Annotated in this window: 53 protein-coding genes (2 of these 53 only partly in view); 27 read left to right on the top strand and 26 right to left on the bottom strand. The window is 71.9% G+C overall.

Features of this window, described 5'->3' with window-relative positions:
* Positions 1-91 carry the end of a tryptophan--tRNA ligase gene (gene trpS / locus C2L58_RS09095; RefSeq protein WP_103337077.1) on the top strand. Its footprint begins 875 nt before the window's first position, so only the last 91 of its 966 coding nucleotides appear in the window; the start codon falls outside the window, past its left edge; the stop codon is at positions 89-91.
* Here the strand turns inward: trpS and C2L58_RS09090 are convergent.
* The 3 genes from C2L58_RS09090 to C2L58_RS09080 all read right to left on the bottom strand — a co-directional run bounded on the left by C2L58_RS09090 (position 84) and on the right by C2L58_RS09080 (position 2,669).
* Positions 84-473 carry an NUDIX domain-containing protein gene (locus tag C2L58_RS09090; protein WP_103337076.1) on the bottom strand — a complete coding sequence of 130 codons (390 nt, stop codon included), beginning with the start codon at positions 471-473 and terminating at the stop codon, positions 84-86. The two genes, trpS and C2L58_RS09090, sit on opposite strands and share 8 nt — an antisense overlap.
* A gap of 163 nt (positions 474-636) precedes the next feature.
* Entirely contained in the window at positions 637-1,956 is a 1,320-nt protein-coding gene (locus C2L58_RS09085; protein WP_103337075.1) for a sensor histidine kinase, read from the bottom strand.
* The gene (locus C2L58_RS09080; RefSeq protein ID WP_199191173.1) at positions 1,953-2,669 is read right to left on the bottom strand and encodes a response regulator transcription factor; all 717 of its coding nucleotides are present in this window, start codon (positions 2,667-2,669) and stop codon (positions 1,953-1,955) included. The genes C2L58_RS09085 and C2L58_RS09080 overlap by 4 nt, the downstream gene beginning before the upstream one ends.
* Positions 2,670-2,817: 148 nt before the next feature.
* On the opposite strand from C2L58_RS09080, the gene C2L58_RS09075 reads away from it, so the two are divergent.
* Genes C2L58_RS09075 through C2L58_RS09065 form a run of 3 tightly spaced genes read left to right on the top strand, consistent with a single transcriptional unit; the run spans position 2,818 to position 5,764 of the window.
* Positions 2,818-3,915 (top strand): LolA family protein, encoded by a 1,098-nt coding sequence (locus C2L58_RS09075; protein WP_103337073.1) that lies wholly within the window; start codon positions 2,818-2,820, stop codon positions 3,913-3,915.
* On the top strand, positions 3,912-4,886 hold the full coding sequence (locus tag C2L58_RS09070; RefSeq protein WP_103337072.1) for an ABC transporter ATP-binding protein: 975 nt from the start codon (positions 3,912-3,914) through the stop codon (positions 4,884-4,886). Before C2L58_RS09075 ends, C2L58_RS09070 begins: the two co-directional genes overlap by 4 nt.
* On the top strand, positions 4,883-5,764 hold the full coding sequence (locus tag C2L58_RS09065) for an ABC transporter permease (RefSeq protein ID WP_103337071.1): 882 nt from the start codon (positions 4,883-4,885) through the stop codon (positions 5,762-5,764). The genes C2L58_RS09070 and C2L58_RS09065 overlap by 4 nt, the downstream gene beginning before the upstream one ends.
* Positions 5,765-5,808: 44 nt before the next feature.
* On the opposite strand, the gene C2L58_RS09060 is transcribed toward C2L58_RS09065, so the two are convergent.
* From C2L58_RS09060 to C2L58_RS09050, 3 genes are all read right to left on the bottom strand, one after another.
* A complete protein-coding gene (locus tag C2L58_RS09060; RefSeq protein WP_103337070.1) occupies positions 5,809-6,822 on the bottom strand; it encodes an ABC transporter ATP-binding protein in 1,014 nt (337 codons plus the stop codon).
* The gene (locus C2L58_RS09055) at positions 6,822-8,378 is read right to left on the bottom strand and encodes an ABC transporter permease (protein ID WP_103337129.1); all 1,557 of its coding nucleotides are present in this window, start codon (positions 8,376-8,378) and stop codon (positions 6,822-6,824) included. The genes C2L58_RS09060 and C2L58_RS09055 overlap by 1 nt, the downstream gene beginning before the upstream one ends.
* An 83-nt stretch (positions 8,379-8,461) precedes the next feature.
* The gene (locus tag C2L58_RS09050) at positions 8,462-9,511 is read right to left on the bottom strand and encodes a thiamine ABC transporter substrate-binding protein (RefSeq protein ID WP_199191172.1); all 1,050 of its coding nucleotides are present in this window, start codon (positions 9,509-9,511) and stop codon (positions 8,462-8,464) included.
* Positions 9,512-9,670: 159 nt separating this feature from the next.
* Between C2L58_RS09050 and C2L58_RS09045 the strand changes: the two genes are divergently transcribed.
* Positions 9,671-9,955, top strand: a complete 285-nt coding sequence (locus C2L58_RS09045) for a 4a-hydroxytetrahydrobiopterin dehydratase (RefSeq protein ID WP_103337068.1) — start codon at positions 9,671-9,673, stop codon at positions 9,953-9,955.
* A gap of 407 nt (positions 9,956-10,362) precedes the next feature.
* Here the strand turns inward: C2L58_RS09045 and C2L58_RS09040 are convergent, their stop codons facing one another.
* The 4 genes from C2L58_RS09040 to ychF are packed head-to-tail and all read right to left on the bottom strand — an operon-like array spanning position 10,363 to position 12,890.
* The gene (locus C2L58_RS09040; RefSeq protein ID WP_103337067.1) at positions 10,363-10,695 is read right to left on the bottom strand and encodes a hypothetical protein; all 333 of its coding nucleotides are present in this window, start codon (positions 10,693-10,695) and stop codon (positions 10,363-10,365) included.
* Between the two features lie 2 nt (positions 10,696-10,697).
* Positions 10,698-11,165: a hypothetical protein gene (locus C2L58_RS09035; protein ID WP_103337066.1), complete on the bottom strand. Its 468-nt coding sequence runs from the start codon at positions 11,163-11,165 to the stop codon at positions 10,698-10,700.
* Positions 11,165-11,752: an ArsR family transcriptional regulator gene (locus tag C2L58_RS09030; protein WP_103337065.1), complete on the bottom strand. Its 588-nt coding sequence runs from the start codon at positions 11,750-11,752 to the stop codon at positions 11,165-11,167. The genes C2L58_RS09035 and C2L58_RS09030 overlap by 1 nt, the downstream gene beginning before the upstream one ends.
* Positions 11,753-11,807: 55 nt before the next feature.
* Positions 11,808-12,890, bottom strand: coding sequence for a redox-regulated ATPase YchF (gene ychF / locus C2L58_RS09025; protein WP_103337064.1), 1,083 nt, complete (start codon positions 12,888-12,890; stop codon positions 11,808-11,810).
* A gap of 102 nt (positions 12,891-12,992) precedes the next feature.
* On the opposite strand from ychF, the gene C2L58_RS09020 reads away from it, so the two are divergent.
* Positions 12,993-14,393 carry a DNA-3-methyladenine glycosylase 2 family protein gene (locus C2L58_RS09020; RefSeq protein WP_103337063.1) on the top strand — a complete coding sequence of 467 codons (1,401 nt, stop codon included), beginning with the start codon at positions 12,993-12,995 and terminating at the stop codon, positions 14,391-14,393.
* 76 nt (positions 14,394-14,469) lie between these two features.
* Here the strand turns inward: C2L58_RS09020 and C2L58_RS09015 are convergent, their stop codons facing one another.
* Together C2L58_RS09015 and C2L58_RS09010 are read right to left on the bottom strand one after the other, a co-directional pair.
* Positions 14,470-17,421 (bottom strand): AAA family ATPase, encoded by a 2,952-nt coding sequence (locus C2L58_RS09015; protein WP_103337062.1) that lies wholly within the window; start codon positions 17,419-17,421, stop codon positions 14,470-14,472.
* Positions 17,418-18,569, bottom strand: coding sequence for an exonuclease SbcCD subunit D (locus C2L58_RS09010; protein WP_199191171.1), 1,152 nt, complete (start codon positions 18,567-18,569; stop codon positions 17,418-17,420). The genes C2L58_RS09015 and C2L58_RS09010 overlap by 4 nt, the downstream gene beginning before the upstream one ends.
* Before the next feature lie 218 nt (positions 18,570-18,787).
* Here C2L58_RS09010 and C2L58_RS09005 point away from each other — a divergent pair, with 218 nt between their 5' ends.
* Both C2L58_RS09005 and C2L58_RS08995 read left to right on the top strand, forming a co-directional pair.
* A complete protein-coding gene (locus C2L58_RS09005; protein ID WP_103337060.1) occupies positions 18,788-19,702 on the top strand; it encodes a DNA recombination protein RmuC in 915 nt (304 codons plus the stop codon).
* Positions 19,703-20,307: 605 nt separating this feature from the next.
* Positions 20,308-21,231 (top strand): DUF6542 domain-containing protein, encoded by a 924-nt coding sequence (locus C2L58_RS08995; RefSeq protein WP_199191170.1) that lies wholly within the window; start codon positions 20,308-20,310, stop codon positions 21,229-21,231.
* A gap of 213 nt (positions 21,232-21,444) precedes the next feature.
* Here the strand turns inward: C2L58_RS08995 and C2L58_RS08990 are convergent, their stop codons facing one another.
* Positions 21,445-22,440 (bottom strand): 4-hydroxy-3-methylbut-2-enyl diphosphate reductase, encoded by a 996-nt coding sequence (locus tag C2L58_RS08990; RefSeq protein WP_199191169.1) that lies wholly within the window; start codon positions 22,438-22,440, stop codon positions 21,445-21,447.
* Positions 22,441-22,581: 141 nt separating this feature from the next.
* Between C2L58_RS08990 and C2L58_RS08985 the strand changes: the two genes are divergently transcribed.
* The 6 genes from C2L58_RS08985 (at position 22,582) to C2L58_RS08960 (ending at position 27,093) form a co-directional block, all read left to right on the top strand.
* Positions 22,582-23,334: a lipid droplet-associated protein gene (locus C2L58_RS08985; protein WP_103337058.1), complete on the top strand. Its 753-nt coding sequence runs from the start codon at positions 22,582-22,584 to the stop codon at positions 23,332-23,334.
* Positions 23,331-24,578 carry an exodeoxyribonuclease VII large subunit gene (xseA, locus tag C2L58_RS08980; RefSeq protein ID WP_103337057.1) on the top strand — a complete coding sequence of 416 codons (1,248 nt, stop codon included), beginning with the start codon at positions 23,331-23,333 and terminating at the stop codon, positions 24,576-24,578. The genes C2L58_RS08985 and xseA overlap by 4 nt, the downstream gene beginning before the upstream one ends.
* The gene (locus tag C2L58_RS08975; protein WP_103337056.1) at positions 24,575-24,979 is read left to right on the top strand and encodes a hypothetical protein; all 405 of its coding nucleotides are present in this window, start codon (positions 24,575-24,577) and stop codon (positions 24,977-24,979) included. Before xseA ends, C2L58_RS08975 begins: the two co-directional genes overlap by 4 nt.
* Complete coding sequence (locus C2L58_RS08970) at positions 24,976-25,197, top strand: exodeoxyribonuclease VII small subunit (protein WP_103337055.1); 222 nt, start codon at positions 24,976-24,978, stop codon at positions 25,195-25,197. The genes C2L58_RS08975 and C2L58_RS08970 overlap by 4 nt, the downstream gene beginning before the upstream one ends.
* A gap of 85 nt (positions 25,198-25,282) precedes the next feature.
* Positions 25,283-26,332 carry a class II fructose-bisphosphatase gene (gene glpX, locus C2L58_RS08965; RefSeq protein WP_199191168.1) on the top strand — a complete coding sequence of 350 codons (1,050 nt, stop codon included), beginning with the start codon at positions 25,283-25,285 and terminating at the stop codon, positions 26,330-26,332.
* Between the two features lie 8 nt (positions 26,333-26,340).
* The gene (locus C2L58_RS08960) at positions 26,341-27,093 is read left to right on the top strand and encodes a S1 family peptidase (protein ID WP_233225630.1); all 753 of its coding nucleotides are present in this window, start codon (positions 26,341-26,343) and stop codon (positions 27,091-27,093) included.
* A gap of 1 nt (position 27,094) precedes the next feature.
* Here the strand turns inward: C2L58_RS08960 and C2L58_RS08955 are convergent, their stop codons facing one another.
* The gene (locus C2L58_RS08955; protein ID WP_103337053.1) at positions 27,095-28,084 is read right to left on the bottom strand and encodes an NAD(P)/FAD-dependent oxidoreductase; all 990 of its coding nucleotides are present in this window, start codon (positions 28,082-28,084) and stop codon (positions 27,095-27,097) included.
* A 119-nt stretch (positions 28,085-28,203) separates the two neighbouring features.
* On the opposite strand from C2L58_RS08955, the gene C2L58_RS08950 reads away from it, so the two are divergent.
* The 6 genes from C2L58_RS08950 to C2L58_RS08925 all read left to right on the top strand — a co-directional run bounded on the left by C2L58_RS08950 (position 28,204) and on the right by C2L58_RS08925 (position 33,907).
* Complete coding sequence (locus C2L58_RS08950) at positions 28,204-28,785, top strand: hypothetical protein (RefSeq protein ID WP_103337052.1); 582 nt, start codon at positions 28,204-28,206, stop codon at positions 28,783-28,785.
* A gap of 27 nt (positions 28,786-28,812) precedes the next feature.
* Positions 28,813-30,210 (top strand): class II fumarate hydratase, encoded by a 1,398-nt coding sequence (locus C2L58_RS08945; protein WP_103337051.1) that lies wholly within the window; start codon positions 28,813-28,815, stop codon positions 30,208-30,210.
* A complete protein-coding gene (locus C2L58_RS08940) occupies positions 30,210-31,061 on the top strand; it encodes a helix-turn-helix domain-containing protein (protein ID WP_199191167.1) in 852 nt (283 codons plus the stop codon). Before C2L58_RS08945 ends, C2L58_RS08940 begins: the two co-directional genes overlap by 1 nt.
* A 45-nt stretch (positions 31,062-31,106) precedes the next feature.
* On the top strand, positions 31,107-32,639 hold the full coding sequence (locus tag C2L58_RS08935) for an ATP-dependent DNA ligase (RefSeq protein ID WP_103337050.1): 1,533 nt from the start codon (positions 31,107-31,109) through the stop codon (positions 32,637-32,639).
* 130 nt (positions 32,640-32,769) lie between these two features.
* On the top strand, positions 32,770-33,210 hold the full coding sequence (locus C2L58_RS08930; protein ID WP_103337049.1) for a hypothetical protein: 441 nt from the start codon (positions 32,770-32,772) through the stop codon (positions 33,208-33,210).
* Positions 33,211-33,292: 82 nt separating this feature from the next.
* Entirely contained in the window at positions 33,293-33,907 is a 615-nt protein-coding gene (locus C2L58_RS08925; RefSeq protein WP_103337048.1) for a Pr6Pr family membrane protein, read from the top strand.
* On the opposite strand, the gene C2L58_RS08920 is transcribed toward C2L58_RS08925, so the two are convergent.
* A complete protein-coding gene (locus C2L58_RS08920) occupies positions 33,904-35,112 on the bottom strand; it encodes an NADH:flavin oxidoreductase/NADH oxidase family protein (RefSeq protein ID WP_103337047.1) in 1,209 nt (402 codons plus the stop codon). The genes C2L58_RS08925 and C2L58_RS08920 overlap by 4 nt on opposite strands.
* 97 nt (positions 35,113-35,209) lie before the next feature.
* On the opposite strand from C2L58_RS08920, the gene C2L58_RS08915 reads away from it, so the two are divergent.
* Complete coding sequence (locus C2L58_RS08915; protein ID WP_103337046.1) at positions 35,210-35,833, top strand: MBL fold metallo-hydrolase; 624 nt, start codon at positions 35,210-35,212, stop codon at positions 35,831-35,833.
* Here C2L58_RS08915 and C2L58_RS49770 read toward each other — a convergent pair.
* Positions 35,830-36,198, bottom strand: a complete 369-nt coding sequence (locus tag C2L58_RS49770; protein ID WP_199191166.1) for a hypothetical protein — start codon at positions 36,196-36,198, stop codon at positions 35,830-35,832. The genes C2L58_RS08915 and C2L58_RS49770 overlap by 4 nt on opposite strands.
* Positions 36,192-36,659 carry a DUF309 domain-containing protein gene (locus C2L58_RS08905; RefSeq protein WP_103337045.1) on the bottom strand — a complete coding sequence of 156 codons (468 nt, stop codon included), beginning with the start codon at positions 36,657-36,659 and terminating at the stop codon, positions 36,192-36,194. The genes C2L58_RS49770 and C2L58_RS08905 overlap by 7 nt, the downstream gene beginning before the upstream one ends.
* A 44-nt stretch (positions 36,660-36,703) precedes the next feature.
* Here C2L58_RS08905 and C2L58_RS08900 point away from each other — a divergent pair, with 44 nt between their 5' ends.
* Positions 36,704-38,143 carry a GuaB1 family IMP dehydrogenase-related protein gene (locus C2L58_RS08900; protein WP_103337044.1) on the top strand — a complete coding sequence of 480 codons (1,440 nt, stop codon included), beginning with the start codon at positions 36,704-36,706 and terminating at the stop codon, positions 38,141-38,143.
* Positions 38,144-38,212: 69 nt separating this feature from the next.
* On the opposite strand, the gene C2L58_RS08895 is transcribed toward C2L58_RS08900, so the two are convergent.
* The 3 genes from C2L58_RS08895 to C2L58_RS08885 form a co-directional block, all read right to left on the bottom strand.
* The gene (locus C2L58_RS08895) at positions 38,213-41,296 is read right to left on the bottom strand and encodes an amidohydrolase family protein (protein ID WP_103337043.1); all 3,084 of its coding nucleotides are present in this window, start codon (positions 41,294-41,296) and stop codon (positions 38,213-38,215) included.
* Between the two features lie 161 nt (positions 41,297-41,457).
* Positions 41,458-42,750 (bottom strand): PhoH family protein, encoded by a 1,293-nt coding sequence (locus C2L58_RS08890; protein WP_013229808.1) that lies wholly within the window; start codon positions 42,748-42,750, stop codon positions 41,458-41,460.
* 460 nt (positions 42,751-43,210) lie between these two features.
* Positions 43,211-43,987, bottom strand: a complete 777-nt coding sequence (locus C2L58_RS08885) for an isoprenyl transferase (protein WP_199191165.1) — start codon at positions 43,985-43,987, stop codon at positions 43,211-43,213.
* Between the two features lie 113 nt (positions 43,988-44,100).
* Between C2L58_RS08885 and trhA the strand changes: the two genes are divergently transcribed.
* Positions 44,101-44,742 carry a PAQR family membrane homeostasis protein TrhA gene (gene trhA, locus C2L58_RS08880; RefSeq protein ID WP_103337041.1) on the top strand — a complete coding sequence of 214 codons (642 nt, stop codon included), beginning with the start codon at positions 44,101-44,103 and terminating at the stop codon, positions 44,740-44,742.
* A gap of 120 nt (positions 44,743-44,862) precedes the next feature.
* Here trhA and C2L58_RS08875 read toward each other — a convergent pair whose 3' ends face one another.
* Together C2L58_RS08875 and C2L58_RS08870 are read right to left on the bottom strand one after the other, a co-directional pair.
* Positions 44,863-45,216, bottom strand: coding sequence for a hypothetical protein (locus C2L58_RS08875; RefSeq protein WP_103337040.1), 354 nt, complete (start codon positions 45,214-45,216; stop codon positions 44,863-44,865).
* 195 nt (positions 45,217-45,411) lie between these two features.
* On the bottom strand, positions 45,412-45,885 hold the full coding sequence (locus C2L58_RS08870) for a carboxymuconolactone decarboxylase family protein (protein WP_103337039.1): 474 nt from the start codon (positions 45,883-45,885) through the stop codon (positions 45,412-45,414).
* Positions 45,886-46,193: 308 nt separating this feature from the next.
* Here C2L58_RS08870 and C2L58_RS08865 point away from each other — a divergent pair, with 308 nt between their 5' ends.
* Positions 46,194-46,982: a DUF2382 domain-containing protein gene (locus C2L58_RS08865; protein WP_103337038.1), complete on the top strand. Its 789-nt coding sequence runs from the start codon at positions 46,194-46,196 to the stop codon at positions 46,980-46,982.
* 248 nt (positions 46,983-47,230) lie between these two features.
* Here the strand turns inward: C2L58_RS08865 and C2L58_RS08855 are convergent, their stop codons facing one another.
* Both C2L58_RS08855 and C2L58_RS08850 read right to left on the bottom strand, forming a co-directional pair.
* Complete coding sequence (locus C2L58_RS08855) at positions 47,231-49,120, bottom strand: acyl-CoA dehydrogenase family protein (protein ID WP_103337036.1); 1,890 nt, start codon at positions 49,118-49,120, stop codon at positions 47,231-47,233.
* Between the two features lie 80 nt (positions 49,121-49,200).
* A complete protein-coding gene (locus C2L58_RS08850) occupies positions 49,201-50,586 on the bottom strand; it encodes a glycoside hydrolase family 28 protein (RefSeq protein ID WP_103337125.1) in 1,386 nt (461 codons plus the stop codon).
* A gap of 223 nt (positions 50,587-50,809) precedes the next feature.
* Between C2L58_RS08850 and C2L58_RS08845 the strand changes: the two genes are divergently transcribed.
* Both C2L58_RS08845 and C2L58_RS08840 read left to right on the top strand, forming a co-directional pair.
* Positions 50,810-51,706, top strand: coding sequence for a DUF6745 domain-containing protein (locus tag C2L58_RS08845; protein ID WP_233225627.1), 897 nt, complete (start codon positions 50,810-50,812; stop codon positions 51,704-51,706).
* 17 nt (positions 51,707-51,723) lie between these two features.
* A complete protein-coding gene (locus C2L58_RS08840; protein ID WP_103337034.1) occupies positions 51,724-52,146 on the top strand; it encodes a hypothetical protein in 423 nt (140 codons plus the stop codon).
* 168 nt (positions 52,147-52,314) lie between these two features.
* Here C2L58_RS08840 and C2L58_RS08835 read toward each other — a convergent pair whose 3' ends face one another.
* A complete protein-coding gene (locus tag C2L58_RS08835) occupies positions 52,315-52,872 on the bottom strand; it encodes a hypothetical protein (RefSeq protein WP_103337033.1) in 558 nt (185 codons plus the stop codon).
* A gap of 85 nt (positions 52,873-52,957) precedes the next feature.
* Positions 52,958-54,925, bottom strand: coding sequence for a thioredoxin domain-containing protein (locus C2L58_RS08830; RefSeq protein WP_103337032.1), 1,968 nt, complete (start codon positions 54,923-54,925; stop codon positions 52,958-52,960).
* A gap of 284 nt (positions 54,926-55,209) precedes the next feature.
* On the opposite strand from C2L58_RS08830, the gene C2L58_RS08825 reads away from it, so the two are divergent.
* Positions 55,210-56,249, top strand: the 5' portion of a protein-coding gene (locus C2L58_RS08825) for an RICIN domain-containing protein (RefSeq protein ID WP_233225626.1). Its footprint extends 655 nt past the window's final position; the window shows 1,040 of its 1,695 coding nt (coding positions 1-1,040); the start codon lies at positions 55,210-55,212; the stop codon falls past the right edge of the window.

Below are 56,249 nucleotides of genomic sequence, written 5' to 3'. Positions count from 1 at the left end.
GGATCGCGTGCGCAAGGCGGGCGCGGAGCGCGCCCGCGAACGCGGCTCGCACCGGCTCGACGCCGCACTGCGCATGATCGGCGCTAACTGAGGAGCGCGCGGAAGGCCGGCAGCAGGATCCGGTCGGCGGGCAGCCAGTCGACGTCGTCGAGGTCGTCGGGCCCGAGCCAGCGCACGGCTCGGTGCTCGACGGCCCGCGGCTCGTCCCCCGGCGAAACGAGCTTCGCGGCGTAGATGCGGAGAACCCGCCCACCGGGCAGCGGGATGTCCTCCCCGACCCGGCCGCCGACCTCGACGACGACGTCGAGCTCCTCGCTGCACTCGCGAGCCAGCGCGAAGGCCTCAGACTCCTCTTCTTCGACCCGGCCGCCGGGCAGTTCCCACTGCCCCGCGTGCTTCGGCGGCCAGGCCCGCTGCTGGGCCAGCAGCTTGCCGTCCCGCACCAGGGCGGCTCCCACGATCACAGCGTTCACAGTCCCGGAACCTACCCGGAAGCCCCGCCGCCGGCCGCACGCCGTGTCGCCCCGCCAATCACGCGTGTCGCCTCTCCAATCACGCGAGATGCCCCGCCAATCACGCGAACCGACCCTCCAGGTACGCGAACCGACCCTCCGGGTGCGTCAACCGACCGTTCCGTCACGCCTCCCCGCCCGCGGCCGCGCGCCAGACGACCACGAACCGCGCGCCGCCGTCCGGGGACTCGCCCACCTGGACGCGGCCACCTCGGCGCCGGACCGTCTCCGCCACCATCGCCAGGCCCAGTCCCGTGCCGCCCGACGAGCGGGCCCGGTCGTCCGCGATCCGGTAAAAGCGGTCGAACACCTTCTCGCGGTGCTCCGGCGCGATCCCCGGCCCGTCGTCGTCGACCACGACCCGCACCGATGACCGCGACGCCAGCACCGACACCACGATCTGGCCGCGTGCGTAGCGGCACGCGTTGCGCAGCAGGTTGTCCAGCACCAGCTCCACCTCCGCGTGCGCGGCCGACGCCCACGCCTGGGCGACCGCCGTGCTCACCCGGGTCTCCGGGGTCCCCGCCGGGAGCCGGGCCACCGCCGCGCGGACCTCGCTCACCAGCTCGACCGGCGAAGCGGGCGGCACCTCCCCCGCGTCCGAGCGGGCCAGCGACAGCAGCCCGTCCAGCAGCGACGACAGCCGCTCGGCCTCGGTCAAGATGTCCGACAGCGTCTCCTGCGCGAGCTCCGGATCGGGGTTGGTGACGGCGACCTCGGCCTGCACCCGGATCGACGCGACCGGCGAGCGCAGCTCGTGCGCGGCGTCGCCGGTGAAGCGCCGGAGCCGGTCGCTGGCCTGTTCCTGCCGTTCCAGCAGCGCGTTGAACTCCTCCGCCAGCGCGCGCAGCTCGTCGTGCGAGTCCGGCAGCGCCAGCCGCGCCGCCGGCGGCAGCGACCGCACCGAACCCCGCATGCGCGCGACCGGCCGCAGCGACAGGCGCACCACCAGCCACGTCGCGAACCCCGCGACCAGCGCGCCGACCACCGCGACGACCACCAGCCACACGCCGCCGTAGTGCACCGCGGCGGCGAACCCGACCAGGCCGGCTCCCGCGACGACCAGCCGCTGCGCGCCGTCCGGCGCGCTGACGACCGTCCCCAGGTACCGCGCGCCGTCGCGCTGGACCGGCTGACCCGCCTTGAGCGCCGAGACGTCCGAAGCGGAGAGCCCGGTCGGGGTGCCGCCGTCCACGGGTGCGCCCGCGATGTCGAGCACCCGCAGCGTCACCGGGGCGGACCCGGACAGCGGACGGCCCGCGCTCACCTCGGCCCCGGCCGGGCCGAGCGCGCTCGTCAGCTCGTGGTCGACCGAGCCGATGAGCCGGGGTGAGAGGTTCGACGCGGCCAGCGCCGCCAGCCCGAGCAGGCAGACCAGGGTGATCGTCGCGGCCAGCACGGTGATCCGGGCCTGCAGGGTCCGGCCCCGCCACCAGGAGGTCACGGGGTGATGACCTCGTCGAGCTGTGCGTCGGACGCCAGGTAGCCGTGCCCCCGCACGGTCCGCAGCAGCGCGCCGGCCCCGACCGCGTCGAGCTTGCGGCGCACGTACCCGACGTAGACCTCGACGAGGTTGCGGGTCACCGCCTGCTCCTCGCCCCAGACCGCGCGCAGCAGCTCGTCCTTCGTGACGACCGTGCCGGCCCGCCCGACGAGGACCTCCAGCAGCGCGAACTCCCGCGGGCTCAGCCCGACCTCTTCGTCGTGCCAGTGCACCTGCCGCAGCCCGCGGTCGACGGCCAGCGCGCCGAGCCGCAGCGTGCCGCGGCCGGCTTCCGGCCCGGCCCGGCGCAGCACCGCGCGGACCTGCGCGACCAGCACCACGAACGAGAACGGCTTGACGAGGTAGCCGTCGGCACCGAGGTCGAGGCCGTCGGCTTGGTCGATCTCGCCGTCCTTCGCCGAGACGAGCAGCACCGGGGTGGTGACGCCGTCCTTGCGCAGCCGCTCCAGCACGCGGTAGCCGGACAGGCCCGGCAGCATGATGTCGAGCAGGACGACGTCGAACGAGCCGGTGCTCGCCAGCTGCAGGCCGGTGGGCCCGTCCGCGGCGGTGACCACGTCCATGCCCTCCGCACGCAGCCCGCGCTGCAGCGCCTTCCGCACGCCCGGTTCGTCGTCGACCACCAGCACCCGAGGTTTCACGAGACTCATCATGGCCGGTTTTCGCAGGTCGTGCGTCGGTTCTCAGCGCGATCTCAGCCGGAGAGGGAGAACCTTCAGGGGTATCTCAGCCTCGAGAGGGAAGCGTCGTGGCCAGGGAGCCGGGCACACTCAAGCCCGGGAACACCACAGGGAGAGACGCATGAAACCGAAGACGAAGGGCATCACCGCCGCGGTCCTCGGCACCGCGCTCGGTGCCGGTGGCCTCGCGTTCGTCGCGATGCCGGCCAGCGCCGACGACAAGCCGGCGCTGCCGCAGGTGAGCGCCGAGGACCTGGTCCAGTCGGTGGCCAAGGCGAAGCCGGGCGCGTTCGACGGCACGGTGAAGGTGAGCAACGACCTGGGCCTGCCCGCGCTGGGGAACGCGGTGCCGGGCGCGTCCGCGCTGAACATGGACTCGGCGCACCTGTTCACCGACGGCGCGGGCAAGAGCCGGCTGGCCGTCACGCAGGGCGCGAGCCAGCAGACCGTCGTCCACGACGGCACCACCGTCTGGGACTACAGCTCCAAGACGAACACCGCCACCAAGGTGACCATCCCGGCCGACGTGGCCCAGCAGAAGGGCGCGGGCAGCGACAAGACCGCCGACCCGCTGGCGGCGTCGACGGAACTGCTCGCGAAGGTCCGCGAGAGCAGCACGGTGTCGGTCGACGGCACCGCGACCGTCGCCGGCCGCCCGGCCTACGAGCTGGTCCTGACGCCGAAGCCGACCGAGCGGACGCTGCTGCGTGAGATCCGCGTGGCGGTCGACTCGCAGACGCGGATGCCGCTGCGGATGTCGGTGCTGAGCAACGGCACGGCGACGCCGGCCCTCGAGGTGGCGTTCACCGAGATCGAGTTCACCCAGCAGCCGGCCGACCTCTTCACCTTCACCCCGCCGAAGGGCGCGAAGGTGCAGGAGAAGACGCCGACGATCGACCAGCAGCACAAGGACCTCGCCGAGCAGGCGAAGCAGGACGTCAAGGTCGTCGGCGACGGCTGGGACACCGTCGTCACCGGCAAGGTCCCGGCGGACGCGCTGAACGCGGCGCCGAAGCAGCAGTCCGGCCGTGAAGGCCGCGGCGGCAACGCGGACCCGAAGGCGCTGCTCGAGCGGTTCGCGAAGAAGGTCAACGGCGCCTGGGGCAGCGGCTACCTCGTCACCACGAAGGTCGGCAGCGCGGTGCTGACCGACGACGGCCGGTTCGCCGCCGGTGCGGTGCCGGAGCAGGTCCTGTACGAAGCGCTGGGTCAGAAGTGACCAGCACGACTGTGCGGTCCGGGGCGGACGTCTCTTCGGAGGCGTCCGCCCCGGCGGTTCCGCTCGCCGCGCGGACCCGGGGACTGCGCAAGGTCTACGGCAGCACCGTCGCGGTCGACCACGTCGACCTCGACATCCCGCAGGGCGCGGTCGTCGGGATGCTCGGGCCGAACGGCTCGGGCAAGACGACCACCATCCGGATGCTGCTCGGCCTGGTCCGGCCGACCGAGGGCGAGGTCGAGCTGCTCGGCCGCCCGATGCCGGACGCCGCCGCCCACGCGCTGCCGGACGTCGGCGCACTGGTCGAGGGGCCGGGCTTCCACCCGTTCCTGTCCGGGCGCGACAACTTGCTGCGCTTCGCCGCGGCGGAACCGCGGCTGTCCTCGGCCGGGATCCCTGCCGCGGTGGACACGGCGCTGGAGCGCGTCGGCCTGACCGGGGCGGCACGGCGGCGGTACAAGGGGTATTCGCTCGGCATGAAGCAACGGCTCGGGCTCGCTTCGGCGTTGCTGGTGCCGCGCAAGATGGTCGTGCTCGACGAGCCGACCAACGGCCTCGACCCTGCTGGTACCAGGGAGATCCGCAGGATCGTGGCCGAGCTGCACGCCGAGGGCGTCACCGTGCTGGTGTCGTCGCACCTGCTGGCCGAGGTCGAGGCGACGTGCACGCACGTGGCCGTGCTGCAGTCCGGCAACGTCGTCGCGCAAGGCGAGCTGGCGGAGCTGCTGGAGTCCGGGAACGCGGCCCTGCTGGTCCGCACGCCGGACGCGGAGCAGGCGGTGGAAGTGCTGCGGGAGAACCGGATCGGCGCCCGGCTCACGCCGGACGGCATCCGGGCCGATCTGACCGCGGCCGAGGCGCCGCGGGTGCTGCAGGTCCTGGTGGGCGCGGGGGTCGCGGTCCACGAGGCGACGCGGGCCCGCACCGGCCTGGAAGACCTGTTCGCGCGGCTGACCGAGGGGGCGGAATGACGACGGCGGTTCTCGACGCACCGGCGGCCCGCACGGGCCACGACACGGTGCCGTTGCCGCGGCTGCTGGCCGCGGAACTGCGCTGGATCTTCCGGCGGCCGCGCACGCTGGCCGTGCTCGGATTGCTGGCACTGATCCCGGTGGTGATCGGCATCGGCCTGACGCTGGTGGACGACAACCCGAACGCCGGCGGCGGCCCGGACGAAGGCGGCGGAGCGCTGCTCTCGTCCGCGGTCAACAACGCGTTCGTGCTGCCGATCGCGGCGATCGTGATGTCGCTGGCGCTGCTGCTCCCGCTGGCCTCGGCCATGGCGGGCGCGGACGCGATCGCGGGCGAGACCTCGCACGGCACGCTGCGCGGCTGGCTGATCGCCCCGGTCGGCCGCGGCCGGCTGCTGGCGGTCAAGGCGTTCGGCGTCGCGACGGTGTCGGTCGTTTCGGTGCTGGCGATGTGCGTGACGGGCGTGGTCACCGGGCTCATCATCAACGGCACGGATTCGCTGTTCACGCTGTCGGGCACGACGTTGTCCCTCGGCGGTGCGCTGGCCCGGATCCTGCTGGTGGCGGGCTGGGTGGTGCTGCAGCTGTGGGCGGTCGGCGCGGTGGCGCTGGCGATCTCCAGCTGGACCGAGCACCCGATGCTGGTGGTGGCGTCCGTCCTGGCGGGCGACATCGTGTTCACGATCCTCGGGTTCCTGTCTTCGCTCGACTGGCTGCACCCGTTCCTGCTGACGCAGAACTGGTCGCTGGCCCCGGCGGAGGTCCTGCAGGACCCGATGGGCACGCAGATGCTGGGCGAAGGCGCGTTGCGCGCGGCCTGCTACATCGTGATCGGGCTTTCGCTGGCCTACGCCCGCCTGTCCACCCGGGATGGCTGAGACCGGTCGTGAGTGGTAAGGCGGGTTAGAACCCGCGTTACCACTCACGACAACCCGACCACCGCCATGCCGTCGGGGTCGAGTGCGAGCCGCACCGCGTCCCCGGCGCGCAGGTCCGACGCCGCCGGGGCGACCGCGTCCACTGTGGACTCGGTTAGCTTCACCACCAGCCGCACGTGTTCCCGACGGTGGACCGCCGCCACGACCTCGCCCGGCACTCCTTCGCCGGCCACGCGCAGTGCGTGGGGGCGCAGGCCGAGCCGCACCGGGCCGTCGCCGACGTCCGGGAGGGTGACTTCACCGAGGGTCGTGCGGACCACTCCGCCCGCCGCTTCGCCGGCCACGAACGTCGTCACGCCGAGGAAGCGGGCCACGTCGTCGTCCGCCGGATTCCGCCACACCCGCCGGACCGCACCCTCCTGGCGGACCTCCCCGGCGTCGAGCACCGCCACCCGGTCGGCCAGCGTGAACGCCTCTTCCTGGTCGTGTGTCACCAGCAGCGCGGTGATCTTGCTGCGCCGCAACAGGTCCGCCAGGTCGATCGCCAGCTGCTCACGCAGTCCCGCGTCCAAACCGGACAGTGGCTCGTCGAGCAGCAGCAGCCGCGGCTTCGGCGCCAGCGCCCGGGCCAGCGCCACCCGCTGGGCCTGGCCGCCGGACAGCTCCGTCACCCGCCGCTTCTCGAAACCGGAAAGGCCCACCAGCTCCAGCAGCTCGGCCACGCGCGGCGCCCACGAAGACCGCGGCACGCCGTGCATCCGCAGGCCGAACGCGATGTTCGCGGCGACGTCGCGGTGGGCGAACAGCTGGCCGTCCTGGAACACCAGGCCGAAGCCGCGCCGGTGGACCGGGACCGCGCCGAGGTCCTCGCCGTCCCAGCTCACCGAGCCGCGCGCCGACGGCTCGAGGCCGGTGATCGCGCGCAGCAGCGTCGACTTGCCCGAGCCCGACGGGCCGAGCAGCGCCAGCACCTCGCCGTCGGCGATGTCCAGCCGGGCGTCGCGCACCGCCGCGAACGATCCGTAGTGGACGGTCAGGTCCCGCACCGACAACGCCATCAGAACTCTCCCACCCCGCCGCGCCCGAGCCGGTCGATCAGCGCGACCGCCAGCACCGTCACGAGCATCAGCAACGCGCACGCCGCGTAGGCCATCTGGTTGTTCAGCTCACCCGGGCGCGCCATCAGCGTCGCGACCGCGACCGGCAGCGTCGGCGCCGTGGGCCGGGCGAGGAAGCTCGTCGCGCCGAATTCGCCGAGGGCCACGACGAACCCGAAGCCCGCCGCCGCGACCAGTGGCCGCAGCGTCAGCGGCAGGTCGATCTCCCGCCACACCCGCAGCGGGCTCGCCCCGAGCGTCGAGGCGGCCTGCCGCAGCCGGACGTCGACCGAGCGCAGCACCGGCAGCACCATCCGCACGATCAGCGGGATGATCACCAGCGCCTGCGCCAGCGGCACCAGGTAGGGCGAGGTCCGCAGGTCGCCGGGCAGCGCGTCGAGCGTCACCAGGTAGCCGAACCCGACGGTCACCGCGGACACCCCTAGCGGCAGCATCAGCACGGCGTCCATCGTCTCGCCCAGCCCGCGCGCGGCTTTGGCCGGCGAGCGCCGCAGCGCCACGAGGACGACGGACGCGAGCACGCCGACGACCAGCGCGAGCAACGTCGCGTCGATCGCCACCTTGAGCGAGTTCAGCGCGGCGTCCCAGCCGGACACCTGGAGCGCGCCCTTCTCGCCGGTGCTCGTCAGGGCCCGGTACCCGGCGAGGCTCCAGCCGTCCTCTGTGGACACCGATTCCGCGAGGAGCGCGACGATCGGCGTCACCAGCAACGCGAGCACGACCCCCGCGGCGCCGACGATCCACCACTCGCCGCCCCTCGGCGGACGTGCTCCGCCGGAGCCGATCCGGGCGCCCTCCTTGCGCCGCCGCGCCAGCCCGCCGAGGACCAGCGCGGCGACCACGGCCGCGAACTGGATCAGCGAGAGCGCGGCCGCGCCCGAGAGGTCCAGCAGGTCGACCGTCCGCAGGTAGATCTCGGTTTCCAGGGTCCGGTAGCGCGCGCCGCCCAGGATCAGGACGACCCCGAAGCTGGTGGCGCAGAAGAGGAACACGACGGCGGCGGCGGACGCGACCGCGGGCGCCAGCGCGGGCAGCGTCACCGACCGGAAGGCCCGCCACGGCGACGCGCCGAGCGCGCGGGCGGCGTCGGTCGTCCGCGAATCCAGCCGCGCCCACAGCCCGGCGACGGTCCGCGCGACGACGGCGACGTTGAAGAAGGCGTTGGCCAGCACGATCGGCAGCACGCCGCCGTCCGGCCACAGCGCCCGGAACGCCAGCCCGACGACCACGGTCGGCAGCACGAACGGCACCAGCACGAGCGTCCGGGCCAAGCCGACGCCGGGCAGCCGCACCCGGGCCAGCAGGAACGCCACCGGCAGCCCGGCCAGCACCGCGACCACCGTCGACGCGGCCGCGCTCGCGACGGTGAACCCGGCCAGCTGCCAGGTCCGGGCGTCGCCGAGCACGACGTCGAGCCCGCCCGCGGCGAACCCGCGTCCGACGATCGCCAGCACCGGCCAGGCGAAGAACACCACCAGGAACCCGATCGGGGCCAGCCCGAGCAGCGCCAGGCCGAGCCCGCGGGCGGTCCGCGGCGGCGCTGTCGCTTTCCCGGGACTCCGCGGTGGAGCCTCGGAGCTCACTGCAGGAGCGTGCGCCATTCGCCGATCCACTTCTCGCGTCCGGCCTGCACCTGGTCCGCGGGCAGCGCCTGCGGCCGCTGCGGCAGCGGAGCCACCTGCGCCCAGCCCGCGGGCAGGTCGACGCCCTGGCGTGCCGGGTAGACGTACATGTTGGCCGCGACCGTGGCCTGGAACTGCTGCGAGAGCAGGAAGTCGACGACCTTGCGGGCGTTCTCGACCTGCTTGCCGTTCGCCAGCACGCCGGCGTACTCGACCTGCCGGTAGCAGGTGTCGAGCAGCGCCTTGGTGCGCGGCTTCCCGTCGTCCCCGACTTCGGCGGCCGGCGACGACGCGTACGAGACGACGATCGGCCGCGGCCCCTTGCCGGACGAGCCGGAGAACTGCTTGGTGTAGGCCTCTTCCCAGCCGCTGACGACCTTGACGCCGTTGGCCTTCAGCTTCGTCCAGTAGTCCTTCCAGCCGGCGTCGCCGTACTTGGCGACGGTGCCGAGGAGGAACGCCAGCCCGGGCGACGCCGTCGCCGGGTCCTCGGCGACCAGCAGGTCCTTGTACTTCGGGTCGGCCAGGTCGTCGTACGACTCCGGCGCCGGGATCCCCTTGCTCGTGAAGTAGTTCGTGTCGACGTTGACGCAGACGTCACCGACGTCGACCGCGGACAGCCGGTGCTCGGGGTCGACGGCGTAGCGCTGCGGCCCGCGGTCGGCTTCCGGGCTGGTGTAGGAGTCGAAGACGCCTTCGCTGAGCGCCCGCGAGGCGAAGGTGGAGTCGACGCCGTACGCGACGTCGCCGATCGGGTTGGCCTTCGTCAGCACGAGCTTGTTGGTCAGCGAACCGGCGTCGCCCTGCTTGAGCACGGAGACCTTGATGCCCGACTGCTTCTGGAAGGCGTCGAGCACCTCCTGCGGCGCCAGGAACGAATCGTGCGTCACGAGGGTGACGGTGGGCGTCTGCTGCGTGCCACCGTCACCGTCCGACAGCGAGCACGCCGCGGCGACGGCACCGACGGCGGCGATGGCCGTCGCGGCGCGCACAGCCCTGCGTTTCATCTACCCTCCTGCACTTCGCCGACGCGGAGGGAAGCCCTCCCGTCGCCGGCATGATCCGGTCAGGTGCGAACGGTCGCGGGTGACCCCGCCTCTCAGCCCGGCTCACCGGACTCCCGTGGCAACCGTGCAGCGTAGTCCAGGACGGTCGACCATGGAGACATGACGGAAATCTTGAACGACGACGAGGCCGACGCCCGGCTCGGTGCGGACTGGACGCGGTCCGGCGCGGTGATCGCGCGCGAGGTGGAGCTGGCCAGCTTCCCCCAGGCGATCGAGGTGGTGAACCGGGTGGCGGACCTCGCCGAAGCCGCCGACCACCACCCGGACATCGACATCCGCTGGCGCACGCTGACCTTCCGGCTCAGCACGCACTCGGCAGGCGGCCTGACGGCGAAGGACTTCGACCTGGCGTCGCGGATCGACGCGGTGCTCGCCGCGGTGTGATCTCGGCTACGCTGAGTGCACCTTCGCCCGGCTTCGGCGTCTCTCGGTTACCGGAACCTTCGGGAAGGAGAGACAGATGACTCAGGCAATCGTGGTCGGCACGGCGGCGTTCGCGACGATGGTGGCGGCGGCCGGCGGGGTGCTCTGGTTCACCGCCCGCAACCGCCGTCACCTGGACGGCTGAGAGTTCGATCACAGCTGTTAACGGGCGGCATGATCAGCGCGCTGTTCCTGCGGAAGCATCGGTTCAGCCCCTAGGAAACGCCATGAACAGCACCGCCGCCCTCACTCCCGCCCAGCGCGCCTGGATCACCGCCCTCGCCCCCGCGGTGGTGCTGATCGCGATCGCGGTGCTGGGCCTGCTCGGCTAGCCCGCCCAAGCCTGCCGGACCTCCGGGTCCGGCGGGCTACAACGTGATTTGCCCGGGCGGCGGGAACTCGGCCGGGGTCTCGTCGGCCGTGGTCCAGTACTCGAGGCACGACAACCGGCCTTCGCCGACGAAGACGATGAGGCCGCCGTCCGGGACGTCGGCCTCCACCGCCACCGACTCCTTCTTCGGCGAGCGCGGGGTCGCCCCGTCCACGGCGAGGTCGATCGTGGGACAGCCGCAGCCGCAGCGGCCGGTCACCCGGGCCGTGGCGGCCTGCGCGCGCAGTTCCGCGGCACCGGGGAAGTCCGCCGCGAGCAGCGTGTTCAGGGTGGCGCGTTCGTTCGGCGTCAGCGGGCGGGGGCTCGCCACGATCAGTACCGGGGCATGTTCGGGATGGCCTTCTCCGCCACTTCGATGAGCGCGAGCACCTTCGGCACGTCGGCCGCCACGTCCTCGGCGGTCATCGCCGGAGCCTCCGACGATCGGTAGGCGATTTCGTTGCGCCGGGCCCGCATCCGGTTGAAGGGCCGCAGGAGCGAGCCCAGCGGCGGATCCAGCTGGGCGAGGACTGCCTCGTAGACGGTCACGTGGCCGCCCCGGCTCGTCACCCGCAGGCCCTGGTTCTGCAGGACCGCCGCCAACGCGCGGCGCGCGCTGTCGTAGGCCAGCGTGTAGGCGCCTTCCGGGTCGGTGTCCTGCAGCTGCCGCGCTGACGCGAGGTGGGTGCGGGCCCGGGCCAGTTCGGCCTCGGCCGCCTCCCGCGACGCCGGCACGCGCTCGATGGCGCCGCGGGCCATGAAGGCGTCGATCCGCTCACGCCCTTGGTTCCACTGGGGCATCAGGTCTCCTGGTCGAGGTTCAGCCGGGCCAGCGGACGTTCGCGCACGCTGGTGAGGAACGGATCCGCCGTGTCCGCCGCCCACGACTCCGGCGAGATCCGGTGCACGTTGACCTCGCGGCCCAGCCGCCGCGACACACCCTCGGCCAGGTCGAAGAGCGCGTCCGGATCGGGCGAACCGACGACGAGCAGGTCGACGTCCCCGGGCGGCGGGCCCGGTTCGCCGCGGTAGCGCGCGGCCCAGGACCCGTAGATGTAGGCCTCCCGCACGCCCGCCAGCCCGGACAGGGCTTCGGCGAGCAGCGGCAGCGGCCCGAAGGTGACGGCGATGACCTCGCTCAACGGCCGGTAGAGCGGGGTGTCCGTGCGGGCCTTGACGAGCCGGCTCCGGCCGACCCGCCGGTCTTCCAGGATGCCGCCGCCGACGAGCCGTTCGACCTCGCGCAGCACGGCCGTGGGGGTGACGCCGGAGGCTTCGGCGAGCTCGGTGATGCTGTACTCGCGCTCCGGGTGCAGCAGAACTCGCGCCAGCAGCTCACCCTGCATGCGGGACCGCAGGAGGGGGAGCAGGCTCGGCGAAGTTTTCATTGGACGCAGTATATCCTGCGTCCAATGAAAGCAACAGTCAGTAGTTGACGCTCACTCAGACGTTGAAGCGGAACTCGACCACGTCGCCGTCGGCCATGACGTAGTCCTTGCCCTCCATGCGGACCTTGCCCGCCGCCCGGGCGGCCGCCATCGAACCCGCCGCCATCAGGTCGTCGTAGGAGACGATCTCCGCCTTGATGAAGCCGCGCTCGAAGTCCGTGTGGATCACGCCCGCCGCCTGCGGGGCCGTTGCGCCCTGCGGGATCGTCCACGCCCGGGACTCCTTCGGGCCCGCCGTCAGGTACGTCTGCAGGCCGAGGGTGTGGAAACCCGCGCGGGCCAGGGAGTACAGCCCCGGCTCCGGCTGGCCGACCGACTCGAGCAGCTCGCGGACCGACTCCTCGTCGTCCAGCTCCAGCAGCTCCGCCTCGACCTTCGCGTCGAGGAACACCGCGTCCGCCGGCGCGACCAGCTTGGTGAGCTCCTCGCGGCGGGCTTCGTCGGTGAGCACCGGCTCGTCGGCGTTGAAGACGTACAGGAACGGCTTCGTCGTGAGCAGGCTCAGTTCGCGCAGCGCGTCGAAGTCGACTTCCTTCTGCGCCTGGAAGAGCGTGCGCCCGGCGTCGAGGATCTCCTTCGCCTTCTGGGCGTTGTCCAGCGCGGGCTTGTTCTCCTTCTTCGTCCGCGCTTCCTTCTCCAGCCGCGGCAGCGCCTTGTCGAGGGTCTGCAGGTCGGCGAGGATCAGCTCGGTGTTGATCGTCTCGATGTCGCTCGACGGGTCGATCCGGCCGTCGACGTGCACCACGTCGGGGTCGTCGAACACGCGGATGACCTGGCAGATCGCGTTGGCCTCACGGATGTTCGCCAAGAACTTGTTGCCCAGCCCAGCGCCCTCGGACGCGCCCTTCACGATGCCTGCGATGTCTACAAAGGACACCACGGCCGGGACGATCTTCTCCGACTTGTGCAGCTCGGCCAGCTTGTCCAGCCGGGGGTCCGGCAGCGGCACAACCCCGACGTTCGGCTCGATCGTCGCGAACGGGTAGTTCGCGGCGAGCACGTTGTTACGGGTCAGCGCGTTGAACAGGGTGGACTTGCCGACGTTGGGCAGGCCGACGATACCGAGGGTGAGGCTCACGACCCCGCAGTCTACGTGGCTGCCCCGCCCACGCCCCACGCACCCAACGCCGTGGCGGATTTCCGCCAGCGACCGCGCTGACCTGCTGGCATGCTCGGATCAATGGTCACCGAAACGCTCTCACTCTGGCGCGACGCCGAACGCTGCTACCGCGTGGTCACCGCCCGCGACCCGCGCTTCGACGGCCAGTTCATCATGGCCGTCCGCACCACCGGCATCTACTGCCGCCCGTCGTGCCCGGCGTCGACGCCGAAGGTGCAGAACGTCCGCTTCTTCCCGACGTCGGCGGCCGCGCAGGCCAACGGCTTCCGCGCCTGCCGCCGCTGCCTGCCCGACGCCGTGCCCGGCTCGCCGGACTGGAACGTGCGCGCCGACCTGGCCGCGCGGGCGATGCGCCTGATCTCCGACGGGACCGTCGAGCGCGAAGGCGTTCCCGGCCTCGCGCGGCGGCTCGGCTACTCGGAACGTCAACTCGGCCGGGTGCTCACCGCCGAGCTGGGCGCGGGCCCGCTGGCCCTGGCCCGGGCGCACCGCGCGCACTCGGCGCGGCTGCTCATCGAGCTGTCCGAGCTGCCGCTGACCGACGTCGCCTTCGCGGCGGGCTTCTCCAGCGTGCGGCAGTTCAACGAGACGATCCGCGAGGTGTTCGCCACGACGCCTTCGCAGCTTCGTGCCTTCGCGGCTTCACGACGTGGCCGGCAAAGCGACGTGACCGGGACCCGGCTCAGCCTGCGGCTGCCGTTCCGGCCGCCCTTCGACGCTTCGGGGTTGCTTCGCTTCTTCGCGGACAACGCGGTGCCGGGCGTCGAGGAAGTCACGTCGGAGACCTACGCGCGGACCCTGCGGCTCGCCCACGGCACCGGAGTCGTGCGATTGACGCCTGCGCCGGACCACGTGCGCTGCGAACTGATGCTCACCGACCTGCGCGATCTCGGCAGCGCGGTCAGCCGGGTGCGCCGGCTGCTCGACCTCGACGCCGACCCCGCGGCGGTCGCCCGCGTCCTCGGCGCCGATCCGGCGTTGGCCCCGGTGGTCGCGGCCGTGCCGGGGATCCGGGTGCCGGGCGCCGTCGACGGCGAGGAACTGCTGCTCCGCGCCCTGCTGCGCGAGGTGCCTCCGGGCGAGGAGGTGCCGGGCGAGTGGGGCGTCCGCAGGCTCTTCCCGACCGCGGCCCGGATCGCGACGGCCGGCCTCGGCGAAACCGTCACCGGCGTGGCCGCCGCCCTGGCCGAAGGACGCCTGGAGGTCCACGTCGGCCGGGAGGCGGCCGAACTGCGCGCGGAACTGCTGGGCTGCCCCGGGGTCGACGCGTCGACGGCGGACTACGTGCTGATGCGCGTCCTCGGCGCTCCGGACGTCCTGCTCACCGGCGACCCCGAGGTCCGGCGCGGCGCCGAAGCACTGGGCATCGCACCGGACTCCCTGCCGGAGCGGGCGCGCGCGTGGACGCCGTGGTGTTCCTACGCCGGGATGTACCTCCGGCGCGCGGCCCTGGCCGTCTAGCCCTGTTCGCCCGGCCACAGGACGGCCTGGGCGACGATGACCTGCTCGCCGTCGTGGGTCCATCTTGGCCGGGTGATCAGCCCGCGCGCACCTCCAACGTCGAGCCGGTGCGGGACTTCCGGACCCGCAACCGCGTCGGGATGCGCTGCCGCAGCTCCTCGACGTGGGACACGAGCCCGACCACCCGCCCGCCGGCGCGCAGCTCGTCGAGGATGTTCATCACGACGTCGAGGGTTTCGGCGTCCAGCGTGCCGAACCCCTCGTCGACGAACAGCGTGTCCAGCAGCGCGCCACCGGCCTCCCCCGCGACGACGTCCGCCAGCCCCAGCGCGAGGGCCAGCGACGCGAGGAACGACTCGCCACCGGACAGGGTCTTCGCCGGGCGGATCGTGCCCGAATAGTCGTCCAGCACGTCGATGCCGAGCCCGCCGCGGGTGCCGCGCGCGCCGGCCGCGTCCGAGTGCACGAACGAGTACCGGCCCTGGCTCATCGTGCGCAGCCGGTGCGTGGCGGCGACCGCGACTTCTTCGAGCCGCGCCGCCAGCACGTACGACCGCAGCGACATCTTGCGGCTGTTCTGCCCGCGCCCGTTGACGACCTCCGAGAGGGCCCTCAGCTCCGCGTACTCCGCTTCGGCCGGCGCGAGGCCGGCCAGCGCCGCGCGCAGCAGGCCGGCCAGCCGGGTCAGCTCCTCGTGCTGCGCGGTGGCCGCCCGAAGCGCCGCGTACGCGGAGTCGGCGCGCGCCCGGGCCAGCTGGGCCGCGTCGGCCGCGCGCGCCACGTCCGCGACGTCGTCCGGCGAGATCCCGAACAGGTCCGGCTCGGCCAGCAGCGCCCGCGCGCCCGCGGCGGCCGCCTCGGCCTCGGCGATGCCCTGCTCCAGCTTCTCGATCTGCTCGTCCGGCAGCATCGCGGCGCGCGCCTTCTTCAGCGAGGGGAATCCCTTGGCCGCGACCGCCGCGTCGACCAGCGCTCGCTGCTGGGTGACGCGTTCCCGGGCACCGGCGACCGCTGTGCGCGCCTCCGCGACGGCCTCCAGGGCCTCGGCGAGCCCGAGGAGGTGCGTCCGCCGCGCGCCGACGTCCGCGAATTCGCCCCGGCCGGCGACCAGGCGGCGCTCCCGCTCGGCCAGCCGCTCCTCCAGGGCGCGGACGTCGGTCGTGGCTTCGGTCGCCGCCTGTTCGGCTCGGCGAAGGCGCTCGGTGCGCGCTTCCAGGTCCCGCTCCAGCAGGACGACCTGGTGCCCCAGCTTGGCCTTGGCGGCCGCCTGCCCGGTCAGCGCGGCGACGGTGGCGCGGGCGTCCGCCAGCTCGGCGGTGATCGACTCGGCCGTGCGCCCGGCCAGCCGCTCGACCAGCCCGGCCAGCCGCGCCTTCGCCTCTTCCAGCGCGACGACCACCCGCTGCCGCACCGCGTCCGCCGCCTGCTCGGCTTCCTCGGCCGCGCGTTCCTCCGCCGGGTCGACCAGCTCGACGTCCCGGCTCGCCTTCGCCGGGTGCTCGGCCGACCCGCACACCGGGCACGGCGCACCGTCCGGCAACGCGGCGGCCAGCTCGGCCGCCATGCCGTCGAGCCGTCGCTCCCGCAGGTCGAGCCGGCGCTGCCGGGCCGCCTGGTGCGCGTCGACGACTTCGCGCAGCTTCGCCTCACCCCGGCCGACCTTCGCCTGCGCCTCGGGGAGTTCAGCCGCATCGCGGGCGAAGGCGCGCAGCTCGTCCACCTTCGCTTTGGCGCCGTCGAGCTTGGCTTCGGCTTCGGCGGCTTCGAGGGCGTCCGCCCGCAGTTTCGTCAGCTGGCCGGGGATCGCGGCGAGCTCGGTGGTCAGCGCCTCGACCTGCTCGCGGGCCGTGACCGCGGCGAGCTTCCGGTCGTCCCGCCGCATGACGTCGAGCTCTTGCTGCTCGGCCTCCGCGACCAGTTCCGCGACCGCGCCCGCCTCTTCGCGCGCGGTGGCCGCCCGCGCCTTCAGGTCGCCGGTCGCCCGGGTGCCGAACTCCCGCAGCCGGGCACCGCGGGCCTTCTCCGCCTGCTCGGCTTCGGTCAGTTCGGCGGCCCGCCGATCCAGCAGGTCGGCCTCCACGGCAACCCCGGCGGCCCGCCGCGCGGCCGCGACCTCCTGCGCCCACTCGGCCCGCTGCGGCGCCTGTTCGGTGATCTCGAGCAGCCGCAGGTGCGCGGTGCGGACCCGGCGGATCTTTTCCGCGCCCGCGCGTTCTTCCTGCAGGTAGACGTCCGCCCGCTGCGCGGCCGAGCGCGCCCGCTCCTCCTCGGCCGTCACCTGGCCGACTCGCGCCCGCGATTCGGTGAGCACGACGTCGACCCACTCGGCCACGTCCGTCTCGGGTGGCTCCTGCTGGGCCTCCTGCGCGTACCGGGCGAGCAGCTCCCGCACGTCCCGCTGCCGCGCCTCCAGCTCCCGGCCGCGTTCGGCGCGCAGGTCGGCGAACCAGCGTTCGACGTCGGCGAAGCGCTCGGTGCCGAACAGCCGCTCCAGGAGCTTCTCGCGCTCGGCGGTGTCCGAACGCAGGAAGCGGGCGAACTCGCCCTGCGGCAGCAGCACCACCTGGAAGAACTGGGCCGCGGTCATCCCGAGCAGGCGCTCGACGGTGCGCGCGACCTCTTCGATCCGGATCAGGCCCTCCGGCGCCAGGCCGGCGGGCGCGGTGCCGACCCAGCTCAGCGACACCCGCGCCTGCTGGGTGGTCGTGCCCTCGCCGCGCCGCTTCGGCCGCTGGTACTCCGGGTTGCGCACGATCTTCAGCCGGTGGCCCTGCACGGTGAGCTCCAGCGCGACCTCGGTGACCTGGTCGCGCTCGGCGAGGTCGCACCGCAGCCGCTTCGCCTCGTTGCGGGCGCCGGGGACCACGCCGAACAGCGCGAACGCGATCGCGTCGAGCAGCGTCGTCTTGCCCGCGCCGGTTTCGCCGTGCAGGAGGAAGAGACCGTCGGCGCCGAGCACGTCGAAGTCGACCACTTCGCGTGCGCAGTACGGCCCGAAGGCTTCGACCTCCAGCCTGTGCAGCCTCATTTCGCGAGGGCCCCCCGGTCGGCCGCTTCCAGGGCCCGGAACAGGAGTTGTTCTTCGCGCTCGCTCGGCGGGGCGCCGCGGCAGTCGTCGAGGAAGCTGCGCGAGACCTCGATGTCGGACCGGCCGCGGACGGCGTCGGAGTAGCGCAGCGGGGCGCCGGCGTGCCCGCCCGCCGGCTCCCACTCCAGGTGCACGGCGTACCGGAACCGCTCGCGCAGCCGCCGCATCGCGTCGACCGGGCGCACCCGGTCGCTGACCGTGACCGACAGGAAGTGGTCGAGGTAGGCGTCGTGCGCCGGGTCCAGCAGGAGGTCTTCGAGCTCGCCGGTGAGCGTGGCGAGTGCTCTCGGCACGGGCAGCTCGTGGCGCCGGACCTCGGCGAGGCCGGTTTGATCGACGTCGACCAGCCAGACCGATTTGCGTTGGCGGGCCTCGGAAAACGAGTACGCCAGCGGGCTGCCGGAGTACCGCAGGTGCTCGGCGAGCGTTTGCGGGCCGTGGAGGTGGCCGAGCGCCACGTAGTCGACGCCGTCGAAGACCGAGCCGGGCACCTGTTCGACGCCGCCGACCGCGATGGTTCGTTCGCTGTCGGTCGGCTCGCCGCCGGTCACGAACGCGTGCGCGAGCACGACGGACCGGACGCCCGGCCGGGATTCGAGGTCCGCGCGGATCCGGCGCATGGCTTCGGTGAGCACGCCGGTGTGCCCGCGCGCGTCCGGTACGCCCAGCGCGTGACGCGCCGGTTCCGGCTCCAGGTAAGGGATTCCGTAGACGGCGACCGGGCCGTGGCCGTCGTCGAGCAGCACCGGTTCGGCCAGCCCGGCGACGGTGGTGCGGAGGTGGAGGCCGCCCGCCGCGGCGAACTCCGCGAAGGCGCCGAGGCGGGGCGCCGAGTCGTGGTTTCCGGGCGTGACGACCAGTTGCGCGCCGGCCGCGCGGATCCGGGCGACGGCTTTCGTCGCCACCCGCACGGCTTCGGCGGAGGGGACCGCGCGGTCGTAGACGTCGCCTGCCACCAGGACGGCGTCGATCGCCTCGCCGGCCACGAGGTCGGCGAGGTGCCCGAGCACCGCTTCCTGTTCCGCCAGCAGGTCGGCGCCGTGGAACGTGCGGCCGATGTGCCAGTCGGAGGTGTGCAGGAATCTCACGGGCGCCAACGGTACGACCCGGCTCCGACGAAATCGCGCAGGCACGCCGCCCACTCACTCGAACGTGTGTACTAACACGAGCGGGCAAGATCGGACACGCCCCGCCCGGAATCGATGTGTTCGCAGGTCAGCTACCCAGAGCGACGGATCGGGTGCGTTTTTTGTCGGTGCGGTCCGCCATGATGTCTGCGAGCCCGGAGCTCGGAGGGAGAGACGAAGTGGCGACAGTGCTGACCACCGCGGCGATCGTGCTCGCGGTCCTGCTGCTGTTCGCCGTCGCGGTGCTGTGGCGGCTGTACCAGGACGGGATGCGCCGGGCGGACGCGGCGGCCCGGCTGGTGGCGGCCGAGCGGGCCAAGGCGGACCAGCAGCAGCTCGCGCTGCGGCGCTACGAGGTCGCGTTCGCGTCGATCAGCGGCCGGGGCGAGCTGGGCGAGCAGGTGCTGGTCGAGACGGCGCGCGCGCTGGGGCTGCGCGAAGACCTGCACTTCACCCTGCAGACGGACCTGGGCGGCGGCGGCTCGGCGAAGCCGGACATGGTGCTGCGGGTGGGCGGCGACCGCACGGTCCCGGTGGACGCGAAGGCGAGCATGGCGACGTGGTCCGAGGCAGTGGAGACGGACGACCCGGACGAGCGGATGGACGCGTTGCGCGCGCACGTGCGGCAGATCCGGTCCCGCGCGGCGGACCTGGCGGGCAAGGGCTACCAGCGCTGGGCGGACGCGATCTACGGCACGATCATGTTCGTCCCGTCCGACGCGGCGGTGGTCGCGGCGCTGGACAGTGACCCGGAGCTGCTGCGCTGGCTGATCGACCGGCGGGTGTTCCTGTGCGGCCCCACGGGCTTCGGGGTGCTGGCCTCGGCGGCGTTGTTCGCGGCGAGCGACCGCACGCTGGAGGCGGACGTGGAGCAGGTCCGAGCCGGAGCGGCGGCGGCCCACCGCGCGGCGGGCGGCGCGGTGGAGGCACTGAACCTGTCGAGCACGCACCTGCAGCGGTTCCTGTCGGCCCGCCGACGGGAGCTGGAGGCACTGGAGACGTTCCGGGCCACGGTGGCACCCCTCACCGACGCATCGGGCAGCCCGGCGCCCGTCCCGACGGTCCGGAAGGGAGACGAGCTGGCAGCCAGCTGAACGCGGTCGCGCTCGCACTCGCTCGGGCTCGGGCTCGCAAGTACCCAGAGGGTCGGCCCGCGCACCTCAACGGTCGGCCCGCGCACCCAGGGAGTCGGCCTGCGTACCTGGAGGGTCGGCCCGCGTACCTGGGGAGTCGGCCTGCGTACCTGGAGGGGCGGGTCGCGCAGCCGGGGGGTCGGCCGGTGACCGACCGTCCAGGTACGCCAGCCGACTGTCTGGGTACGCGAACCGACCGTCTGGGTACGCCAGCCGACTGTGGGGGTACGTGAGCCGACCCGTCCGGGTACGAAGACACCGGGCGTGAGCTGCGCGGGTCGAGTGCGGGCACAGGCGTCTGAGCTGGGGTAACCGTGAGTGCGAGCCGGGGTTCGGCCGCCGACGGGGGCTGCGGCAAGCGCTTTCGAGTGAGCGCGGGCTGAGCGACCCTCCGAGCGCAGGTTGTCCTCGACGTCTCTCACGGAGGACCCTGGCGAGAGCGGGCCGCCCGGTTCGCTCCACCGCCGCTACCCGGCGCCACCGGATCGTGCCCGCAGGTGGCTGTCGGCCCACGTCGGCGGCGGTGCTGGCAAGATCTTCACAACCACGAGATACGGTGTTGCCCTGTGACCGCGATTCGCGATCGCCAGAGCGATCCAGATGCCGACGACGTCCCCGTTGCGTGGGATGAGCGTCCTGTCGTCGGTTCGAGGCGCGGACTGCCTTGGTGGGCGGCGGTCCTGATCGGCCTCGGCCTGGCGGTCGTGGGCGCCCTCCTGGGCAAGCCGAGCCAGACGAACATCCCCGTGATCTTCATCGTCTGCTACATCGCCGGGGCCGTGATCGCGGTCTGCGCGGTGCGGCGGCGGGGACTGTTCGGGCCGATGGTGATGCCGCCGCTCGTGCTGGCCATCACCGTGCCCAGTGTGATCCTGCTGACCTCGGGGTCGACGGCCGGGGCGCAGGGCGACGACATGCTGTCGAAGGCGTTGAACATCGGCACGCCGCTGATCAACAGCTTCCCCATGATGGCGATCACCACCGGCATCACGCTGCTGATCGGCTTCGTCCGGATCTTCCGCGAGCGCGACCCGGACGCCCCCAAGAAAACCAAAAAGCCCGACCGCCGGGCCGACGAGGACGACGAGAAGCCCGCCCCGCGCGCCGCGACCGGTGGGCGGCCGCGGCCGCCCGGCTCGAACCGGACCGGGCAGACCCCGGTCCCGGCCGGCGCTCGGCGCGGCCGGGACGGCGAACCGCCGCGACGCCCTCGCCCGCCCGCCGACGGCGAACGCCGGACTCCTCGCGCTCCCGCCGAACGCGACCCGGGCACCCGCGGCACGCGCAAGCCGCCCCCTGCGAATCGGCGCACGCCCCGTCCGGAAGAGGGCGACCCGCGCCGGCGCGAGCCGCGCGGCGGGGACGCTGCTCCACGACGGCGTCCGCGCCCGCCGGAGGACGGCCGCGAAACCCCGCCGCCGCGCCGCCCGTCCGGTGGGCGGAACGCTCCGCCGCGCCGGAACCGGCCCTGGGACGAAGAAGAACGCTGACGAACGAACGGCGGTCACCTCTCGCGAGCGCGAGGTGACCGCCGTTTCGCGTGCGCCCAAAGGCATCACGGGTGATCAGAGGGACATCACGCGTGGTCGGGAGGGCATTACGTGTGATCAAAGGGGCATCACGTGTGATTGGAGGGGCATCACGCGTGATTGGCGGGACGACACGGCAGCGAGCCGCAAGCGTGGCTCGCCGCCGGAGCAGGGTCAGACCTTCCGGAGTTCCTTGGGCGGCGCGAACGTGATCTTCTCGTTGGCCGTCGTGACCTCGTCGACGTCGCCGTAGCCGCGCTCGGCCAGCCAGTCCAGCAGCTCCATGACCAGCACGTCCGGCACCGACGCACCCGAGGTCACGCCCACCGTCGTCACGCCGGAAAGCCACGCTTCGTCGACCTCGTGCGCGAAGTCGACCAGGTACGACGCCCGGGCCCCCGCCTTCAGGGCGACCTCGACCAGGCGCTTCGAGTTGGACGAGTTCGTCGACCCGACCACCAGCACCAGGTCGCACTCGGCGGCCATCGCCTTGACCGCGACCTGGCGGTTCGTCGTCGCGTAACAGATGTCGTCGCTCGGCGGATCCAGCAGGTTCGGGAAGCGCTCGCGGAGCTGGTCGACGCGCTCCATCGTCTCGTCGACCGACAGCGTCGTCTGGGACAGCCAGATCACCTTCGAGGGGTCGCGCACCTCGACCTTGTCGACGTCCTCGGCCTTGTCGACCAGCTGGACCTTGTCCGGCGCCTCGCCGGCCGTGCCCTCGACCTCTTCGTGGCCTTCGTGGCCGATCAGCAGGATGTCGTAGTCGTCGTTCGCGAAGCGGTTGACCTCCTTGTGCACCTTCGTCACCAGGGGGCAGGTCGCGTCGATCGTGCGCAGGTTCCGCTCGGCCGCCTCCGCGTGCACCATCGGCGAGACGCCGTGGGCGGAGAACACCACGAGCGCGCCCTCGGGCACCTCGGACGTCTCGTCGACGAAGATCGCGCCGCGCTCGCGCAGCGTGTCGACCACGTGCCGGTTGTGCACGATCTCCTTGCGGACGTACACCGGCGCGCCGTAGACCTCGAGGGCCTTCTCGACGGCGATCACCGCGCGGTCGACGCCCGCGCAGTAACCACGGGGTTTGGCGAGCAGTACCCGCTTGCCGGAAGCGGTTCCGGTGATCGTCGGGGTACCCGCGGGCTCGATTCCGGGACTCGCTGCACTCATGCCCCCAGGGTACGGGCAGCCCCGAGACGGACTCGAAGTCCCTTTCGGGTGAGCTTCGTCCCCCTGCCGGGTTGTGCCGCAGGTCACGCGCTGCGCCCGTCCGGTTGGGCAGGAGGGACACTCATGCGGCAGGCTGGACCCATGAAGCCATTCCCGCTCCCCCTCCGGGTCGCCGCGGGCCTCGCCGTCTCCACCGCCGAGCGGGTTCGCGAACTTCCCCGGCAGCTGGCCGGGCTCCCGGTGACCGTGGTCAGCCAGGTGCTGCAGGCATCCATGCGGGTGCAGCAGCACGTCACCGAGCTGGCGATCAAGGGCGACAGCGCCCTGTCGAGCCTGCGCCCGATCGAAGACACGCCGAGCTGGGCGACGTTCGACGAAGACGCCGAGCCCGACGTCCCGCCCGCGCGGCCGAACCTCACCCCGGTCGCCGAAGTGCCCGAACCGCGTTCGGAGATCAACGGCCGCGTGCCGTCGGCCGCCGAGCTCGAAGCGGAGCTCGGCGATCCGTGGGCCGAGGAGGAACGCGCGCTCGCCGAGGACCACGAAGACGGCGAGAACGACAGCGAAGCCGCCGAAGCCGAACCGCCGAAGAAGCCCAAGCCCGGTACGCCCAAGGTCGACAAGAAGACCAAGAGCGAAACGCCGCGGACGAGCGCCGCGGGGTACGAGGGCCCGGCCGGGCTGACCGGCTACGACCAGCTCACCCTCCCCCAGCTGCGAGCCCGGCTGCGCCAGTTCTCGATCGAGCAGCTCGAGACCATCCTCGAGTACGAGCGCACCCACGCCGACCGCTCGTCGTTCACCGGCATGCTGTCCCGCCGGATCGCCAACGCCCGCAAGGCGGACCGGGCCAAGGAAGCCGAAGACGACGGCGACGGCGCGGAAGGCCGGTGAGCACCGAGTCCGCACCGGCTCCCACGAGTACCGCGGAATCGCCGTGGCCGGTCCGGACCGTCGCCCGCAAGATCGGCGACTGGATCCACCGGCTCGGCACCGTCTGGGTCGAGGGCCAGGTCACCCAGGTCAGTTCCCGGCCCAACACCCAGACCGCGTTCCTGACCCTGCGTGACCCTTCGGCGGACGTCTCGATGTCCGTCACCTGCCCGAACTGGCTGATCCGCGAGATGGAGCCGCCGCTGCGGGAGGGCTCGAGCGTCGTCGTGCACGCGAAGCCGTCGTACTTCTTCGGCCGCGGCACGATCAGCCTGCGCGCCGACCAGATCCGCGCGGTCGGCATCGGTGAGCTGCTGGCCCGGATCGAACGGCTGAAGAAGCTGCTGACCGCCGAAGGCCTCTTCTCGGCCCAGCGCAAGCGGCCGATCCCGTTCCTGCCGAAGGGCGTCGGGCTGATCACCGGCCGCGCGTCGGCGGCCGAGCGGGACGTCCTGGCCAACGCGCAGGGGCGGTGGCCGCACGTCCGGATCAAGGTGCTCAACACGGCCGTCCAGGGCTCGCAGGCGGTGCCGCAGGTCATGCGCGCGCTGCGGATCTTCGACGCGGATCCCGGCATCGACGTCATCGTCATCGCCCGCGGCGGCGGCAGCGTCGAGGACCTGCTGCCGTTCTCCGACGAAGCGCTCTGCCGCGCGGTGTCGGCCACGGGCACGCCGGTGGTCAGCGCCATCGGGCACGAACCGGACACCCCGCTGCTCGACTACGTCGCCGACCTGCGCTGTTCGACGCCGACCGACGCCGGCAAGCGGATCGTCCCGGACCTGCGCGAGGAGACCGAACGCGTCCGGCAGATGCGTGACCGCGGCCGCCGCGCGCTGCACGGCTGGGTCGACACCCAGGCGCGGCTGCTCAACCAGATCCGCAGCCGCCCGGCCCTGGCCGACCCGCTGGGCCCGGTCCAGCGGCGGCAGGACGACGTCGACGTCCACCGCGAACGCGCCCGCCGCGCCATGCTGAGCCTGCTCGCCAAGGACCAGGCCGAGGTCGCGAACGCGCGGGCCCGGCTCACCGCGCTCGGGCCGGCGGCGACGCTGGCCCGCGGGTACGCGGTCGTGCAGTTCGTCGACGCCGAAGGCAACCTCCAGGTACTCCGCTCCGTCTCCGAAGTCGAGGCCGGTGCCCAGCTGCGCGTGCGGGTGGGCGACGGCGCGATCAAGGCGGTGACGGAAGGAGAGCAGGGGTGAAGGTGACGTTCCTCCCGCTCACCGTGGACGCGGCCAGGAAGCTCGGCGCGCGGCCGCTCCTGGACCAGGCGGTGCGCACCGACCGGGCCGCCGCCGAGTGCTGGACGGCCCTGCTCGCCGGCTGCGGCACCGCCGCCCGCCGCGACCTGGGCCCGCAGCTGCGGCGGCTGTCCGAGGCGACGTCGATGCAGGTCGGCTCGCGCTGGTGGTTCGCCGACGGCGCGGGGCACCGGCGGCGGGTGGCCGGGGCGCAGGAGAACCTCGAAGAGGCGATCGCGGAGGGTGACGGGCAGGAGTTCGCGCTGGCGTTCGTCGGGTACGACCACGCGATGGCCAGCGCGGTAGTGTGCGCGAACAGCGCCCACCCGTCAGCCCGGAAGGTCGGAGAACACCGAGCGTGAGTGAGACACCCAGCGAGGAACTCGGCTACGAGCAGGCCCGCGACCACCTCGTCGAGGTCGTCCGCGAGCTCGAGGCCGGTGGGCTCTCCCTCGAGCAGTCGCTCGCGTTGTGGGAGAAGGGCGAGAAGCTCGCGAAGGTCTGTGAGCGCCATCTCGAAGGCGCTCGCGAGCGCATCGAGGCTGCCCTGGCGTCCGTGGAGGACGACTCCGAGCAGTGAGGTAGGCCATGCCCTCGGTATCTGGAAACACGGCGGGTATCTGACAGACTGGCTACCCGCCAGTTCCACGATCCGGGAGGCACAGATGCCCGCCGCAGACAGTCGTCGTGAAGCGCCCGACCGCAACCTCGCGATGGAGCTGGTCCGGGTCACCGAAGCCGCCGCGATGGCCGCCGGTCGCTGGGTCGGCCGCGGCGACAAGATCGGCGGCGACGGCGCGGCCGTCGACGCGATGCGCCAGCTCGTCTCGACGGTGTCGATGCGCGGGGTCGTGGTGATCGGCGAGGGCGAGAAGGACGAAGCGCCCATGCTGTTCAACGGCGAAGAGGTCGGCAACGGCGACGGGCCGGACTGCGACGTCGCGGTCGACCCGGTCGACGGCACCACGCTGATGGCCAAGGGCATGCCGAACGCCCTCGCCGTGCTCGCGGTCGCCGAGCGCGGCGCGATGTTCGACCCGTCCGCGGTGTTCTACATGGAGAAGCTGGCCGTCGGGCCGGACGCGGCCGGCAAGGTCGAGCTCGGCGCCCCGATCGCGGAGAACATCCGCCGCGTCGCCAAGGCGAAGCACAGCAGCGTCAGCGACGTCACCGTGTGCATCCTCGACCGCCCGCGGCACGAGCAGATCATCAAGGAGGTCCGCGAGGCCGGCGCGCGGATCCGGTTCATCTCCGACGGCGACGTCGCGGGCGCGATCGCCGCGGCCCGCCCGACCACCGGCGTCGACATGCTGCTCGGCATCGGCGGCACCCCCGAGGGCATCATCGCGGCCTGCGCGATGAAGTGCCTCGGCGGCGAGCTGCAGGGCCGGCTGTGGCCGAAGGACGACGCCGAGCGCGAGAAGGCCCTCGCCGCCGGGCACGACCTCGACCGCGTGCTGCTGAACGACGACCTCGTGCGCGGCGACAACGTCTTCTTCTGCGCCACCGGTGTCACCGACGGCGACCTGCTGCGCGGCGTCCACTACCGCGAGGGCGGGGCGACGACGCAGTCCATCGTGATGCGGTCCAAGTCCGGGACCGTCAGAATGATCGACGGCTACCACCGGCTGAACAAGCTGCGGGCGTACTCCTCGGTCAACTTCGACGGCCACCTGGACGCGCCCGACGACGACGTCGTGCCCCCGCTGCCTTAAGGAGTTCCGTGACCAGGCGACTGCCGGCCCTGCTGGTCCTGATCCTCGCCGTCCTGGTCCCCGGCACGGCCGCGGCCGCCCCCGCCATCGTCGGGGGCGTCGCCGCGGACCAGCCGTACCCGTTCACGGTCTCGCTGCACACCTCGTCGGGCAAGCTGTTCTGCGGGGGCGCGCTGATCGCGCCCACCTGGGTGGTCACGGCCGCGCACTGCGCGTACGGCAAGACCCCGGCCGACATCTCGCCGCGGACCGGCACGAACGACGTGGGGCAGGGCGGCGAGGTCGCCCAGCTCGCCGGGATCGTCGTGAACCCGGCGTTCAACACCCAGAGCCCGGCGGGCGACATCGCGCTGCTGCGGCTGGCGGCGCCGGTCACGACCGCGCCGATCGGGCTCGCGACGGCCGCGTCGCCGGGCACCGCGACCCGGATCGTCGGCTGGGGCCAGACCTGCCCGAAGCTGAACTGCGGCGGCCTCCCGACGACGTTGCAGCAGCTCGACACGAAGATCGTCGAAGGCACCAAGTGCACTGCGGGGTTCGACGGCACGGCCGAGCTGTGCACCGACAACCCGGGCGGCAAGTCCGGGGCGTGCTTCGGCGACTCCGGCGGCCCGGAGATCGTGCGCGACGGCGACCACTGGCTGCTCGCCGGCGTCACCAGCCGCCCGGGCAACAACGACCCGGAATGCGCGACGGCGCCGTCGATCTACACCTCCGTCGTCGCCTACGCGCCCTGGATCGCCGAGAAGACCAAGGCCTGAGCTACTCGGCGTTGCTCGAGTGGCCCGGGAACAGGTGGGCGTCCGGGTCGAGCGCGACGGCGATGTTGTTGACGGCCGTCGCGGCCTCCCCGAAGCCGGTCGCGATCAGCTTCACCTTCCCCGGGTACGCGGCGACGTCGCCCGCGGCGTAGACGCGCGGACGCGCTGTCGCCATGGTCGAGTCGACGGCGATGGCGCGGTGGTCGATCTCCAGGCCCCAGCTCTCGATCGGGCCGAGGTCCGCGGTGAAGCCCAGCGCGGCGACGACGGCGTTGGCCGGGAGCCGTTCGTCGCCGGCGCCCTTGATCGAGACGTCGACGGCTTCGAGTGCGCCGTCGGGTGCTTCGACGAACCGCGTGACTTCGGCGTCGGTGATGATCCGGGTGCCGAGCTCACGCGCCTGCCGGACGATCGACTCGGCGGCGCGGAACTTCGCGCGGCGGTGCACCAGCGTCACGCTCGCCGCGACCGGGTGCAGCGCGAGGATCCAGTCGAACGCCGAGTCGCCGCCGCCGACGACCACGACGTGCTGCCCCGCGTGCACCTGCAGCGAGGGGACGAAGTGCACCATGCCGCGGCCGAGCCAGCCGTCGCCGGCCGGCAGCGGGCGCGGGGTGAACTCGCCGATGCCCGCGGTGATCAGCACCGCGCGGGCGTGCAGCGTCTCGCCGCCGTCGAGGGTCAGCACGACGCCGTCCCCGGCCGGCTCCAGCTTTTCGGCCTTGCGCCCCAGCAGGTACTTCGGCTTGAACGGCGCGGCCTGCTTCACCAGGCCCTCGACCAGATCGCGGCCGCGGATCTCGGCGAACCCGCCGACGTCGTAGATCATCTTCTCCGGGTACATCGCGGTCACCTGGCCGCCGGGCTCGGGCAGCGAATCGACCACCGCCATCGAAAGGCCGCGGAACCCGGCGTAGTAGGCGCCGTACAGGCCCGTCGGGCCCGCGCCGATGATGACGAGGTCGTAGGAATCCCCAGTAACGTCAGTCATGCTCGCTCCAGCCAGTGGTGGATGGCGGTGATCGAGAACACACCCGATCCTAGCGGGATCGGAGTTCACTCGACGGGGTGCGACACCGGCGGCCGGACGACCGGCGCCCACCGTGGGGGGTGCGGCGGACACTGCTGAGCGCGACCGCGGCGGCCGCGGTGCTGCTCGGCTGGCTCGTTTTCGCGGTGTGGCTCGGGTTGCCGTCCGCCGAGCCGGTGGGTTTCGTTCCGTTCGTCATCGCCGCTTTCGCGGCCCTCATCGGGTTCGGCCGCCGGCTGGCCCGGACGGGCCTGCTGCTCGCGCTGCTCGGGCTGCTGCCGGTGCTGGCCGCGGTGCAGGGCGGCTGGACCGCGGCCGGCGACGAAATCCTGCTTGCGCGGGGAAAGCCGGTCGAAGTGCTGGTGACCGCGGAGTCCGTGCACCGGCTGAGATGCGGCCCCGCCTACACCTACGACGTGCGGAACCCGGACGGGAGCCCGGATTCGCTCGATCCGGGCACCGGCACGCGGCTGGTGGTCGGCGGTCGCGTGGCCGTCGTCGAGGACCCGGACGGGCTCGTCGCGACGCAGCTCGCCGGACGGCAGGACCCGGCCGTGCCCCTGGTGTTCGCGGGCCTGGGCGGTGCGGGCCTGGTGGCGGCGATCGTCGTCGTCGCGGTGCTCGGCGAACGCCGCAGGGTGCGCAACGCCACCCCGCGGTGATTCGCGAACAGGTCCAGAATCGGTGTCATGGCTGATCAGGAATACCGGATCGAACACGACACCATGGGCGAGGTCCGCGTGCCGGCCGACGCGCTCTACCGCGCGCAGACCCAGCGGGCCGTGGAGAACTTCCCCATCTCCGGCCGGGGCCTGGAGCGCGCCCAGATCCGCGCGCTCGGCCTGCTCAAGGCCGCCGCCGCGCGCGTGAACCTCAAGCTGGGCGTGCTCGACGCCGACATCGCGGAGGCCATCGCGGCCGCCGCCGACGAGGTCGCCGACGGCGCCCACGACGCGCACTTCCCGATCGACGTCTTCCAGACCGGGTCGGGGACGTCGTCGAACATGAACGCCAACGAGGTCATCGCGACGCTCGCCTCCCGCGCCCTCGGCCGGGACGTCCACCCGAACGACCACGTCAACGCGTCGCAGTCGTCGAACGACACGTTCCCGACGACCATCCACGTGGCCGCGACCGAAGCCGTGCTCAAGGACGTCATCCCGGCCCTGGAGTACCTCGCCGGGGCCATCGAGGTGCGCGCCGCGGAGTGGGCCGACGTGGTGAAGTCCGGCCGGACGCATCTGATGGACGCGGTACCGATCACGCTCGGCCAGGAGGCGGGCGCGTGGGCGTCCCAGGTCCGCTTCGGCGTCGAACGGCTGAAGTCGGGCCTGCCGCGGCTGGGCGAGCTGCCGATCGGCGGCACGGCCGTCGGGTCGGGGCTGAACGCGCCGGACGGCTTCGGCTCGTCGGTCGCCGCGGAACTCGCCACGGTGACCGGGCTGCCGCTGACCGAGGCCCGCGACCACTTCGAGGCGCAGGCGACGCAGGACAGCGTCGTCGAGACGTCCGGGCACCTGCGCACGGTCGCCGTGTCGCTCAACAAGATCGCCAACGACCTGCGCTGGCTGGGGTCCGGTCCGCGCACCGGGCTGGCCGAGCTGGCGCTGCCGGACCTGCAGCCGGGCTCGTCGATCATGCCGGGCAAGGTGAACCCGGTGATCCCGGAGGCGACGCTGCAGGTGGTCGCGCAGGTGATCGGCAACGACGCGGCCGTCGCTTTCGCGGGTGCGGCGGGCAATTTCCAGCTGAACGTCAACCTGCCCGTGATCGCCCGGAACGTCCTCGAATCGGCGCGGCTGCTCGCGGCCGTTTCGCGGCTGCTGGCGGACAAGGTGTTCGCCGGTATCACGGTGAACGCGGAACGCACGCGGACCTACGCCGAAGGTTCGCCGTCGATCGTGACGCCGTTGAACAAGTACATTGGCTACGAGGCAGCGGCCGCGGTCGCGAAGCAGGCGTTGAAGGAGCTGAAGACGATCCGCGACGTCGTCATCGAGCGCGGGTACGTGCGGGACGGCAAGCTCACCGAGGAGCAGCTCGACGAGGCGCTCGACGTGCTGCGCATGGCCCGCGGCGGCCACTGATGAGTGACGCCGCCGAGCTGGGCGCCTTCCTGAAGGCGCGCCGCGCCGCCTTGGACCCCGCCGACCTCGGCCTCCCGTCCGGGGTCACCCAGCGGCGGGTCAAGGGCCTGCGCCGCGAGGAGCTGGCGCAGCTGGCCGGCATCAGCGTCGACTACTACACGCGGCTGGAGCAGGGGCGCGGGAAGAACGTCTCGGACGCGATCCTCGGCGCGCTGGCCCGCGCGCTGCGCCTCGACGCCGGCGAGGAGTCCTACCTGCGCAACCTCGCCGCGCCGAAGCGCCGGGAGAAGAGCGCGCCGCAGCGGGTCCGGCCCGAGCTGCAGCACCTGCTCGACGCCGTCCAGGCGCCCGCGTTCGTCTTCGGCCGCTACCTGGACGTGCTGGCCTGGAACGCCCTGGGCGGCGCTGTCTCGTTCGACTTCGGCCGGCTCGAAGAGCTCAGCATGCCGAAGCTCGTCTTCACCGACGAACGCGCGAAGCAGCTGCACCCGGAGTGGGACGAGGTGTGCCGGGACGTCGTCGCCAACCTGCGCGCCGAGAGCGGCAAGCACCCCGATGACCCGCACTTCCACCGGCTGGCCGGCGAGCTTTCGCTGGCGAGCGAGCGGTTCCGGGAGCTGTGGGCCGAGCACGCGGTCCAGGAGAAGGCCCGCGGCTGGAAGCTGATCATGAACCCCGTCGTCGGGGAGTTGCGGCTGCGGTACGAGACGCTGCGGCTGCCCGACGACCCGGACCAGGGCCTGGTGATCTACCACGCCGAACCCGGGTCGGCGAGCGAGCGCGCGCTCGGCTTGCTGGCCAGCTGGATCGCCGAGGCCCCGTTGACCAGGACAAACGCTCGCCCGAACTGACAGTGCCGACTAGAAACTGTCGGTGGTCCGGGTCATGATGTCCGGGTGCTGCTGAGCGAGTTGGTCCGCGCGTCCGCCGAACTGGCGGCGACCAGGTCCAGGAAGGCGAAGATCGCCCTCCTGGCCGAAGTGCTGCGCGCGGCGGAGATCGCCGAGCTGCCCACGGTGATCGCGTACCTCACCGGGCAGACGGCGCAGGACAGGCTGGGTGCGGGCTGGCGCACCCTGGCCGGGCTGGGCGCGGGCTCCGCCGCCGAACCGGTGGCCTCGGTGCTGGAGGTGGACGCGGCGCTGACCGCGGCGGCCGGGGTCGCGGCGGGCACGGGTTCGTCGACGCGCCGGCAGGAAGTGCTGCGGGCGTTGTTCGAACGGCTGACGAAGGACGAGCAGCAGTTCCTGTTCCGGCTGGTCACCGGGGAACTGCGGCAGGGCGCGCTGGAGGGGGTGATGGTCGATGCCATCGCCGCCGCGGCCGAGGTGCCGGCCGAGGACGTGCGGCGCGCCTTCATGCTGTCCGGGAAGCTCGGCGTCACCGGGGTCGCGGCGATGACCGGCGGGCCGGGTGCGCTGGCGGAGTTCCGGCTCACCCTCGGCACGCCGATCAAGCCGATGCTGGCGTCCCCGGCGGAGTCGCTGGACGAGGCCGTCGCCGAGCACGCCGAGGCGATCGTCGAGTACAAAATGGACGGTGCGCGGATCCAGGTGCACCGCCAGGGCGACGAGGTGCACGTCTGGACGCGGACGCTGCGCGAGATCACCGGGAGCGTGCAGGAGCTGGTGGACCTCGTGCGGGCGCTGCCGTGCGAGTCGGTGGTGCTCGACGGCGAGACGCTGGCGCTGACCGACGCCGGGCGGCCGCGGCCGTTCCAGGACACGATGAGCCGGTTCGGCAGCACCCGCGAGGAGCAGGTCAAGGCGCTGCTGCTGCGGCCGTACTTCTTCGACTGCCTGCACCTCGACGGCGTCGACCTGCTGGACGCGCCGCTGTCGGAGCGCAACGCGGCGCTGCGCAAGGTCGCCGGGGCGCACGTGATCCCCGGCGAAGTGGGCACTTCGCGGGCCGCTTCGGTCCTGGAGGCGGCGATGGAAGCGGGCCACGAAGGGGTGATGGTCAAGGACCTGGCCGCGCCGTACGCGGCCGGGCGGCGCGGGCGGGCGTGGCTGAAGGTCAAGCCGGTGCACACGATCGACCTGGTGGTGCTCGCGGCGGAGTGGGGTCACGGCCGGCGCACCGGCACGCTGTCCAACCTGCACCTGGGCGCGCGCGACCCGGACGGCGGCCCGCCGATCATGGTGGGCAAGACGTTCAAGGGCATGACCGACGAGCTGCTGGCGTGGCAGACCCGGACGTTCCAGGAGATCGAGACCCACCGCGACGACTGGACGGTGTACGTCCGGCCGGAGGTCGTGGTGGAGATCGAGCTGGACAGCGCGCAGGTGAGCACGCGCTACCCGGGTGGTCTGGCGCTGCGGTTCGCCCGGGTGGTCCGCTACCGCCCGGACAAGGACCCGGCCGACGCGGACACGATCGACACGGTCCGCGGCCTGCTGCACGGCGACCGCTCGGAAGGGAGCTGACAAAAGGACCGACGAAAGTCGCTTGTGTTGACGAGAATTTTCCCGACACGGTCCGACGGCGATGCTCCCTAGAGTGCGCTCCTTCACAGAGATCCCGCTCACTTCCCGAGCGGTCATGGAGGAGCACCCAGTGGTCAGCAAGGAACAGATGAAGGCGGCCATCCACGCCGCCTTCGACGGAGCCGTCGCCGACGGGGCGAGCTACACCAAGGTGTACGCCGCGGAGATCAGGCAGAAGAACTACCTGGTCTTCCGGACCACCTCGGTCGCCAACTTCGCCCTGGGCTTCAAGCCGGGGCAGACCGATCTCGTCCTCGTTCCGCTCGAGGAGAAGAACGGCACCGTCACGGCGGGCACGCCGCTGACGATCAACGACGCCAACCGGGCTTCGGTCAAGAAGCGCGACCTGCAGGGCCGGTTCGTCATCAAGACGACCGAGGGCCGGACGTTCCGGCTCAGCATCCTCCCGTCCGTGACGAAGCTCCTGGCCGCCGCCTACCAGCTGCCGGTCGAGCAGAAGGCGGAGTACGAGGCCTTCGTCGCGCTCCGGGACTCGCTGCTCGCGGCGTGACGACCGGCGCCCCGGTGCGGACGGCACCGGGGCGCACCCGGCGGTCCACGACTTATGTCCACAGTGGAGCTAAGCTCCGGCGATGCGCAGCGAGAAGTTCACCCGCGCCTGGTTCGCGGTCACCGCCGTGGTCGCCCTGGCCGGCCTCGTCACCCAGGTCGTCGCGACCGCGAGCGCCCCGGACGGGCGGGTCGCGAACCTGTTCTGCTTCTTCACGATCGACTCGAACCTGCTGGTCGTGCTCGCCTCGGCGCTGGTCGCGCTGGGCCGGTCCCGCGGGCGGCTGTTCACCGTCCTCTGGCTCGACGCGCTCGCCGGCATCATCGTGACCGGCATCGTCTACCAGGTCGCCCTGGCCGGCTTGTACGACCTGCGCGGTCTTTCGCTGTTCTCCGACACGATGCTGCACAAGGTGACGCCGGCCCTGTTCGTGCTCGGCTGGCTCCTGGCCGGCCCGCGCGGGGCCCTCACGTGGCGCACGGTCTGGTGGTCGCTGCTCTACCCGCTGGCCTGGCTCGCCTTCACGCTCCCGCGTGGCGCGGTCACCGGCTTCTACCCGTACCCGTTCGTCGACGCGGGCGCTCTCGGCTACGGTCAGGTCGCGCTGAACTGCGTCTTCATCGGCCTCTTCTTCACCGCGCTCGCGGCGGCCGCGCTCCTGTACGACCGCCGGTTCACGCGGCTCGATCCCGCCTAACCGCGGACGCGGCGGAAGGCGTTGATCCCGTCGGTGAGTCCGGCCTGCACCAGCGTCGGGAGCGCGCCGCGCCGGTCGACCGGCTTGCCCGCGGCGATCCGGTGCATCTGCCGGGTGTGCCACTGGATCTCCAGAAGGCTGTCGGCCAGCCGGATCCCGGTCTTGGGGCACAGCCGCTCGGCGCGGACGTCCTCGCCGGCGAGCAGCCGGGCGGGCAGGCCGGGGTCGGCGACCAGCGGGCGGCCGAGCCCGATCACGTCGACCTCGCCCGAGCGCAGCGCGTTGGCCATTCCGTCCGGTGACGCGAACCCGCCGGTGACCATCAGGGGAACGTCGGAGACTTCACGCGCTTTCGCCGCGTAGTCCAGGAAGTACGCTTCGCGGGCCTGGGTGCTCGCGCGCCCGGAGCCCATCATCGCGGCCTTCTCGTACGTGCCGCCGGAGACTTCCAGCAGGTCCAGCCCGGCCTCGCCGAGTTCGCGCACGACCTCCAGGGACTCGTCCTCGGTGAAGCCGCCGCGCTGGAAGTCCGCGCTGTTGAGCTTGACCGACACCGGCACGGCGTCGCCGACCGCTGCGCGCACCCGCCGGACCACCTCGAGCAGGAACCGGCGGCGGCGCACCGCGTCGCCGCCCCAGGCGTCGGTCCGCCGGTTCGTCAGCGGGGAGAGGAACTGCGAGACCAGGTAGCCGTGGGCGCCATGGATCTGCACGCCCGTGAAGCCCGCTTCGACGAACGTGCGCGCCGCGACGCCGAAGCGTTCGATGATCGCTTCGATCTCTTCGCCGGTCAGGGCCCGAGGGACGGCGAAGGCGGTACGGACGCCTCGATTGCCGAAGGGCACCACGGACGGCGCGACGGGCTGGCGCGAAAGGTACCGCGGGCTCTGCCGGCCGGGGTGGTTCAGCTGCACCCACAGCCGCGTGTCCGTGCCCTCGACCGCGCCGGCCCACGGCCGGTAGACCGCCGGATCCGGCGTCGCGGCCACGTTGCGCGGCTCGCCGAGCGCGGCGGGGTCGACCATGACGTTCCCGGTGATCAACGCGCCCGCGCCGCCGCGGGCCCAAGTCCGGTACAGCTGCGCGAGTTCGCGGGTGGGCGCGTTGCGGCGGTCGCCGAGCTGCTCGCTCAGCGCCGACTTCACCAGGCGGTTGGGCAGCACCGCGCCGCACCGCAGCTTCACCGGCTCCGCCAGGAGGGTCATCGCGCCACCTCTCGAACTTACTCACAGTAAGATGACTCGACGGTAGCATACCGCCGGTATGTCGTCGGCCGATCGAATGACCACTAGGGTCGGGCGCATGACGGCGATCGTGCAGAACCTGGTGACCTCCGGCGTCTTCCAGCTCGACGGGGGCAGCTGGGACGTCGACAACAACGTCTGGCTCGTGGGCGACGACGCGGAAGTGATCGTGATCGACGCGGCCCACGACGCGAAGGCGATCGAAAACGTCGTGGGCGACCGGAAACTGGCCGCGATCGTCTGCACCCACGCGCACAACGACCACGTCAACGCCGCCCCGGAACTCGCCGCCGCGACCGGCGCGCCGATCCTGCTGCACCCGGACGACCGGGTCGTCTGGAACCTGACCCACCCGGACCGCGCCCCGGACGGCGAACTGGCCGACGGTCAGGTGCTCACCATCGCCGGCACCGAGCTCCGCGTCATCCACACGCCGGGGCACGCGCCCGGCGCGGTGTGCCTGTACGCGGCGGAACTGGGCGTGGTGTTCACCGGCGACACGCTGTTCCACGGCGGCCCCGGCGCCACCGGCCGGTCCTATTCGGACTATCCCACGATCGTGCACTCCATCCGCGAGAAGCTGTTCGCGCTCCCGGAGGCGACAAAGGTCCACACCGGACACGGCGAGGGCACGACGATCGGCGCCGAGAAGGCGGCTTCGGACGGCTGGGACCAGCCTTAGGAGATGTGCTTCCGGGCGATGAGGGCGAACCCGCTCATCACGAGTAGCCCGTAGAACGCGCGCATGTCGGTGCGCGCGGTGTAGTACCCGTCCTCGAATTCGATCTCCCGCTGCGCGTTGCTCTCGTCCTGTTTCTCGTCGAGTTTCTCGAGCGACCTGCGGCGGTGGATCACGTTGATGTCGACGATGTGCTTGCGAGCGCGCGTGGCGGCCTCGATCAGCCCGGCGCAGCGGTCGGCGCGGTCCTGCCGCAGCTTCGCCCGCCGGGCCGCGTTGAGCTTCAGCGGCTCGACCAGCGCCCCCAGCGTCACCCCGGCCGGCGACGCCACCGCCGCGATGACCGCGACCCCGACGGTCGTCAGCACGTGAGCCGCGGCGGGCTCGGCGATACCCGGACTCGCTGCTTGGCTTCTTCCGCCAGCGCGAGGGCCCACTCCTGCAGCCCGGCGACGTCGATGCCGTGCGGCGGCTCGTCCCGGAACGGCTCGATGTTCGCCGCGCCGCGCTCGAGCAGCGACACCGCGCCCACGTTGTTGCCGCGTGCCGCGTGCGTCAGCCCGACGGCCAGCTGGGCGAGACCGCGCCAGAGTTCGCGGTCCGGCCCGTCAGTGGTCTTCCAGGCGTCCTCGAAGACCTCGTGCGCGTGGAACGGCTTGCCGTCGTCGAGCAGCCGCTGGGCCTCCGCAAGCGTTTGCGCCGGGCTGCGCGCGATGCCTTCGGGCTGGCGCTCGACGCCGTCGGCGCCGTACGGCAGCGGGCGGCCGAGGCCGTCACGCGGCCGTGCGTTGCGTGCCCGTCCCTCGTCGTCCCGGTCGCGGCGGCTCATACCCTGAGATCCTGCCACGGGCCCGGCAGGTAGTCTGGGGACTCGTGCGTTTCCTCGACGGCCATCGGCCTGCCCACGACCTGACCTACGACGACGTGTTCCTGCTGCCGAACCGTTCGGACGTGGAGTCCCGCTTCGACGTCGACCTCTCCACCGCGGACGGCACCGGCGCGACGATCCCGATCGTGGTCGCCAACATGACCGCGGTCGCCGGCCGCCGGATGGCCGAGACCGTCGCTCGCCGCGGTGGCCTGGTCGTCCTGCCCCAGGACGTCGATCCCGAGGCTGTCTCGGAGATCGTCGGCTGGGTGAAGAGCCGCCACACCGTGTGGGACACGCCGCTGGTGCTCACCGGCGGCGACGCCGTCGCCGACGCCCTCAACCTGGTCCACAAGCGGGCCCACGGCGCTGTCGTCGTCGTGGACGGCGAAGGCCGCCCGGTCGGCATCGTCGACGAAGCGGCCTGCGCGGGTGTCGACCGCTTCGCGCGGCTCGCCGACGTCGCGCAGCCCCCCGCCGTCGCGGTCCCGCTGACCACCCCGGCGCGTGAGGTCTTCGAGCTCCTGCACAGCCACGGCGCGAACCTGGCGCTGGGCCTGGACGCCGACGGGCGGCTCGCGGGCGTGCTGACCGCCGTCGGGTCGCTGCGCGCGGACATCTACACCCCGGCCGTCGACGACGCGGGCAGGCTGCGCGTCGCCGCCGCGGTCGGCGTCAACGGCGATGTCGCGGCGAAGGCCGAAGCCGTGCTCGGCTCGGGTGTCGACGTGCTGGTCGTCGACACCGCGCACGGGCACCAGGAGAAGATGATCGCCGCGCTGAAGGCCGTCCGGTCGGTGTCGCCGCAGGTCCCGGTGGTCGCCGGGAACGTCGTCACGGCCGAGGGCACGCGCGACCTGATCCAGGCCGGCGCCGACGTCGTCAAGGTCGGCGTCGGGCCGGGCGCGATGTGCACCACCCGGATGATGACCGGCGTCGGCCGCCCGCAGTTCTCCGCGGTCGCCGACTGCGCGGCCGCCGCCCGCGAGCTGGGCAAGCACGTCTGGGCCGACGGCGGGGTCCGCCACCCGCGGGACGTCGCGCTGGCCCTGGCCGCCGGCGCGTCCGCGGCGATGGTCGGCTCGTGGTTCGCCGGCACCTACGAATCGCCCGGCGACCTGCGGTTCGACGAGCAGGGGCGGCCGTACAAGGAGTCGTTCGGCATGGCGTCGAAGCGCGCGGTCGGCGCGCGGACGCGGACGGACAACTCGTTCGACCGCGCGCGCAAGGCGCTGTTCGAAGAGGGCATCTCGTCGTCGCGGATGTCCCTCGACCCGCAGCGCCCGGGCGTCGAGGACCTGCTGGACTCGATCGGCTCCGGCGTCCGGTCCTCGTGCACCTACGCGGGTGCGCGGACGCTCGAAGAGTTCCACGAGCGCGCGCTGCTGGGCGTCCAGTCGGCGGCCGGGTTCGCCGAAGGCCGTCCCCTCCCCGCCGGCTGGTGACCACGGTCGTGAGTGGTAATGAGGGTTCTAACCCGCATTACCACTCACGACAAGCCGCGGCAGACTTGTTCAGCCCGCGCAGCAGACGTGTTCCGACCACTCCGGAACGTGCCACCAGTGCTGCTTCTCCGCCGACCGGGCCGCGGGCGCCACCTCGGTGGCCGCCCGCTGCTCCGGCTGGTTCCGATAGGGCGCGAGCAACTCGCCGACCGTGTGCGGCACCCCGCCGACCAGCACGCTGCGGACGTTCGCGGCCGCCTTGATGTCCTGCAACGGGTTGCCGCTGACGAGCGACAGATCGGCGTACGCACCGGGCTTGAGCACCCCGATCCGGTCCTCGAGCCCCAGCCACCGCGCCGGGTTGCGGGTGGCGGTGGTGAGCGCCTCGTACGGCGTGAACCCGAACGCGACCATGGCCCGCAGGTTCTGGTGGGTGGAGACGGCCACGTTGTCCAGCGGGGAGTCCGTACCCGTGACCACGAACCCGCCCGCGCGGTGGATCCGCAGCACCATGTCGACGTTCCCGGCGAGGACCTGGCGGAGGTAGGCGTTCTCCGGGTTGCCCGCGGTGTCCGCCGTGGTCTTGAGCAGCTGGTACTCCCACGGCGGGAACAGGACCTCGGTGCGCTCGTCGGTCACGAGCGACTTGTCGTCCGCGTACAGCGCCCTGGAGGTGAACAACGTCGGCGTGATCGACATCCCCGAGCGCGTGAACAGGGCGATCGCGTCCTGGTAGGACCGGCCGATCCGGCTGACGGTGTGCGAGTACCCGAGCCGGTTGGTGGCACCGGTGTGCTCCATCGCGTCCATGCCGATGTTCGCCGCCGGGTACAGGTAGTGCGACGACAGCGGGATGCCCGCCCGGTGCGCGGCCCGGATCACCGCTTGCTGGTAGGCCACCGGAAGCCGGACGTACGTCTTGATCATGTCGTACTCGAGCTCGACCGCGCGGGACAGCTCCAGGTTCAGCTGCTCGGGCGACAGGGTCGGCCGCATGAAGTTGTAGTAGATCCGGGAGCCGTCGATGGCTTCCCCGGTGCCGAAGTACCTTGGGCCGACGCGGTTTCCGGATTCCAGGGCCTCGCGCGTCTCCAGCATCTGGTACACCGGGTCGCCGGGCGAGCGGGTGGTGGTGATGCCGTAGGACAGCCACAGCCTGCCCTGCCGGTCACCCCACTGCCGGCCGCGCAGGTGCCAGTGGTTGTGGATGTCGACGAGGCCGGGCATGGCGGTCAGGTCGTGCGCGTCGACGGTCCCCGGTGCGGCCCGGTGCGGCCGGACGTCGGCGATCCGGCCGCCGGCGACGACGATGTCGACGTCGCGCCGCAGCGTCCGGGCGACGCCGTCCCACGCCGCGCCGACGTGGATGACGGTCGGGTGCGGCGGGCGCGGGCGGGCCCAGGTGAAGTCGAGCCGGATCGTGCGCGGCTCGCCGCCGGTGATCTTCTGGGCCTTGAGCTGCCCCTTCGACAGGTACACGAGCGTGTCGTTCCCCTGCCAAGCCAGGGAATCGGTGACTTCGTGGGTGACCTGCCTCGGCGTACCGATCAGCCGTCCGGAGCCGTCGACGGGGGCGATCCAGGCGACGCTCTCGACCGTGAACGCGAGGTACCGGCCGTCGGGCGACCACAGTGGACCGTCGTCGCCGCGGGTGGCGAGCGACCGGAACGGCATCGGCTCGGCGTAGCGGAGTTCCTGGGTCTTGAGGTCGACCGTGAGGATCTGGCTCGTGCCTTCGCGGTAGCGCTTCGAGTACGGCTTGACCGCGGCCAGTGCGAGGACCGACCCGTCGGGCGACCAGGTGGGACGGCCCGGCATGAACAGCGGCGGCGTGACCTGCTGGGCCTTGTTCGAGGCGACGTCGAGGATCCACGTGGCGCCGTCCTGGTCGGCGTAGGCCACCCGGCCGCCGTCCGGCGACCACCGCGGCGCGACCTGGGCGCCCGCCAGCTGGGTGAGCACGGTGTCCTTGCCGGTGCCGAGGTCGCGCAGCCACAGGTCGGCGGTGCCGAGCCGGTCGCTCGTGTAGAGCAGCTTCGTCCCGTCCGGGTGGAAGTCCGGGTCGGAGCTGAAGTAGCCGTCGCCGATCAGCCGCTGCGGCCGGCCACCGCCGGCCGCGACGACGTAGATCGCGTTGAGGGCCCGGAACGCGATCCGCTTGCCGTCCCGGGAGACCACCGGTCCGGCGATGCCCCGGACGGGCTTCGGCGCGGCCGAGTCCAAGTCACGGACCCGCCTCCGGTAGGCACGCGGTGCCGTGGACACGCTTGCTTCGAACGGGATGTCCTTGACGGCGCCGGACCGTTCGCGCCGCCGGAGGTGCCCGTCGGCGGTGTAGAGCACGGCGGACCCGGACCAGTTCGCGGCGAAGCCGAAGACGTCCTCGCCCTTGGTCAGCTGCTCCTCGCCGAGCATGAGGTCCGCTTCGGCGCCCCGCAGCCGCAGGTAGCCGGGCTGCCCGCCGGGACCGAACGCGGGACCGTAGAACTTGTCGGTGCCGGTCGCGGTGACCAGGCGCGTGCGGGCGCCGGTGGCCACGGTGACGACGTCGATGGCGGCGTCGTTCACCGTGAAGACGATCTTCGTGCCGTCGGCCGACCACCGCGGCGACGCCTCTTCGTCCGGGGTGGACACCACCGTGCTGATCGCGCCGGAAGCGACGTCCAGCAGGTGGATGCCGTAACTGCCGTCGCGGTCGCTGCTGAAGGCGAGCTTGGTGCCGTCCGGCGAGAACACGGGCTCCCGGTGGTCGAACCGCCCGCTGGTGAGCTTGCGGGGCGCACCGCCGGCGACGTCGATGACGTACAGGTGGAAGTTGCCGTCGCGGTAGGACTGGAACGCGATCCGGCGGCCGTCCGGCGACCAGCTGGGGAGCGTGGCGTCCTGGAGGTCGTCGGTGAGCCGGCGGGCGCGACCGCCGCCGGCGGGCAGCACCCAGATCCCGGTGACCAGGTCGACCGCGATCCACCGGCCGTCCGGTGACAGCGCGGCGGACATGTTCGTGCCTTCCCGCAGCACGACGCCGTCGCGCCCGGCGTCCGGCAGCACGTCCGGTTCGGCCTCGGCCACCCCCGCCCCGGCCACGGTCAGGGCGGCAGCGGCTGCGCCACTTCGGACGAGAAGCTCACGACGAGAAAGGTTTTCGGGCCCCATCCGGCCAACTATGCCCAGCTCCGGAGCGACCGCATAGCGGCCGAGCGGGTTTTTCACCGGAAGCCTGACAACCGCGAAAACGCTTGCCGGGCACGGTGGTCCAGGTCGTGAGTGTTTAGGCGGGTTAGAACCCGCCTAAACACTCACGACCGGGCAGAGCGTCAGCCGTGGTCCTCCAGCATCTCGGTGACCAGGGCGGCGATCGGCGACCGCTCCGAGCGCGTCAGCGTGACGTGCGCGAACAGCGGGTGGCCCTTGAGCTTCTCGATCACCGCCGAGACGCCGTCGTGCCGTCCGACGCGCAGGTTGTCCCGCTGGGCGACGTCGTGCGTGAGCACCACCCGGGACGCCGTGCCGAGCCGCGAAAGCACCGTGAGCAGGACGTTGCGCTCCAGCGACTGCGCCTCGTCCACGATCACGAACGTGTCGTGCAGCGACCGGCCGCGGATGTGGGTCAGCGGGAGCACCTCGAGCATGCCGCGGTCGAAGACCTCGTCGAGGACGTCCTGGCTGACCAGCGCGCCGAGGGTGTCGAACACCGCCTGCGCCCACGGCTGCATCTTCTCGCTCTCGGACCCGGGCAGGTAGCCGAGGTCCTGGCCGCCGACCGCGTAGACCGGCCGGAACACCACGACCTTGCGGTGCTGACGGCGTTCCATCACCGCCTCGAGGCCGGCGCACAGGGCGAGCGCCGACTTGCCGGTGCCGGCCCGGCCGCCCAGCGAAACGATGCCGACGTCGGAGTCGAGCAGCAGGTCGAGCGCGACGCGCTGCTCGGCGCTGCGGCCGTGCAGGCCGAACGCCTCGCGGTCGCCCCGGACCAGCCGGATGCGCTTGTCCGCCGTGATCCGCCCGAGCGCGCTGGAGCTGCCCGCGAGCAGCCGCAGCCCGGTGTGGCAGGGCAGCTCGGCGAGCTCGTCCATGCCGTATTCGACCGGGTCGACGGTGCTGCCGCCGAACAGCGTGTCGAGCACGTCCTGCTCGACGTCGACGTCCGCCATGCCGGTCCAGCCGGACGGCGTCACTTCCTGCGCGCGGTACTCGTCCGCCTCGAGACCGACGGCCCCGGCCTTGACCCGCAGCGGGATGTCCTTGGTCACCAGCGTGACCGCCGCGTTCTCCGCCGCCAGGTTCAGCGCGCAGGCGAGGATGCGGTGGTCGTTGGAGTCGGTCCGGAACCCGGACGGGAGCACCGACGGGTCCGAGTGGTTCAGCTCCACCTGCAGCGTGCCGCCGTGGTCCCCGATGGGGAGCGGCGCGTCGAGCCTGCCGTACTGCCGGCGCAGGTCGTCGAGCATGCGCAGGGATTCCCGGGCGAACCAGCCGAGCTCCGGGTGGTGGCGCTTCGCCTCCAGTTCACTGATGACGACCAGCGGAAGCACGACAGCGTGCTCGGCGAACCGAGTGACCGCCCACGGGTCCGAAAGGAGGACCGACGTGTCGAGCACGTACATGTGCTGCTGGAATTCGGGCGAGGTCGAGACTTTCTCCGGGCCAGGAACGGCACCGGTCGAAGAGCGGCCAGAGGCCTTACGGGGCAAACGCTGCGCAGTCACGACGGCATCTCCCTCGAGGGCGTGTGCACCTCACGCCCGCACTCGCTGGGCCGGGCACCTCCCTGGCTGGACCACTCCTCCTGACCTCCTGCGTCAGGTGGTGCGGCCACGAGGGCCGGGTGCCGGCCCCCTCGAGCGTCTCGTGGGCGGCTGTGCCGCCCCCTCGATCACCGCCACGACCAGGGCCTCCCGCGAGGACCCGCACGGAACGCGCGCCCTCACCTCGGAAGGTACCCACGAATCCGGCGTCGCGCAGGGAGCCAACACGGTGATTCGCCAGATCGTCACCTCACCGTCGGTCGCCCGAAATCCACCCTGAGTGTCATTCAGGGCTGCTGACCAGCGGTTTTTCCGGTGTCTAGGAGCCGAACCGGCGGTGCCGCCAGGCGTAGTCGCGGATGGCACGGAGGAAGTCGACCCGGCGGAAGGCGGGCCAGTAGGCCTCGGTGAACCAGAACTCCGAGTGCGCGGACTGCCACAGCAGGAAGCCGGAGAGCCGTTGCTCGCCCGACGTGCGGATGATGAGGTCCGGGTCCGGCTGGCCTGAGGTGTAGAGGTGCTCGGAGATGTGGTCGACGTCGAGGATCTTCGCCAGCTCGTGAATGGACGTTCCCTCGTCGGCGTGCTGCCGCAGCAGCTTGCGCACGGCGTCCGCGATTTCCTGGCGCCCGCCGTAACCGACCGCGATGTTGACCTCCATCCCGCTGCGCCCTTCGCTCCGGGCGGCGGCTTCGCTGAGGCGCTTGGCGACCTCGGCGGGCAGCAGGTCGAGCGCGCCGACGATCCGCAGCCGCCACGCCGTGCCGGGGGCGGCGAGCTCGTCGGTGACGTCGGTGATGATCTTCAGCAGCGGCGTGAGCTCGTCCGGGTCGCGGTTGAGGTTGTCGGTGGACAGCAGCCACATGGTGACGACCTCGACGTCGGCCTCCTGGCACCAGCTCAGGAAGTCCGCGATCTTCTTCGCCCCGGCGCGGTGGCCGTCCGAAACGTCCGCGAAGCCCGCTTCACGAGCCCACCGGCGGTTGCCGTCGAGCATGATGGCGATGTGCCGGGGATGCCGCCCGGCGGCCTGCTGGATGAGGCGCCTGCCGTAGGCGCTGTACACGACGTCGGACAAGAAGGAGCGAACACTCACGTCGAGTCAGCCTACGCACCCGGTGTGAGGCGTGTGACTTGAGCACCGCGGGAGAACCTACGCTGTCGTAACCTGGATGTGTGAGCCTGACGACGGAACCACCCGAGCCCGTAGTGGACCTCCGCCCCCGGCTGCGCGGACACATCCACTTCTGGACGTTCTTCGGCGCGCTGGTCGCGGCGGCCGCGCTCATCACGCTGGCGGCGTCCACAGTGTCCCCGGTCGCCGCGTTGGCGACGTCGGTCTACGGCCTGACTGTGCTCGGCCTGTTCGGCGTGAGCGCGCTGTACCACCGGCGGTTTTGGAGCCCCCGGGCGTACAAGTGGATGAAGCGCGCGGACCACTCGATGATCTTCTTGTTCATCGCTGGGACGTACACGCCGTTCACGCTGCTGGCGATGTCCAAGCCGACCGGGTACGTGATCCTGTCGATCGTCTGGGGCGGGGCGATCGCCGGTGTGGCGCTGAAGATGCTGTGGCCCAATGCGCCGCGGTGGCTCGGGGTGCCGATCTACATCGCGCTTGGCTGGGTTGCGGTGTTCGTGTTCCCCGAGCTGGCCACGCATGCCGGGGTCGGTGCGCTCGTTTTGTTGTGTGTCGGCGGGTTGTTCTACACGCTCGGTGCGGTGTTCTACGCCGTCAAGTGGCCGAACCACTGGCCTGAGACCTTTGGTTACCACGAGTTCTTCCATGCCTGCACTGTGCTGGCTGCTGTGTCGCACTACATTGCCATTTGGTTGGCTATGTACGCCTAGGTTCTCACAAAAGCGCGGCCACTCACTCGTCATCGAGTGAATGGCCGCGCTTTTCTTATTAGATGAGCCGTGGATGGTTGGTGCACACTCAATCAACCAGCCGGCGGCTCTTCCTTTCGATCAGCCGGCCGAGTTGCCGTTGCAGGCGACGTAGGACGGGTTGTGGTCGACCGTCAGCAGCTCGAGCGGGCCGTTCCACTGCCAGGGCAGCAGGCACGCGTTGTCGAGGATGCTGATGCCACCGTGACCGCCGCCGGTGGAGTTGTTGTTGCAGGCCGCGTACGACGGGGCGTGGCCCGCGTGCAACAGCTCGAGGGGACCGTTCCACTGCCACGGTGCCGCGCAGAGGTTGTCGCCGATGCTGATGCCGCCGCCCGGGTGGTGCCCGCCGCCCTCACCGGCGGATGCCGGCGCGGCAACAGCGAGCATGGCGCCACCGATGACTGCGGCTGCGAAGAGCGTCTTTTTCATCATGATAAAATCATCGGGCGATATCCGGTCGTCCTTTATCGACATCACCCGATGGTTTGGACAACCTCACCCGTCCCGGCGATCAACCGGCTTGCGCCAGGCGGGATTCGGTCCACTGTGCCACGTTGAGGGGTTACACCGCCGTGAGGTTGTCACCATTGAAGCTGGTCCCGCGCCCCACGGCAGGTGAACGCTCCCTCAGCCGAACATCCCCGGCTGGTACTCGCCCGCCGGGTTGCGGACGATCACGTTGAGCCGGTTCCACGCGTTGATCGTCGCCACCAGCGCGATCAGGGCCCCGATCTGCTCCTCGTCGAAGTGCTTCCGCACCGCCGCCCACGTCTCGTCGCTGACGCCGGTGTGCGTGTCCGCCAGGCGGGTGCCCTCCTCCGTCAGCGCCAGCGCCGCGCGCTCCGCCTCGGTGAACACCACCGCTTCGCGCCACGCCGCCACCATCGCCAGGCGGACAGCCGTCTCGCCGCCCGCCGCCGCGTCCTTCGTGTGCATGTCGAGGCACATCCCGCAGCCGTTGATCTGGCTCGCGCGGATCTTCACCAGCTCCTGCGTCGCCTTCGGCAGCGACGACTCTTCGACCGGGCGCGACGCCGCGATCAGGCGCTTGACGAACTTGCCGGTGACCTCGTTCTCGAACATGTTGAGCCGCGCTTCCATGGCCGTTCCCCTTTCCTCGTCTGCTTCACCCCTCTGACGACCCGGACGCCATCGTTGTGACAACGCCGCGCGTGACGCCGGTCACGCGAAATCCAGGTCCACACCTTCGCGTCCGCGCCAGGGCGGCCGGTCACGCCGGCGGCACCGCGCCCGACCTGCGGGACCCACCCCTCCTGGCCCGCTGGAGACGCTTCAAACGATCACGATCAGGGGTCACCCACGGGACCACCACGACGGTTGCCGTGCGCACCGGTGCGGCCGACCGTGGATCGCAGACAAGGACTCAACGTGGAAGGAGCACGACCGCGATGGCCAGGACCATGCAGCCCCAAGAACTCATCGACAGCGCCGTGGTCGACCCCGAAGGCAACAAGATCGGGAAGGTCGGCAACGTGTACCTCGCCGACGCGACGCACCAGCCCGAGTGGATCACCGTCAAGACCGGCCTCTTCGGCACCAAGGAAAGCTTCGTCCCGCTCTCCGGCGCCCGCACGGACAAGGACGGCATCCACGTCCAGGTCGACAAGGACAGCGTCTCCGAGGCGCCCCGCATCGACGCTGACGGGCACCTTTCGCCCGAAGAGAGCACGCAGCTCTACCAGCACTACGGCCTGCCGGTGCCGCGCACCTCGGCGGACGGGCGCACGGACGGGCGGTCGGACCGCCGGGCGGACGGGCGGACCGACCGCAGCCCGGCCGCCATGGGCGAGCGCGGGAAGCGCGACGACCGCGCCGCCATGACGCGCTCCGAGGAACGGCTGAACGTCGGGACCGAGCAGGTCGAGACCGGGCACGTGCGGCTGCGCAAGTACGTCGTCACCGAAGAGCAGCAGGTCACCGTGCCGGTGCGGCACGAAGAGGTGCGCATCGAACGCGAGCCGATCACGCGCGGCGACGGCACGGCGGCGGAGATCGGCGAGGCCGAGCAGGACGTCGTCCTGCACGCCGAGAAACCCGTGGTGCGCAAGGAGACCGTGCCGGTCGAACGAGCGCGGCTGCGGAAGGAGACGGTCACCGACGAGCAGACCGTGTCCGGCAAGGTCCGCAAGGAGCAGTTCGACGTCACCGACGACGACCCGAAGCACCGACGCTCCTGAAGGCTCCCGGACGGGTGGCTGGTCCCCGATACCGGCCACCCGTCTGGGTCACACCGCTGTGGCCGCGCTGGGCGGTGATCGAGAACATCGTGCCGCCGCTCAGCACCGCGGTCGCGGCGGCGAGCGCGAAGTGCCGGCCGAGCACCTTCCGCAGCGAACCCACCTTGGCCATGGCGATCACTCCGGGCGTTTCGCCCGCCCGAGCCGCTCTCCCCCGCCCTACCAGGGAAAACGTACAAAACCGCCGATCAGGACACCAGCATCGGCGCCGCGAGGAACTGCTCCGGGATCGCGAACGCGTCCACCAGCGTGCGCGCGTGCGGGCGCAGCTCCGAGCACAGCCGGTTCACCGCCGACGTGACGGCCTTCGCGCGCGACGCCGTCAGGCGGCCGTGGCCCAGGAACCACGCCAGGTCCTCTTCGATCGCCGACAGCGCGTACAGGTCGCAGACGCGCTCGAGCAGCGTGCGGGCGTCCGGATCGTCGCAGCGCTCGATGGCCGCCGTGAACGCCTCCAGCACCAGGCGCTCGACGTGGACGCGGCCCGCGCGCAGCACGTGGTCCTGCGCCGAGTTGAACACGCCGAACGGGTCGGCCGCCGCCTTGCGCAGGCGCTTCGCCACCCCTTCGACGACGTGGTCCTCGCGGTCCTCGAACAGCCGCAGCTGCCACTCTCGGCGGAAGAACACCTCCGCGTCGGACCCCTCGGTGAGTGACTCGAGCGCCTTGCGCACCGACGTCCGCTCCAAGAGCGTGTTGACCACCTGGTCGGTGAAGAACCGGGCCGTCGCCAGCGGCGAAAGGTCCTCGAAGTCCTGCTTGTAGCTGGTCAGCAGGCCTTTCGCGACCAGCTGCAGCAGCACCGTGTTGTCGCCTTCGAACGTCGTGAAGACGTCGGTGTCGGCCTTCAGCCCGGGCAGCACGTTCTCCGCCAGGTAGCCCGCGCCGCCGCACGCCTCGCGCGCGGTCTGGATCGCCGACGTCGCGTGCCACGTCCCGAGCGCCTTCAGCCCGGCGGCGCGCGACTCCAGCTCGCGCTGGTCCTCTTCGGCCGCCGACGCATCGATGTCGTGCAGCTTCGAGACCAGCTCTTCCTGCGCGAAGTGCAGCGCGTAGGTCTTCGCCAGCGCCGGCAGGAGCTTCCGCTGGTGGGCCAGGTAGTCCAGGACGACGACCTCGTCGCCGTCCGGCTTCGCGAACTGGCGGCGGAACTCGCCGTAGCGGATCGCCAGCGTCAGCGCGCGTTTCGTGGCGCTGCCCGCGCTGCCGGCGACGCTCACCCGGCCGCGGATCAGCGTGCCCAGCATCGTGAAGAAGCGGCGGCTGTCGCTCTCGATCGGGCTCGAGTACGTCCCGTCTTCGGCGACGTCACCGAAGCGGTTCAGCAGGGCTTCGCGTGGCACCCGGACGCCGTCGAACGCCAACCGTCCATTGTCGACGCCGTTCAGGCCCGCCTTCGGCCCGCAGTCCTCGATGGACACTCCGGGCACCGGCTTGCCGTCGTCGTCGCGGATCGGCACGAGGAACGCGTGCACGCCGCGCGATTCGCCGCCGGTCACCAGCTGCGCGAAGACCACCGCCAGCCGGCCGTCGCGGGCCGCGTTGCCGATGTATTCCTTGCGGGCCATCGCATCCGGCGTGTCGAGGACGAACCCGCCGTCGGCGAAGGTCGCCGTGGTGCGCAGGTGCTGGACGTCGGAACCGTGCCCGTGCTCGGTCATCGCGAAGCAGCCCAGCACGTCGAGGTCCATGATCCCGCGCAGGTACCGCTCGTGGTGCCGCTCGGTGCCGAGCAGCTGGACGGCGCCGCCGAACAGGCCCCACTGGACGCCGGCCTTCACCATCAGCGACAGGTCGCCGTAGCCGAGCATCTCGAACGACGTCACCGAGCCGCCGACGTCGCCACCGCCGCCGTACGCCGGGTCGAAGCCCAGGCCGGGCCGGTCGGTCTCGGCGAGCGCGCGCAGCTGGTCGAGCACCTGGGCGCGGTGCGCCTCGATGCCGAGGTCCACCGGGTCCCGGAACTCCGCACCGGCCATCTGCGCCCGCACCCCGCGGCGCAGCTCGGCCCAGCGACCGTCCAGGACGGCGGTCAGTGCGTCCGGGTCCACCTTCGAGGGCACTTCGGGGACGTCCACGGCTACCTCCGGAAAGGACGAACGGCAGGCTTCCTACTCGTTGGTAGTAAGCCTGCCGCAGCGCCGCCGATCCCGCAGGTTCAGATCGGCTTGCCGTTGACCGTCACATTCGTGAAGCGGGCGTTGTCCACGTACTTCAGCGTGTTCGACGTGTCGGCCACGCCCTTAAACGTGGAGTTCGCCACGGCGAACCCGTGCACGTGGGCGTTCGAAAGCCCGCTGACGTCGAACGCCTTGCCGGCGATCTTCGTGCTCGAGCAGTTGCTGATCGTGAACGGCCCGAACGACGGGACGAAGCTGCCGGTCTGGCTGTTGTACGTGGACGTCACGTACACGAAGTTCCGCGCGAAGGTGCCGGAAACGCTGTCGAGGTTGATGTTCTCGGAGAACCCGCCACGCAGCGTGTTGGACTTCACGTACAGCGCGAACTTCGTGTCACCCTTCACGGTGAGCTTGTACGCGTAGACGTTGCGGATCCCGCCGGTCTGCTCGCTGCCGCAGGTGATCGCGCCCCAGTTGCCGTTCATCACGCAGTTCACCACGACGAGGTTCTGGCACGGGACGTTCACCCGCCGCCCGTCGGCGTCGCGGCCGGCCTTGATGGCGATGTTGTCGTCGTGCGCGCCGAGGGTGCAGTTGGCGATGACGACGTGGTCGCACGACTCCGGGTCGCAGCCGTCGGTGTTGCTGTGCGCGGTGCTGGGGTCGGTGCTGACGCCGTCGACCGTGACGTTGCGGCACAGCGTCGGGTGCAGCTGCCAGAACATGGAGTTCTTCAGCGTGACGCCCTGGATCAGCACGTTCTCGCAGGCGTACGGCTCGACGAACGCCGACCGCATGGTGTGCCCCGAGCCCGGCACCACCCGCTTCTCCGGCGCGGTTCCCTTGGCCACCAAGGATTCCAGGTACGCCCGATCGCTGCCCTTGTTCCACGACGACGTGGCCGCCGCGTCGAGGGTGCCGCTGCCGGTGAGGCCGATGTTCTTCTCCTGGTAGGCGTAGATCATCGGCGAGTGGTTGACGCACTCGATGCCTTCGTAGCGCGTCAGGACGTTCGGGAACTTCGCCGCGTCGCCGCTGAACTTGAGCACCGAGCCGGATTCCAGGTGCAGGTCGACGTTGCTCTTGAGCCGGATGGCGCCGGTCAGGAAACTGCCGCCGCCCGGCACGATCACGTGCCCGCCACCGGCCGCGGCGCACGCCTCGATCGCCTTCGCGATCGCCGCGGTGTTGTCGGTCTTGCCGTCGTTCTTCGCGCCGTAACCGGTGATCGGGAAACTGCGGTCCGGGAAAGTGGGAATCGTCGTGTTCGCGACGATGTCGTTCGCCGCCGGCCACGGGAGCACGGGAACGTCGATGCGGGGCGCCGCCGAGGCCGGTGAGATGGGCAAGGCCGGGAGCAGCGGCACCGCCGCCACCGCGAGCCCGCCCTTGATCAGCTGCCGCCGGGTGAACCTGCCGTCCATGGACACGTCCTTCACGAGAAAGACCTGGTGCGACGGCGGAACCGCGGCACGGACCGCGGGCACGACGAACTCTAGGCGCGAAAGTGGCTCCAGGTCCAGGCTTGCGCGATCGGCGAAACGGCTGTCATGATCGCCGCATGTCGATTCGAAAGGGCGTGCGCGCCCTCGCTCGTTGAGCGCCTCGCGGCCGCCGAGCCGCCCGCTTCCCGATATTTCCGCGTGGTTGAGCCACGCCTTCAGCACGTATTCCGCGGATCGTCCCGCGGCCGAAGACGCCATCACCCGGCTCTACGCGCTGCTCGGCGAGCCGCCGCCGTCGTTCGTCTGGGCGCTTTCCCCGAACGCCGCCGTGCCGCCGTCCGTGTCGGTCGAGCCGGTGGAAGCCCGGTTGGCGACGCGGGTGTCCGCGCTGCGACGACGCTGGGGCGACGTCTCACCGGAGGCGCGGCAGCTCGTCAAGGAGCCGGCCGGCCTGATCCGGGCCGCCATTCCGCGTTCGCTGGGCCTGCACTGGTACGGACAGCAGGACACCTATTGGGTGACACCCGGCTCGGGTGACCCGGAGCTGGAGCTGTGGGCGACCCTGGTGCGCTCCTGCGGCTGGTGGTGGCCGCGTGACGGCGTCTGCGTGATCGCGGAACGGCCGTTGGTTCTCCGTCTTGACGACGAGGGCCGGCTCCACAGCGCGACCGGGCCCGCGGTGGTCTACCCCGACGGCTGGGGCGTGCACGCCTGGCACGGCACGCGGGTGCCGTCCTGGGTGATCGAAGACCCCACCGCGGAGCGGATCAACCGCGAGTTCAACGTCGAGGTGCGCCGCTGCGCGGTCGAGCACCTCGGCTGGGCGGCCTACATCGAGCAGGCCGGGCTGCGGATCCTGAGCCGGGCGCCCGATCCCGGCAACCCGGGTTGTGAACTGCGGCTCTACGACCTGCCGCCGCAGAAGTGGCACGCGCCTTCGCGGCTGCTCATGGCGGTGAACGGCTCGGTGGAGCGCGACGGCACCCGCCGTCGCTACGGGCTGCGCGTGCCCGCCGAATTCGACCATCCCCTCGACGCGGCCGGCTGGTCGTACGGGCTCACCGGAGCCCAGTACGCGCGCCTGCAGCGCCGGACCTGACTTCCTGAGGTGATCGCATGTTTCTTGCCGAACTGCTCGACCGGACCGGACTCGACGTCCTCGACCACCTGGACCGCCAGGTCACCGTTCCGGTGATCGACGGGCTCCAGGCCCAGGGTGACCTGATCGTGCTGCCGCTGGGGTTGCTGGGGTGGGTGCCCCGGGACTGGTGGGAGCTGCCCGCGGAAGGGCGCGAGCTCGTGCGCGGCGAAGCGGGCAACAACCCGCACACGCTGGTCGCGGACCGCGGAACGTGCCGGATGACAACGTGGCTCAGCGACCCCGAGCGGCTCGCGATCGCGGCGTTCGAGAACACGGCGCCGGCGTGGTTGATCCACCCGGAGCACGGGGCTACGGGGATCGCGCCCGGGGCCTGGTTCGTGCGGCGGCAGCGGGAGCTGGGCGCCGGGTTCCGGAAACCGGTGCTGATCGCGGACTGAGGGGGTGGCCCGGGCCGCGGGGTGCCGCCGAGGGGGCAGCACCGCGCGGCTCGGGCCGGATCCGGGCGCCGTGGGGTGGCGGCCACCCCACGGCCCAGCCCGGATCCGGGGACCGCGGCTCAACCACCGCCCGAACCCCGGGGTACCGCCGAGGCGGCACCCCGCCAGTCAGCCCAGGTCGGGCCCCTTCGAGCGCAGGTCGTCGACCTTGGTCATCGCTTCCCGCAACTCGCCCAGCCAGCTGTCCGCGTGCTGGCCGACCAAGCGCACCGCCCAGGCCAGTGCGTCCGAACGCGACCGCGCCACGCCCGCGTCCACCAGCGTGTCCAGCACCAACCGCTCCGGCTGGCGCAAGCGCGTCATCACCGGTGCCGAATGCGTCGTGAACAGGGCCGTCGTGCCGCCCAGCCGGGCACCCCACGCCACCTTGCGCTGGTAGCGGTGCTCCGCCTGGCGGGCGATCTCGATGCGCTCGTCGCGCGTCTCCTCGCGGTACCTGCTGATCCGGCCCTCTTCGGCCGCCGCGCGGGCGGCGTCGTCCGCGTGCTCCTCCGTCAGCGGCGGGAGCTCGCCGACCACGATGATCTCTTCGCGGTCGACCGTGACCTCCGGTGCGCCCGTGAACCAGCCGTCGGGCAGGCGGCCGCCGAACCAGGCCGCCGCGTCCTCTGCCGGCGGGACCTCGCCCTGCTGCCAGCCCCGGCCTCCGCGCCATCCGCGTCCCATGTCGTACCTCCGGATTACATGATTACATCGCTACCGAAGTTACGCCGAAAACACGACCCCAGACACCGCGTTCACCCAGGGCGAATCAGAGCTGGGCGGTGAGCTCCTCGGCGGACGTGACGGGACGGTCGCAGACGTACCCCCGGCACACGTACGCCGCCGGGGCGCCGTCGACCAACGGACGGTCGGCCAGCAGCGGGACGCCCGGCGCGTCCGGCTCGCCGGCCAGCACGATGCCGCCGCCGTGCACGCCCCGGGCCGCCGACAGCCGCAGCGCGGCGTCCGAGCCCACCACCGCGACCTGCACCGGGCCGGCCTGCAGCGCTTCGGCCACCGACAGCCAGTGCCCGGCGAACCGCGGCACCCGCCCCGCCAGCACCCCGGCCCGGCTCAGCGCCCGCTCGGCCGCCTCCCGGTACCGAGCCGAATCGGCGTGGCCCGCGAGCGCCGACGCCGTCAGCAGCGCCCCGGCCAGCGCGGACGCCCCCGACGGGCTCGCGTTGTCGCCCGGGTCGGCCGGGCGCTGGACCAGCGTCTCGGCGTCGTCGGCCGTGTCGAAGTACGCGCCGGGGACGTCCGGGGACGCGAAGTGCGCCAGCGCCAGGTCGAGCAGCCGGGTCGCTTCGGTGAGCCACTTCGCCTCGCCCGTGGCCTGGTGCAGCGCCAGGAAGCCGTCGGCGACGCAGGCGTAGTCCTCCAGCACGCCGGCGGATTCGCCGACGACGCCGTCGCGCGAGCTGCGCCGCAGCCGTCCGCCGACGACGTGCACCCGCAGCAGCAGATCAGCCGCGGCAGCGGCCCACTCGATCCATTGTGGACGATCCAGCGCGACGCCCGCCTCGGCCAGCGCCGTGATCGCCAGGCCGTTCCAGGACGCGATCACCTTGTCGTCCCGGCCCGGCTGCGGCCGCTTCGCGCGCGCCTCCAGGAGCTTGACGCGCATCTGCTCCGGCAGGTCGCCGAACAGGCGCAACGTCGAGGCACCCTCCTCGAAGGTGCCTTCCTCGGTGACGCCGAACAGCTCGGCGGCGGAGTCGTCACCCACCACCTCACGCAGCTGCGACGGCGTCCAGACGTACGTCAGGCCTTCGACGCCGTCGGTGTCCGCGTCCAGCGAAGACGCGAAGCCGCCTTCGGGCGTTCGCAAGCTCTCGAAGAGGAACTCCGCCGTTCCGGTGGCCACCCGCAACGCCGTCGCCGAGCCGGTGCGCCGCCAGAGGTGAGCGTAAAAGCGCAGGAGCAACGCGTTGTCGTACAACATCTTCTCGAAGTGCGGCACGATCCACTCGGCGTCGACGGAGTACCGCGCGAAGCCGCCGGCCAGCTGGTCGTACAGGCCACCGCGGGCCATCGCCTCGGCCGTTTTGTCCACAAAAGACAGTGCCACCGCGGAGCCCGTGCGTTCGTGGTGGCGCAGCAGGAACTCCAGGACCATCGACGGCGGGAACTTCGGGGCGCGGCCGAACCCGCCGTTGACGTCGTCCGCCTCCTGCTGGAGCTTCCCGACGGCCCCGGCGAGCACCGCTTCGTCCACCACGGACTCCTTGAGCGGCCCGGTCTGCTCGGCGAGGTGCGCGACGATCTGCTTGGCGCCGTCCAGGAGCTCGTCCGGCCGCTCCTGCCACGACTGGACGACGGCGGCGAGCAGCTGCCGGAACGACGGCATGCCCGGCCGCGGCGACGGCGGGTAGTAGGTACCGCAGTGGAACGGCTCGCCGTCCGGGGTCAGGAAGCAGGTCATCGGCCAGCCGCCCTGGCCGGTCATCGCCTGGGTGGCGGCCATGTACACCGCGTCGATGTCGGGCCGCTCCTCGCGGTCGACCTTGATGTTGACGAAGTTCGCGTTCATCAGGGCCGCGGTCCCGGCGTCCTCGAACGACTCGTGCGCCATGACGTGGCACCAGTGGCAAGCGGCGTAGCCGACCGAAAGCAGGATGGGCACGTTCCGCCGCTTCGCCTCGGCGAGCGCTTCGGGACCCCACGGCCACCAGTCGACCGGGTTGTCCGCGTGCTGGAGCAGGTACGGGCTGGTCGCGCTGGCGAGGCGGTTCATGTGTCCAGGGTGGCACCCGGGAAAACCGGGCGCGCGGCAGCCGCCGGAAATCTCGCGGGCCGCGGCAACCTTTCCGGCGCCGGCGGCAACCCAGGGTCGCCCGGCCACGCGGTCGGCGTCAGAGGCAGCGACCGAAAGAGAGCACCGACATGTCCCCTCGCCCACCCACGCCGTCGCCGGCGTCCCCCGCCGGCGGCCGTGGCCGCCCGGCCCGCCCGGGACGGCATCGCGGACGCCGGTTGTTCCGGCGCCGGGGTTTCTGGGCAGCCGTCGTCCTGTCCGTCGTGACCGGCTCCGTGGTCGTGGTCAGCACGGCCTCGGCGGGCACCGTGGACCCGGCGTCCTGGTACGTCCTGGTCAACCGCACCAGCGGGGAGGCGCTGGACGGCCTCGCCTACGCCAAGAACGACGGGGCGCCGGTGGTCCAGTGGGGCCGGCACGACGGGACCAACCAGCAGTGGCGGTTCATCGACGCGGGTGACGGCTACTACCGGCTGCGGAACCGCAACTCCGGCAACGTGCTGGACGACTACCGCTGGTCCAGGACCGCGGGCTCCGCGATGGTGCAGTGGCCCGACCTGAACGGCGCGAACCAGCAGTTCCGCCTGGAGAAGTCGCCGGACGGCCACGTGCGCCTGATCAACCGCTTCAGCGGCATGGCCGTCGAGGTCCCCACCGGCGCCAGGACCGCCGGCGCCCGCATCGCCCAGTACCACGACTGGGGCGGCGCCAACCAGCAGTGGCAGCTCGTCCCGGCCGGGAGCGTCGGCAGCACCGGGAGCCCCACGACGCCCACCCCGCCCACCACATCGCGCACCAGCGTGGCGACGACGAGCCAGGCCCCGAGCAGCACCCGCCCGTCGACGGCGTCGACGACGCCGGCCACCGGCCGCCCTGCTTCGACGACCCGGTTCATGGGCAGCGGCACGGTGCTCATCGGCGGCTCGATGAACGACGCCTCGGCGACGGCCGCGCCGTTCGACGTGCGGTACAACTACGTCCACAGCCAGCCCGCGCCCTCGTCGGACTACTACACGGCGGCGCGCTGCAAGCCCGGGTGGTCGAGCTGGTGGGGCTGCTGGACCGGCGAAACCACGGCTCCCGGCTTCTACGTGACCTGGGGCGACCAGCACGTGGCCCAGGCCACCTACCAGGGCAAGCCGCGCCCGCAGAAGTACCTCTGGACCTGGTACTCGCTGCGCGACCTCGGGGACGCGGCGGGCCAGGGCGACGGTCCCGGCGAGGTCGTCGCCATCAACCGGGCCGACCTGCTCACCCGCTACCTGAACGACTACCGCTTCTTCCTCCAGAAGATCGGCACCTC

The sequence above is a fragment of the Amycolatopsis sp. CA-126428 genome (assembly GCF_002904335.1).
Taxonomy (GTDB): domain Bacteria; phylum Actinomycetota; class Actinomycetes; order Mycobacteriales; family Pseudonocardiaceae; genus Amycolatopsis.
The sequence above is the reverse complement of the archived record's forward strand: the minus strand, read 5'-3'. Positions and strand labels throughout refer to the sequence as shown.

Excerpts from the sequence above, each read along its gene's own strand:
- C2L58_RS09015 (WP_103337062.1), bottom strand. The coding sequence starts at position 17,421 with ATGAGGCTGCACAGGCTGGAGGTCGAAGCCTTCGGGCCGTACTGCGCA.
- C2L58_RS09065 (WP_103337071.1), top strand. The coding sequence starts at position 4,883 with ATGACGACGGCGGTTCTCGACGCACCGGCGGCCCGCACGGGCCACGAC.
- C2L58_RS08915 (WP_103337046.1), top strand. The coding sequence starts at position 35,210 with ATGACGGCGATCGTGCAGAACCTGGTGACCTCCGGCGTCTTCCAGCTC.
- C2L58_RS08955 (WP_103337053.1), bottom strand. The coding sequence starts at position 28,084 with ATGACTGACGTTACTGGGGATTCCTACGACCTCGTCATCATCGGCGCG.
- C2L58_RS08945 (WP_103337051.1), top strand. The coding sequence starts at position 28,813 with ATGGCTGATCAGGAATACCGGATCGAACACGACACCATGGGCGAGGTC.
- C2L58_RS08840 (WP_103337034.1), top strand. The coding sequence starts at position 51,724 with ATGTTTCTTGCCGAACTGCTCGACCGGACCGGACTCGACGTCCTCGAC.
- C2L58_RS09080 (WP_199191173.1), bottom strand. The coding sequence starts at position 2,669 with ATGATGAGTCTCGTGAAACCTCGGGTGCTGGTGGTCGACGACGAACCG.
- C2L58_RS09075 (WP_103337073.1), top strand. The coding sequence starts at position 2,818 with ATGAAACCGAAGACGAAGGGCATCACCGCCGCGGTCCTCGGCACCGCG.
- C2L58_RS08835 (WP_103337033.1), bottom strand. The coding sequence starts at position 52,872 with ATGGGACGCGGATGGCGCGGAGGCCGGGGCTGGCAGCAGGGCGAGGTC.
- C2L58_RS08890 (WP_013229808.1), bottom strand. The coding sequence starts at position 42,750 with ATGTACGTGCTCGACACGTCGGTCCTCCTTTCGGACCCGTGGGCGGTC.
- C2L58_RS08850 (WP_103337125.1), bottom strand. The coding sequence starts at position 50,586 with ATGGACGGCAGGTTCACCCGGCGGCAGCTGATCAAGGGCGGGCTCGCG.
- C2L58_RS08870 (WP_103337039.1), bottom strand. The coding sequence starts at position 45,885 with ATGGAAGCGCGGCTCAACATGTTCGAGAACGAGGTCACCGGCAAGTTC.
- C2L58_RS08925 (WP_103337048.1), top strand. The coding sequence starts at position 33,293 with ATGCGCAGCGAGAAGTTCACCCGCGCCTGGTTCGCGGTCACCGCCGTG.
- C2L58_RS08940 (WP_199191167.1), top strand. The coding sequence starts at position 30,210 with ATGAGTGACGCCGCCGAGCTGGGCGCCTTCCTGAAGGCGCGCCGCGCC.
- C2L58_RS08920 (WP_103337047.1), bottom strand. The coding sequence starts at position 35,112 with ATGACCCTCCTGGCGGAGCCGGTGAAGCTGCGGTGCGGCGCGGTGCTG.
- C2L58_RS08905 (WP_103337045.1), bottom strand. The coding sequence starts at position 36,659 with ATGAGCCGCCGCGACCGGGACGACGAGGGACGGGCACGCAACGCACGG.
- C2L58_RS09030 (WP_103337065.1), bottom strand. The coding sequence starts at position 11,752 with ATGAAAACTTCGCCGAGCCTGCTCCCCCTCCTGCGGTCCCGCATGCAG.
- C2L58_RS09020 (WP_103337063.1), top strand. The coding sequence starts at position 12,993 with ATGGTCACCGAAACGCTCTCACTCTGGCGCGACGCCGAACGCTGCTAC.
- C2L58_RS08830 (WP_103337032.1), bottom strand. The coding sequence starts at position 54,925 with ATGAACCGCCTCGCCAGCGCGACCAGCCCGTACCTGCTCCAGCACGCG.
- C2L58_RS09060 (WP_103337070.1), bottom strand. The coding sequence starts at position 6,822 with ATGGCGTTGTCGGTGCGGGACCTGACCGTCCACTACGGATCGTTCGCG.
- glpX (WP_199191168.1), top strand. The coding sequence starts at position 25,283 with ATGCCCGCCGCAGACAGTCGTCGTGAAGCGCCCGACCGCAACCTCGCG.
- C2L58_RS09045 (WP_103337068.1), top strand. The coding sequence starts at position 9,671 with ATGACGGAAATCTTGAACGACGACGAGGCCGACGCCCGGCTCGGTGCG.
- C2L58_RS09035 (WP_103337066.1), bottom strand. The coding sequence starts at position 11,165 with ATGCCCCAGTGGAACCAAGGGCGTGAGCGGATCGACGCCTTCATGGCC.
- C2L58_RS08985 (WP_103337058.1), top strand. The coding sequence starts at position 22,582 with ATGAAGCCATTCCCGCTCCCCCTCCGGGTCGCCGCGGGCCTCGCCGTC.
- C2L58_RS08895 (WP_103337043.1), bottom strand. The coding sequence starts at position 41,296 with ATGGGGCCCGAAAACCTTTCTCGTCGTGAGCTTCTCGTCCGAAGTGGC.
- C2L58_RS09050 (WP_199191172.1), bottom strand. The coding sequence starts at position 9,511 with ATGAAACGCAGGGCTGTGCGCGCCGCGACGGCCATCGCCGCCGTCGGT.
- C2L58_RS08990 (WP_199191169.1), bottom strand. The coding sequence starts at position 22,440 with ATGAGTGCAGCGAGTCCCGGAATCGAGCCCGCGGGTACCCCGACGATC.
- C2L58_RS08865 (WP_103337038.1), top strand. The coding sequence starts at position 46,194 with ATGGCCAGGACCATGCAGCCCCAAGAACTCATCGACAGCGCCGTGGTC.
- C2L58_RS08875 (WP_103337040.1), bottom strand. The coding sequence starts at position 45,216 with ATGATGAAAAAGACGCTCTTCGCAGCCGCAGTCATCGGTGGCGCCATG.